The organism is Chryseobacterium sp. FW101-FHT12H09 (assembly GCF_058790395.1).
Window position 1 is genome coordinate 551,638 of record NZ_JBYTCP010000005.1, and the last position, 57,671, is coordinate 609,308.

Genomic DNA, 57,671 nt, shown 5'->3' on the forward strand with positions numbered 1-57,671 from the left:
CTATTGCAAAGACATGCGGATTGTTGGAAGACCAATAACTGAAAATAAACAGGAAAAGAAGCTACAGAAAATACACCTCTATATCCTGAGTAACTTCCAACGAAATATCACTCTGGAAGAAATTTCACAATCTGTGGGTATGCAGAAATCTTCCTTTTGTGTTTTCTTTAAAAGAATGACCGGAAAATCTTTCTTCACTTATTTAACCGAATTCCGGATCGAATCATCATGTCAAATGCTATTAAAAACAAAACTGTCCGTGAAAGAAATCTGTATAGCATCAGGTTTTAGTGATATTCCTTATTATAATCGGGTTTTTAAAAAGATCAAAGGGATGAGTCCGGGTTATTACAGGAATAAAACGACATGAAATCTAAATTTTACCCTATAGCGAATTGTTTCAACTAAATACTATAATTATTTTAAAGGATAAGCAGGCTTTGATTTATAGTGTAAGCAATCAGTTCTGCCGAAGTTTTAGTATTTTTTTTCTAAGATTATATTTATGATTTTCTACCTTATAATAAGAAAGACAAAATTTCTTTTCTATTTCCGTAATGTCTTCACAAGATATCAGTCTCAATAAAACTCAAAACAACAATTTTCTCTATATTTGTGCAAAAGCACATATAAGATCACTATGGAAAAACTAAAAAGTTTAAGAAAGCAAAGAGGATACACTCAGGAACAGATGTCAAAGATCCTTTCAACAGATGTTTCCAATTACTGCAGAAAGGAGAATGGGGACGTCAAAATATTTGATGATGAATGGGAGAAATTGGCTAAAGTACTAGAAGTTCCAGTTGAGGAAATTAAAGAAGAAAGAAATTCAAATAAAGTACATAATGAAAACTTCACTCTTAATGATAATGCTACGGCAGGCAACTATTATGAGCAGTATTACAACATCCATAGTCCAGCTATGGAAAATTTTCAGGATTACATTAAATTATTGAAAGAGCAAGTTGACCTACTGAAGCAAGAAGTAGAGAACTTAAAATCCGGAAAATAAGCATAAAAAAACACTACCTCAATGAGGCAGTATTTTTTTGATCAGTAGCAAATATGTCACGAACCACTCAATAACCATATCGCTACTTTATCAGAACTATGTATTAACCTAATTTTATATTTAATTCAACTCATTAAAGCTGATATCGATACTTTTTATATCAACGATCTTCGCTAATGTTTTCAAAGGTTCGTTGTAATGGGTTGTCATACTATTTATTATTTTATCATCCACATTATCATCAAATTTTCTTGCAAAAAGATTACTGCCTGTTTTTAAGAATTCAAAATCCGTTTTGGTAAATGTTTTTGGACGTAATTTAATATCTCCATCCGGAATCCATATAATTGCTCTTTTATCGTCATTTACTAAAATACCATCAAAAGAAGTATTCATTAAAACAGTTTGAAAAAAGGATTCATCAGCAATCAGGGTATTAAAATAATAGGTTTCAAACTTTTTTACTTCTGCACTATTGCAGATAAATTCGCAACAGTTTCTGGTTAAGATCATCCACTGTCCACCGATGTAAGGAATTATATCTTTCATAAAACCTCTTTTATGGGTGTCTTCAGAAATTTTATCTTCAAGCTCTTCGAAATAATTCTCAATACGGTTCATCGTTTCAGGTCTGTTTAATTCCTGATCAGCTACTTTAATGTAACTCTTCCCATTATTTTTCGATAAAAATTCTTTGATTATTTTCTGTGATTTCAAAGGATAATCCTGTCCACTTAAGTTGATAAAATAATCCCATTTCTCGCTCATACTAAGCAGGTAGTTCATCCCATCCAGTTCTGCCTGAACCATACTATATCCACCCCACACTACTTTCTCACTTTTAAGGATATGCACATTCGGATATTCTTTCAGAAAATCTTTTACTTCTTCTCCAATTTCCTGATTGGCCTTTTTATCAATATGGATAAGATAGAAATTTGAAGGTTCATATATGGCTTTAAAAAGTCTCTTAAACTGTTCAGGTAATCGATGTACTAAAACCAGATAGGCAATACGGATAGGTTCTAGTGACATACTAATATGATGCTCATTGCTCTCGCTCATGTAAACATTTCTCATTTTATATTTTTTTAAAATTATGAATGCTTACAACTCATTTTATAAAGTATTAATAGACATTTTTCTCAATTTACGATAATTTAATGGTCTTTTATTTATTAATTTCTCAAAAAACCATTTCCCAGTATGAAATTATTCCAATGAAGTTCCTCCGATGACAGGCTTACATTGAAAACTTGCTTTATTTACATGAAGTACAATTTTCTTACATTTAAAGTTACTATTTTATGACTTGGCATATTTTTATCATAGGTGCACTAGTAATTGTTTGATTTAAAAAAAATGACTTATTTATCCAGAATTTATTTAAAAGATGATCACCCGGAAGATTTTCCGTTTAACCTTCCTATTTTTAAAAATGGTTTAAATCTTAATTTAAAAACCAATGTCACATTTTTTGTTGGTGAAAACGGAACCGGTAAGTCTACTTTAATGGAAAGTATTGCTGATAAATGTGAATTTAATTTATCGGGTGGAAATCGAAATCACAATTATGACTTCCATAAAACAGAATCTGTATTATCGGACTACCTTACACTTTCATGGCGCACAAAGATCAATGAAGGTTTTTTCATGCGTGCAGAAAGCTTTTTTAATTTTGCCACTTATATAGATGAAGTTTCTACGAGAGATTTAAGGGTTCTGGATGCATACGGAGGAAAGTCTTTACATAAACAATCTCACGGGGAAGCATTTCTGGCTTTATTCCATAATCATTTTGAAAAAGGCATTTATATACTTGATGAGCCTGAATCAGCACTTTCTCCACAACGCCAGCTTTCACTTTTATCTATCATACATTCATTGGAAAAAACGGGAAAGGCACAATTTATCATATCAACCCATTCTCCTATATTGCTTAGTTATCCGGGCGCAACAATTTATTCCCTGGATCACCATCTTAAACCTATTAATTATAAAGACACCGAACATTATCAAATCACGAAAAACTTCCTGAATTCTCCCGACTTATATTTCCGTCATTTATTTAATGATGACGACATCTGATCAGAAACACTTTTTAAGAAGATAATTTACTTGGAGATAATCCATATTGCTTTTTGAAAGCAAATGAAAAATGAGAAAGATCTTCAAAGCCCAGATCCATATAAATATCCGACGCCATTCTGCCTTTTTCAGCAAGGAGGTAATGTGCTTCCTGTAATCTTTTCTGCAACAGCCATTTTCCGGGTGTGTTCCCAAATATTTTTTCGAAATCACGTTTAAAGGTTGCCAGACTTCTTCCTGTGAGATAAGCAAAGTGATCAAGGTTTACATTAAAATGGTAATTCTTGCGCATAAATGCCTCGATATCAATTTTTCCAGGTTCATTAAAATCGAATAAAATATCTTTCAGTTCAGGATTCTCCCGGAGCAGTAAAATAATTGCTTCTTTTATCTTCACCTCTACCAGACGCGGATCGGAAAGCGTATCAGTCTTCTTATACATCAGCAATGAATCCATATAATTTTTTAAAAGAGAACTGGATTCAAATAAAACTAAAGAGCTCGTCGAACATTTCTTCTCCGACATTACATTGTACATTATGCTAAAGTCCTGTAAGGTCTGCTGATCCAAGTGAATGGATAACGACTGAAATTCTTCACCCGGAGGAGGTATTTTCGTAAACTTCAAAAGCTGATTACGCTTTAAAAAACGAATAGAACCTTCTTCCGATCTGTATTCATTGATTCCATCATTTAAAATTAAGTCTCCGGAGATCTGGTAACTGATCACATGATCGGACACAAAATGTTCTCCCTGCCTGCTCAACTGAACATAGCAAGAGTATATGATATTTCCGAAATCCTGTCTTGTTGTTTTCATTTCATTACAAATATAATAAAGCATCTTTAGAATAATTCGATAAAACAAGTGTAAGTATTTTCATTACACTTGTTTATGATCAAAATATCAATCTATACGGATTCCTTTTTTTGCTAAAAACTTTTTGCCTTCTTCAGATTCCAAAACATTTACAGCATCATCATGATCTGTGGAAACACTAACCTCACGCCACTTTTCAAATTCTTCTTTTCTGTGTTGATCCGCATTTTGAAGAATGGCCGCCGCCTCACTTCCTAAAACCAGATGTAATGGAGGTGTTGGATGATCGACCAAATCAACCATTACTTTTGCTGCTTTAGCCGGATCACCCATTGGAAGAAATTTCCCTGACGTCAGATATTCTTTAATGCTTCCTACCGTATCCTCATAACCTTCAATATCTTTAGCAAAACTCATAGAAGCTCCAGCCCAATCTGTTCTGAACCCACCCGGCTCAACAGAAGTAACCTTAATTCCCAAAGGCAAAACTTCTTTACTTAATGATTCTGAAAAACCTGCAAGACCAAATTTTGCAGCCTGATAAATGGACAGGCCAGCATTTCCTACTCTTCCACCTACAGAACTGATCTGTAAAATATGCCCTGATCTCTGTTTTCGCATATGAGGCAGCACAGCTCTGGTTACTTCGATAGGAGCAAATAAATTAACCTCCAGCTGATTTCTCACCTGTTCTTCAGTAAATGCTTCTGCTGCTCCGGTGATTCCGAATCCAGCGTTATTTACCAATACATCAATTCTTCCAAAGTGGTTAACTGCTTCTTCAACAGCAGAATAAATCTGCTCTTTAACCTGAACATCTAACTTTAATAAAAGTAACTGTGAGGAATAATTCTGCAACAGATCATTTAACTGCTCAGGATTTCTTGCGGTAGCCACAGCATAGTCCCCTTTTAACAAAACTGCTTCTAAAAGACTTTTTCCCAGTCCTTTTGAACTTCCTGTAATAAACCAAACTTTTTTCATTGTTTTTATTTTAAATTTTATTGAGACAAAGTTCCATCAAACCGACCAACATTCGGTTTGTTAAAAAGCTCAAATCCACTTTGTTAAAACACTCACTTCCGGTCATGTAATTTTGTGCTAGTATTCAGCTGAAATGAACTAGTCTTCTCTACTGCACCTGAATAACTTTGCATCATAAAATAATTCAAATACAAAATCATGAGCAAAACAATTTTTATCACAGGAGCATCTAAAGGATTCGGAAGACTGTGGGCAGAAGCTCTTTTAGAGCAAGGAAATAATGTAGCCGCTACTGCGAGAAACATTTCTACTTTGGATGATCTTAAAGCAAAATATGGTGACCAAATTCTCCCATTGAAACTGGATGTCAATAACCGTCAGGAGGTATTTGACACAGTAGATACCATAGAAAAACATTTCGGAAAGATTGATGTTTTAATCAATAATGCAGGTTATGGCTTATTTGGCACTGTGGAGGAAACCACCGAACAGCAAGCCAGGGAACAAATGGAAACTAATTTCTTCGGTTCTCTTTGGGTATCGCAGGCCGTATTACCAATAATGAGAAAACAAAAGAGTGGGCATATCATTCAGATCTCCAGTTTTCTTGGATTAACTACTTTACCTTTATTAGGTCTATACAACGCTTCAAAGTTTGCGATAGAAGGTTTAATAGAAACTGTAGGAACAGAAACCGCGCATTTAGGAATTAAAACAACTTTAGTTGAACCAAACGGATATGCGACAGACTGGGCAGGAGCATCTGCCATACAAACGTCAGCTGATATTTCAGATTACAACCCAGTACGGGAAGTATTTGCAAAATCGGGAGACAATCCTGATACATGGGGAAAACCGGAAGCTACCGTACAACCTGTTTTAGACATTATAAATTCAGAAAATCCGCCTCGACGTTTATTACTAGGAAAACTGGCCTACCACATGATACATCAGATGTACACAGATCGTTTACAGGAGGTGGAAGACTGGAAAGATGTGAGCATCACTGCACACGGTCATTAGAATCAAAATAATACTTAGAAATCGAAAAATTCAATAATCTGCAGACCAATCTTATCTGCAGATTATTGTAATTTAGAAAATTGAAAATCCGATGAAACATTATAAGACTCTTATCGAACTTCATTCAGAAAGTAACTGGGAAGCTCCACAACATCCATTATTAGGTTTGGTAGGATGCTTGTCGGAATGCACGATGGGAAACCGGGAGTTTACCACAGACTGCTATATGGTTGCTTTCAAAAAAATAAAGTCCGGCATCTTTATGTATGGCCGTACCCCTTACGACCATGATAACGGCTCTCTTTTCTTTACAAAACCAAGACAGGTCATTGAAATGAGAGATCTGGAATTTGAAGAAGAAGGTTTTATGCTTCTTATTCATGAAGATTATCTCAAAGGACATGAGCTACATAAAGCAATTGAACAATACAGCTACTTTGACTATGAAGTCACCGAAGCGCTCCATCTTTCTCCTAAAGAAGAGCAGAATATCCTTGAGCTTCATGATAAAATTAATAATGAGTACAGAAATAATCCTGATGAATATAGCCGGGAAATTATTTTAAGCCACCTTTCAACTATTTTGAAATATGCACAGCGGTATTATAAAAGACAATTTATAGAACGTGAACAGATCACCGGAAAGATGGCTTCAAAATTTAATGATGTTCTGAAAAAATACATCAATAATGATGATTTGAAAAACCAGGGACTTCCAAATGTAACAGAATTAGCCGGTCAACTGAATATTTCTCCGCGTTATCTGAGCGATCTTTTGAAACAGGAGACAGGGAAAACAGCAATAGAACTTATTCATATTTATCTGATCTCGGAAGCTAAAAATCTTTTGCGACTGGGAGAAAAAGGAGTGTCTGAAATAGCCTATGAATTAGGCTTTGAAAATGCTTCATACTTCACCCGGTTATTCAAAAAACAAACAGGAATGAAACCTGTAGAATTTCGAAAAATGCATATTAATTAAATGATCTTATCAAAGATATAAGGGCGGAATCCTATCCTGAACACCAGAATAGACTCCAAAACCTGCCTATACATTTCATGATTGATTTCATCTTCTGCTTTGCATACAAATTCTAAACACCTGAAAACTAAAAGACTAAATCCCATCATGATAAAATACGTATAGTCTACCCACAAAAAAGACTAAAAAAATGTTTTATCGTAAAGAATTTTATATATTTGCAGCATCTAACAATTAAAAAAATAATTTACTATGTCAGACATTGCATCAAGAGTAAAAGCTATCATCGCTGATAAGCTTGACGTTGAAGAAACAGAAGTAACTCCTGAAGCTAGCTTCACTAACGATTTAGGAGCTGATTCACTGGATACAGTTGAACTTATCATGGAGTTTGAAAAAGAATTTAATATTCAAATCCCTGATGATCAAGCTGAAAAAATTACTACTGTAGGTCACGCTATCGCTTATATCGAAGAAGTAGTAAATAAATAATATTCTTCAACAAAAGGAAAATTTAAAAAAGTTTATGGAATTAAAAAGAGTAGTTGTAACCGGTTTTGGAGCAATAACACCGATTGGAAATAATGCGAAGGAATACTGGGAAAATCTTGTTAAAGGTGAGAGCGGTGCAGCTCCGATTACTCTTTTTGATGCCACAAACTTCAAAACAAAATTCGCTTGCGAGGTCAAGGGTTTTGATCCATTGCAACATTTCGATAAGAAAGAAGCAAAGAAAATGGATCGAAATACTCAATTAGGACTTGTTGCTGCAAGAGAAGCTGTAGAACATTCCAGAATTATCGAAGACTCTGTCGATAAAAACAGAGTTGGTGTAATCTGGGGTTCCGGGATCGGAGGTTTAGAAACTTTTGAAACAGAAGTTCTAGGATGGGCAAATACGGATATTCCAAGATTTAACCCATTCTTTATTCCTAAAATGATCGCGGATATTACGCCAGGACACATCTCAATTGAGTATGGTTTCCATGGTCCTAATTATACTACGGTATCTGCTTGTGCTTCTTCTGCAAATGCACTAATTGATGCTAAAATGCTTATCCAACTTGGAAAAGCTGACGTTATTGTATGTGGTGGCTCTGAAGCTGCTGTTACAGCAAGTGGTGTTGGTGGATTTAATGCTATGATGGCACTTTCTACAAGAAATGATGATCCAAAAACAGCTTCAAGACCTTTTGATAAAGACCGAGATGGTTTTGTATTGGGAGAAGGAGCGGGAACTATTATCCTTGAAGAATATGAGCATGCAGTAAAACGTGGCGCAACAATTTATGCAGAATTAAAAGGTGGAGGTCTTAGTGCAGATGCACATCATATGACTGCACCTCATCCTGAAGGTTTGGGAGCTTATCTGGTAATGAGAAATTGTCTGGAAGATGCAGGGTTAACTGCTGATGAAGTAGATCACATCAATATGCATGGTACATCTACTCCATTAGGAGACATTGCAGAATCTAATGCAATTTCAAAATTATTAGGCGAGCACGCTTACGACATTCAGATTAATTCTACAAAATCAATGACAGGACATCTTTTAGGTGCTGCCGGAGTTATTGAGGCTATTGCTGCTTTGGGAACAATTATTCATGGTATTGTTCCTCCTACCATTAATCATTTTACTGATGATGAAAATATCGACAGCAGACTTAATTTTACATTTAATGACGCTGTGAAAAAAGATGTAAAAGTAGCCATGAGCAATACTTTTGGATTTGGCGGGCATAATGCCTGTGTTCTGTTTACGAAAATCTAAATTTACTGAATGGAGTTACAGAAATACTTTTCTAAATTCCTTCTCAAAAAAAGAAAAAGAAAATTAACGGAGAGAGATTACTTTCTTAGTACCGAGCTCAGTAAAGTGCTTGGTTCTGAGATACAAAATGTTGCTCTTTACCGGGAAGCTTTTTCTTTAAAAAGTTCTTCTAAAAATCAAGACAGTAATTACGAAAGGCTTGAATTTTTGGGAGATTCTGTTTTGGGTACAATTATTTCTTGTCATTTGTTTCAGACTTATCCTCAGGCTAATGAAGGATATTTAACGCAAATGAAATCTAAGATTGTTAATAGGAAAAATCTTAATAAATTAGGAGAAGATTTAAAGCTGACGGATCTTTTAGTAAAACAAAATTCTGTAGCTTTAGGTGAAAATATCTCCGGAAATTTATTCGAGGCATTAATCGGTGCTGTTTATTTAGACTTCCAATATGACACTTGTAAAAAGATTATTTTGGAACGACTACTAACGCCATCCGAGATCAATAAGCTCGAAAATAAAATTGTGAGCTATAAAGGCCTTCTCCTGGAATGGAGTCAAAAGAAAAAAGTACATATAAAATATGAGACCTGTGAGGAAATTCAGGTCAATAAAGCAATTGTGTTTCGTTGCCATGTTTGGCTAGGCGATGAGAAGATTGCCAATGCTACGGAAACTTCCAAAAAGAAGGCAGAAGAAAAAGCTGCACAAAGGGCATTTTATATTTTAAACAAAAAAGAAAACATACTTGGAAATTCAAAAACTTTATGATATAGACGATATAGAATTTGAAGATATTGCCATAGGATTGGTAAGATTAGCAAAAAATGTATTCGATCATGAGTTTTTTTTCAAAATAAATCAAAGTAACGATCTCAAATTTTCAAGGATAGACGATCTTGTCTTTCACGGATCTTATTATGATTATTATTTTTCAAGATTTGAGGCTTATCACAAGTTTACAAAGACCTGCTTTACTTTTATTTCCAATAAATCTTCAGAAAGTAAGCAAAAGAAAATACAGACAGAGCTCTTCGCAGAAGAAGAGAATATTAAATTTTTATTAAATAATCAGGTAGATGTAGAATATATTCTTCATAGTTCGGAACAGTTTCCTGATTTTTCCGTAATTTTGCTCCCTGAAAATCTTGTGTTTCCAATTCAAGATTATACATTAAGTTCTGATGAGGAACTTTATCAAATTATCCAGTATTATGAATAAGTATTTAAAGAAGACAAAAATTATCGCAACGCTTGGCCCTGCATCATCATCTAAAGAAGTCATGTTAGGACTTATGAAAGCAGGTGTAGACGTTTTTAGAATAAATTTTTCACATGCAGATTATGACTTAGTTCGATCCAATATTGATATCATTAGAGAGCTCAATAAGGAACATGGATATTCTGTAAGTATTTTAGGAGACTTACAAGGTCCTAAATTACGTGTAGGAGTTGTAAAAGAGGGATCATATCTTAATCCTGGAGACATCTTAACTTTCACGAATGAAAAAATTGAGGGTGATTCTACAAAAGTTTATATGACCTATCAGCAATTTCCTCAGGACGTAAATGTAGGGGAAAGAATCCTTATTGATGATGGAAAATTAGTTTTAGAAGTTATAGAAACCAATGCTGTAGATACCGTAAAGGCTAAAACAATTCAAGGGGGACCTCTAAGTTCTAAGAAAGGGGTAAACTTACCTAATACCAATGTTTCACTTCCGGCTTTAACGGAAAAAGATATTCAGGATGCCAATTTCATGCTAGATATGGAGGTAGACTGGATCGCTCTTTCATTCGTTCGTCACGCACAGGATATTATCGATTTAAAGGAGCTTATTAAAAAGCACCCGAACGGTAAATTCAAAACACCGATTATTGCTAAAATAGAAAAACCTGAAGGGGTAAAAAATATTGACGAGATCTTATTAGAGTGTGATGGATTGATGGTTGCCCGTGGAGACCTTGGAGTAGAAGTTCCTATGGAGGAAGTTCCGGCAATACAGAAAAATCTTGTTGAAAAAGCAAGATTCTATTCCAAGCCTGTAATCATCGCTACTCAAATGATGGAAACAATGATCAATAGCTTAACTCCTACAAGAGCTGAAGTAAATGACGTTGCAAACTCTGTATTGGATGGTGCTGACGCGGTAATGCTTTCAGGAGAAACTTCCGTAGGTAGATATCCGATCCAGGTAGTAGAAAACATGGCAAAAATCGTTCAGAATATAGAAAAGACCAACTTCTACCAGCATAAAAACGAACCTATCGAAAAAGACTACAACTGTATTGATGAGCGATTCATTACGAACAGGGTTTGTCTTGCAGCAGTTAGAATTGCAAAAACGACTAATGTTACTGCAATTGTTACTTTAACGCATTCAGGTTATACAGCTTTCCAACTTTCGGCACACAGACCAAACTCTCATATCATTGTTTACAGTGGTAATAAAAGAGTTATTAATATGCTGAATCTTCTTTGGGGTGTTCATGCGTATTATTATGACATGAATAAATCAACAGATGAAACGATTATCCAGGTGAATATGCTGACGCATAATTATGGATATATTGAAAGTGGAGACTTTGTTATCAACATCAATGCAACTCCATCATATGAAGGAGGGAAGACGAATACACTGAGATTAACAACGGTTTAAAATCGAAAAAGCAGAAATGCAAATTTGCTTTTCAATATAAAATAAAAAACTCTCGATAATTTCGAGAGTTTTTTTATGCTGTTAGTTTAATATTAAAACTAATTTCCTACAATAGTCTTAGGTGTTACAAATTCTTTCAGGGCAATTAAAGAAAGTTCAGTTCCATATCCTGATGCCTTGGTTCCACCAAAAGGAAAACGTGGATCAGAGCTTGTCATTCTATTGATATTGACCGTTCCGGATTCTAAATTTTCAATAAAAAACATCTGACGATCATTATTCTTTGTCCAAACAGAATTAGAAAGTCCAAAAGGAATATCATTAGCCATTTGTAGGGCTTCAGTATCATTTTTAGCAACCATTACCATTCCCAATGGCCCAAATAGCTCTTCCTGTAAAATAGGATTTCCTTCTTTTACTCTGATTAATCCAGGATTAAATTCATGATCAGAAATTCTTTCAAGAGGGATAATAATTTCAGCTCCGTTTTCTAAAGCTTTATTAAACTGCTTTTCCAGATCATCAGCAAGATCAGGTCTTGCCATACCACTGATCTTGGTTTCTTTATCCATTGGATCAGCTGGAATAAATTTCTTATATGCTTCAATGAATTTTGGCATAAACTCATCTTCAATCTTTTCATCAATAATAAATCTTTTTGCCGCAACACAGGTCTGTCCACAATTTTGAAGTCTTGCCTGGGCACCCACTTGTGCAGCCTTATCCAGATCAGCATCATCCAGAACAATAAAAGCATCACTACCTCCTAATTCGAGCACAGATTTTTTAATATTCAGTCCTGCTATTGAGGCTACTTCTCCCCCTGCTCTTCCACTACCTGTTAAGCTTACTCCTTTTACAGCATCGTGCTCCAGAATTTCTTTTACTTCTTTATGACCTACCTCCAGATTTTGAAAAATACCTTCCGGAAAACCTGCTTCCAAAAAGACCTGTTCAATGGCATTGCCACTTCCAAAACAAATAGAAGCATGTTTTAATACAACAGTATTTCCAGATAAAATAGCTGGAGTAGCAAATCTTAGTACCTGCCAAAAGGGGAAATTCCATGGCATTACACCTAAAATAACTCCTTTTGGAATATAATGTACTTCAGAAAATTTATATTCAGATTCTATTTTCTCAGGTTTTAGGATATTTTCGGCATCAGCATAATAATTCATCATTAAAGCAGATTTTTCAACCTCAGCGATTGATTGTGAAATTGGCTTATTCATTTCCTTGGTAATGATTTCTCCAAATTTCTCTGAATTTGCCTTTAACACTTCTGCAGCTTTTGCAAGTAATTTTTGTCTTTCTTCAAAGGGTACTTTTTTCCATTCTGAAAAAGCCTTATCTGCCTTAATAAGTTTATTTTCAATTGATTGTTCCATAATGTAATTTTTGTTTCAAATTCAAAATAATGAATTAGAATGCTTTATTGGTAAAGCATGGATGAAAGCAACAAATTTTGTTCCTTTAGGTTAAATAAAATAATGATTTTCTCTATTAAAAGAATATATTTTTTGTTATATCATAAACCACTCGTTGATCAGGCTGGCTGCTAACCTCGCTGTCCTATCCTGAATATCATACGAAGGGTTAACTTCTGCCACATCTAATGCAACAAGTTTCTCATTCTTTAAAATATGTTTATAAAAATGCATAAAAGCCGAATCTGCAAAAATACCATTATATGCTGAAGCCGAAACTCCAGGAGCAACAGATGCATTAAACACATCCATACAAATGGTAAGGTAAGCTACATCAACTCCATCTAATAGATCATTTATACGCTGGTATATGGATGGAAGATTTTCAAAGAACAATTCATCAGCAAGGATATATTTCATCCCATATTGATGGGCAGTATCAAATAATTTCAGAGTATTGGAATTCCTTTGTATTCCTATATGCAATGAATTGATATCTCCCTCTTGTGCAATCTGCCAGAATCCCGTTCCGGAACTCGCTCCTACACTCTCTTCGGGCTGTCGATTATCAAAATGGGCGTCAATATTAATAATTCCTATTTTCTGCTCAGGAAAGGCTGTCTTTACACCCAAATAATGAGCATACGTCAACTCATGACCACCGCCTATAACAAGTGATTTCCCACCTTTCAACAGAACTTTTGAAACATTTTTCGCAAGGCTGTTCTGGGTCTTTTCAAGATTCGCATCATCACATGTAATATTTCCAAAGTCTAATAATGAGAAATCAGGAAGGATAACCGGAAAATTAGACATGCTCTTTCTTATCACATCCGGAGCATCCTTAGCTCCTAATCTTCCTTTGTTCCTTCTTACGCCTTCTTCAACAGCAAAACCATGTAAAACGAAATCATTAGTAGAAATAGTATCGTAATCTCTCGCTATTTTTACCCTCTGAAAAATTCTATGGTATAGAAGTTCATCTCCATCCCTCCTACCTTGCCAAATATTTTGTGATATCATTTTTATAAATTCAATTACAGTTTATACTCAGTAAAACTAAATAATATTGTTTAAATAGTAAAACTACTTTCCTCAATTATAAAAGCATTCTTCTTACAGCTTTTATCCAGTTGCCATTATACTTTATTCTGATTGGCATTGCTGCTGATAAACATTTCGTTTTTCTCTTCCGAAATAATTTCTAAAAACCGTTCGTAATGTTTAAGCACATCAGAAATTAATTCATTCTTTGTGAAGTATTGTACATCATATCCTTCTCTTGCATCTCCAAAATATGATTTTGGATAATGGGTCGTACTATTTTCCAGATCAGGAAGGTTTTCTTCATTAATAACATATTCTGAAACCGTTTTCTTCTGATTCACTATTCCATAGATAAAGTTATTGACGACACCGTGATGAATTTCTATTTCAATTTTTGTAGGGTTTTCACCATAATTCATCTTTACTTCAATCCCATTCTCTGCAAACTCCTGCTGCAATTCGATAAAACCTTCTTTTACTGTACTTTGAATAAAACCATCAACAGAAGAATTATCTTTAAATGAAACAATTCTCTTTAACCTTTCTTTCCAAAATTCGCCTGACCACGGAATAGCAGAAGCAGAGAAATTCCTATCATAATATTTCTGATCGATGATCAATGCCTTCATCAAACTTACAATGAATAAAAGTACGATAATTGAAAATGGTAATGCCGTGATTAATGTCATACTCTGAAGAGCCTTCAAACCTCCGACATTTAATAATAAAAGAGAAAGAACAGCTAACAGCAGTCCCCAGAATACCAACTGCCATTTGGGTGACTTTTCGGCATTTTTCGTTGCAATACTGTTCATTACAAATATTCCGGAATCTGCTGAAGTCACAAAAAATATAATGATTATGGCAATAACAAAAAAACTGGTAATGCTCGATAATGGCATATATTCTAAAAACCTGAACATCAATGCATCAGGATTAGAAGCAAATTCACTTAGTTTACCATTGGCTACATTAAAATCAAACCATATCGCACTGTTACCAAAAACAGACATCCAAATAAAATTAAATAATGTCGGCAGCACCAGAACGGCAAAAATAAATTCCCGTATTGTTCTTCCTTTTGAAATTCTGGCAATGAACAAGCCTACATAAGGTGACCATGAAATCCACCAGGCCCAATATAAAATGGTCCAGTCATAGAACCATGGCAATGTTTCTTTTTCATAAACATGGGTACTAAAAGTAAGATCGAAAAAATTATTGATGTAATTTCCCAGTCCTTCGGTAAAGCTCCCAATTAAATAAACAGTTGGTCCTAATATTAATACAAACAATAAAAGTACAATTACACTGATCACATTGATATTACTCAATAGTTTCACTCCTTTATTTACTCCACTAATAGCAGAAAATACTGAAAGAGATATTAGGCAAACCACAATGATGATCTGATATATAAAATTATTTTCAGGAATTACCCTCATTATTTGTAGTCCTGAATTGATCTGAACAACTCCAAATCCCAGTGTCGTGGTAATCCCAAAAAAGGTACAGCAAAGTGCAAAAATATCGATCACATTTCCCCACTTTCCATTTATTTTATCCTTAAGTAAAGGATAGAAACAACTTCGTAACGACAATGGTAATCTGTACCTGTAGGCGAAATAGGACAATGAAAGACCTACAATCCCATAAATAGCCCAGGCATGAATTCCCCAATGAAAAAAGGTATAAAGCTGTGCCTGTTTAGCTCTGTTTATATAATGATTATCTCCAAAGACTTTTGAGGAATAATGCTGCATAGGTTCTGCTACACTGAAGTATATTAAACCAATCCCCATCCCCGCAGCAAATAACATTGAAATCCAGGAAAAGAGCGAATATTCTGGTTTGCTATCATTAGCCCCTAATTTAATATTTGCATATTTACTAAACATCAGGTAGACTAAAAAAATAACAAATATGGTTACTGACCATACGTAAATCCAATTTAGATTCACGAAAATAAATTCTTTAATACTATTTAAAACAGTCTCAGTCGATTTTGGATAAACAGCAGAAAGAAAACAAGTCCCAATAATAAAAATTAAACTTGGAATTGTTACCCCTTTGTTGAATGTCGTTTGTATTTTTCGAAATTTCATCATATTTATTTTCATATTAAATTACTGATACATCATTCTGGCAAAGCCGCAACAGAAGCAATCAAAAAAAATTAAGAAAAATAAGATGGTCTTTCTTTATCAATTAATTACACTTACGAACTACAGAGATTATTTTTTCTCTCAGAAAAAACAATATTTGCATACTAAGGAAACTTATCATAAGATACTAAACGGGGCGGAAGGGGTTTAAATTATAAACCCCACCTTACTCCATTGATATAAACATTTTCAGCCTTCAGGCTTCCTTGATTATATAATACATTTTGAAAATTATCAGTTCTAAAAGTTACAAAATCCGCTTTTAATCCGTTTTCTAACCTTCCTCTGTCTTCTAATCCCAGAGCATATGCTGAACGAAAAGTTATCCCTGCTAAAACCTCTGCAGTCGTTAACTTTTGATATGTTGCTAAAATAGATGCCTGAGTAATCAGATTACCCATTGGTGCGGAACCAGGGTTCCAATCACTGGCTATTGCAAGAATAGCTCCTGCATCCAACAACTTTCGTGCCGGAGTGAACTTTTCTCCTAATCCCAGACTTGCTCCAGGTAAAGCCGTAGCTACGGTATCTGAATGCGCAATAAATTCAATATCCTCATCAATAGTTGCTTCCAGGTGATCTGCAGATTGAGCTCCAACTTCAACAGCAATTCTTGAACTCCCTGGAGTGAACTGATCTGCATGAACTGTTATTTCAAAACCTAATTGTTTAGTTTTAAGTAAAAAATCTTTGCTTTCTTCTGGTTGGAATGCCGATTTTTCGATAAAAATATCTACTCTTTTTGCCAGGTTTTCTTCTTTTACTTTTGGTAGGATCTCGGTGATAATAAATTCTAAATATTCTTTATTACTGCCTTCAAAATCTCTGGGCTTTAGATGTGCAGAAAGACAGGTTGGAACTAATGTTGCCTTAGTCTGTCTTTGCGCTTTTTGGATCATTCGAAGCATTTTCAGCTCATTTTCTACATCTAAACCATAGCCACTTTTCACCTCAATTGTTGTTATGCCTAAAGAAACAAGGAAATTGATTCTTTCCAGAAGTGTCTTTAATAAGTCTTCTTCTGATGCATTTCTTGTATGCAACACGGAACTCCATATCCCACCTCCGCTTTCAGCAATTTCAAGATATGTTTTGCCGGCATTTCTCATAGCAAAATCATTGGCTCTGTTTCCACCGAAACAAATATGAGTATGAGAATCGACAAAAGCGGGAAGTACAATTTGCTCACCTTGAACTTCTTCCAATGTGATATTTTGATTTTCTGATCTTAGTTTTTCAAAATTCCCAATTTTTTGAATGATATCACCATCGATTAGAATTCCGCCATCAACAATTATTTCAAGTTGTTCATCGGTTAATTTTCCTCTTAATGGAAGATTGCTGAGTGTAATGATCTGCTTAAATGGTCCTATTAATTTCATGGGTTTATGATCAGTAAAAGTTGTGTTTATGTTTAAATTTCCATTCCAAAAATACTCAAAAAATATCTTTTAACCTTCATTTTTTAGCATAACCTTTTCCCTAACCTAAGTCTAAAATCCCTATCTTTGAAGTAAATGAAATGAATTAATGCCTGATTTTTTACATCCAGATAAAGAAAACTTTTCCCATGAAGAGCTCATGCAGGAAGAACAAATTCGTCCCCAGAGTTTTAAGGATTTTGCAGGGCAGAGAAAGACGTTAGAAAATCTTGAAGTTTTTGTTACTGCAGCTAAAAAGCGAGGCGGAGCTCTCGACCATGTTCTTCTTCATGGCCCACCGGGTCTAGGTAAAACAACTTTAGCAAATATTATTGCCAATGAATTGGGTGTAGGCTGTAAAATAACCTCCGGTCCTGTTTTGGATAAACCAGGAAGCCTGGCAGGTCTTTTAACTAATCTCGAGGAAAATGATGTTTTATTTATTGATGAGATACACCGTTTATCCCCTGTAGTAGAAGAATATCTGTATTCGGCAATGGAAGATTACAAGATCGATATTATGCTGGAAACCGGGCCTAATGCAAGAAGTGTCCAGATTGGATTGAACCCTTTTACATTAGTAGGCGCAACAACCAGAAGTGGAATGCTTACCAAACCGATGTTAGCAAGATTCGGTATTCAAAGTAGGCTGGAATATTATACGATAGAGCTACTCTCGACTATTATCATAAGAAGTTCCAGAGTTTTGGGAGTAAAGATATATGAAGATGCAGCTATTGAGATTGCAAGAAGAAGCCGGGGAACACCCCGAATTGCCAATGCACTATTGCGCAGGGTACGTGATTTTGCAGAAATAAAAGGAAACGGTGAGATTGAAATTAATATTACAAAATATGCGTTGAATTCTCTCAATGTAGATGAATTTGGGTTGGATGAAATGGATAATAAGATCATGCGTGTTATGATTGAAAATTTCAAAGGAAAACCCGTGGGTATTTCAGCACTGGCAACTTCAATTGCTGAAAACCCTGAAACTTTAGAAGAGGTTTATGAACCTTTTTTAATTCAGGAAGGCTTTATTATCCGTACTCCAAGAGGGAGAGAAGTAACGGAAAAAGCTTATAAACATTTACATATTCCAATACCAAGAAATCCAGGAGAGTTATTTTAAAAATTATGTTTATCCCAAAAATATACAGAAGTGAAGATTATAATGTAATGCGAGAGATCATTAAAGAGAATGCTTTCGCCTTGCTTATTTCTTCGGTCGATAAGATAAGAGCAACGCATTCAATGATGATGCTCAATGAAGATGATCCTGAGCATATTTATGTAGAAACTCATATTTCGAGAGCAAACCCTCAGGCCAGAACCCTTAAGGATGGAGATGAAGTAGTATGTGATTTTTTAGGAGCTCACACTTATATTTCCAGCAGCTGGTATGACCACATGAATGTTTCAACCTGGAATTATGAAGCGGTACAGATCCACGGAAAAGTTGAGTTGATGAATGAGGAAGAACTTTATAAGCATTTAGACAAATTAACCAGCAAATACGAAAATTTTCAGCAATGCCCTGTATTGGTAAAGGATATGGGTAAGGAGTTTGTTGAAAAGGAAATGAAAGGAGCCTTCGGAATAAAGGTAATCCCAACAGAAATATTTATCAAACAAAAGCTTTCTCAAAATAGAAAGGAAGGAGATTATCAAAATATTATTTCCCACCTTGAGAATTCTGACGATCAGGCAAAAAAGATTGCTGAAAAAATGAAATTAAATAAAAAGTAAATACATTATAAAAACATAATATTATATGAAGCTATATCCAATACAATGTGGAAAATTTAAGCTGGACGGCGGCGCAATGTTCGGAGTCGTCCCAAAGAGTTTGTGGGAAAGAACAAATCCTGCAGACGAAAAAAATCTGATAGAACTAGGAACACGCTCATTACTTATTGAGGATGGCAAGAAGCTGATTTTAGTGGATTGTGGTCTGGGAAATAAACAGGACGAAAAATTTTTCGGACATTATTCTCTTTGGGGAGATGATAATTTAGATAAAAACTTAAAAAAGTATGGCTTCATAAAAGAAGATATTACTGATGTTTTCTTGACGCATTTACATTTTGACCATTGCGGTGGTGCTATTGAATGGAATGATGATAAAACAGGTTATAGACCAGCTTTTAAAAACGCTCAGTTCTGGACCAATGAAAACCATTGGAAATGGGCTACTGAACCCAATCCAAGAGAGAAAGCAAGCTTTTTAAAAGAAAATATTCTCCCTATACAGGAAAGTGGTCAGTTGAACTTTTTACCACTTCCAACTACAGGAAACTACGGTTTTGCTCCTGATTTGAAAATGGATGTAATTTTTGTAGATGGACATACGGAAAAACAAATGCTTCCGGTGATCCAGTATCAGGAAAAAACAATCGTATTTGCTGCAGATCTTATTCCTACAGCAGGGCATATCAACCAGGTTTATGTAATGGGATATGACACAAGACCTCTTTTAACGATGGAGGAAAAAGGAAAGTTTTTAAAGCAATGTGTAGATAATGAATATCTATTGTTTTTTGAACATGATGCACATAATGAGTTGGCAAGTCTGAAGATGACGGATAAAGGAGTAAGACTTGATGAAATTCACAGTTTTAATGACGTTTTCGGATATTAATTTGAACTATGGAAGAATTGTATTCAGAAACAAAAAAAGCAGAACCAGAACCAGCACCCAAGATCATTGGATTAACGGGAGGAATAGGTTCAGGTAAAACTACGGTTGCCCAGTTTATTGAAGAATGTGGATTCCCGGTTTATTATTCTGACGACAGAGCAAAAACTATCGTCAATGACAATGAAGATCTTAAGGATAAAATTAAAGAGCTTTTAGGGGATCAATCTTATGATATAAATGGCTTTTATGATCGGAAATTTGTGGCGGGAAAAGTATTTAATGATACCGATCTTTTGCATAAATTAAATGAAATCATACACCCTGCTGTCCGAATTGATTTTGAAGAATGGGTGAAAAGACAGTCTAAATATTTAGTTTTTAAAGAGACCGCTTTATTATTTGAATTAAAGCTTAATTTGCAATGTTACAAATCTCTTTTGGTAACAGCACAGGACAATATAAGGATAAAGAGGGTGATGGATAGAGATAACAAAACTTATCGTGAAGTACAAGCAATTATGGAACGCCAGATGCCTGAAAAAGATAAAATAAGAATCGCAGACTACATCATCTATAATGATACTAATTTAGAAGATTTAAAGGAGCAGACAGAGCGTATTATCTTTGAAATAGAATAAACAAAAAAGCGTTAGATGTTATTTTCTAACGCTTTTTTTATATAAAGATTAAAAAATAAGCTCTCATTTCTGAGAGCTCATTTTTTATTTAATAGTGATTATTTACTATTCTTTGATAAATTTCTTCTGAGCTGTACCTTGAACATCTTCGATGTCTATTACATATACTCCATTTATCAATCTGCTTACGTCAATCTTATTATTCAGGATAACTCCACTAATAACAAGTTGCCCTGCAGCATTGTATAGTTTATAATTAGCTTTCTTGCTAATATTTTTCACATACAATACTGAACTTACTGGGTTAGGATAGATCAGAATTTCCGTTTGATTAACAGGGTTTGGCACTGTTTGTTTAGAAATTCTTACTGTATAATCCTCAACTTCTCCATTTGCAAAACTCACACAATTTACAGGGATACCATCTTTTTGCATTGCAACTCTCATAACAACATATTTGTAATCTGTCATACTGATGAATGCATCTGCCGGTACACTGAATGTTCCTTTCACAGGAGTGGTTGTATTAGGTCCAGAAACAAGAATTCTTTCATTAAGATCAAAAGTTCCGCTTCTGTCGAAATCTATCCATACTGCAATTCCTTCGTTATTTGTTACTCCTGACCAAGATTTAGCAATAGAAATTTCATTGCCCGTAGAACCTTGGATCAGTTCTATAAATTTCTCAGGAATACCAGTAAAGTCTGAATAATTCTGAGCGTTTGAATCATTAGACATTTGTGGTTTACCATTAGGTTTTACCGTAACGTTCGAAATGTATTCACTTATTGAACTTCCAGATGACATCTGACAATAAATTACTGTCGGAGTCGTAAAGAAATACGGAGGTGTAAATGTTCCAGGAGTACCACTACAAATGTTAGCAACCTGCATCTCATATTTCGTTAATTCTGTTAATCCTGTAAGCGTAAGGGTATTTGTTGCTACAGGAATTGTTGTCCAGCTCGGAATACCTACTTTTCTATATCTTAAGATATACGTAGCTCCCGGGAACGGATCCCAAACCACGACTGCCGTGGTAGGCGTCAGGCTAGTTATCGTTAATCCCGGAGGTGGTAATTCACAAATTCTTTCAGTAGTAAACACCTTAGGGTTTGAATATGGATTAACCGTAGTTTCACCCACACATATATTAGCTACCTGAACTTCATATGTTGTATATGGGCTTAATCCTGTTAATGGATATGAATTCCCAGGTGTTACAGGTACTGTTACATTGATCCAAGTAGTTGTTCCAACAACTCTGTATCTTAATACATAAGTTGAACTAGGAGCAATCGGCGCCCATGTTACTAACGCTGAATTCGTTGTTACGTTACTAATTGTTACTGTAGGAGGTGTAGGATCACATCTCGTAGAGAACGTTTTAATTGGCGTAAAGGTACCTGGTGTAGCTCCACAACTTGCAGCCACCTGTACTTCATATGTTGTAGCAGGTGTTAAACCTGTCAATGAAATAGGTGGATTCCCTGAAAGAGTAGATACATTCACACTTGTCCATGTAGTAGATCCCAGAGGTCTATACTGTAAAATATAAGTAAGACCATTAGTTACTCCTGACCAGTTGACAACAACTGAAGTATGTGTGATTGTATTGAATGCCAAGTTCGTTGGCGTACCAGTCGCACATGGTCTAATTCTTACGGCATAATCTTCCACCTCACCGTTCGCAGCAACCTGACACATTACAGGAGCACTACTACGTTTCAGTACTACTCTCATTGTGGTTGTCAAAGGTCCGCTATATGCAGTAGATGGTACATTGAATAATGCATTAACAGTATTCGTTGTATTGGCAGGTATTGCCATAATCTGCTCTGCTGCTTCGAAAACTCCATTTCTGTTAAAGTCTATCCAGGCGCTTACGGCATCGTTGTTCGTTGCTCCTGTCCATCCTTTTGTAACAGCAATTTTATTTCCTGTAGAACCAAGTTCTAAGTTAATAAGCGTAGCAGGTGTTATATAACTGATATAGTTCGTTTGAACTGAAGTGTTACTCATAGGAGTAATACCTGGATTTACTGAAGTAACCGTTACATTAGAAATATGATCATTAGTTCCTGTTCCGGTCATATTACAATAGCTAATAGCCGTTGTAGTAAATGGAATTGAAGCTGAGAAAGCCCCTAAAGTTCCACTACATCTTGTTGCCACCTGTACCTGATATGCAGTAAGTTCAGTAAGTCCGGTAATAGTGTAACTGTTTCCAGGTGCAAGAACAGGATCGATAACATTCCATGTTCCGGTAGCTCCCAGCCTCCATCTTAATACATAAGTAGCTCCGGTAGATGCTAGCCAGGAAACATTTGCTGTAGTTGCTGTAATATTAGATACTGTAATGTTACTTGGAGGTGCAGTTGTACATGGCTGCATATCTACAAATTTAACAGCATAATCTTCAACTTCTCCGTTACTTGTGAAGTTTTGACATGCACTGTCAATCGTATTATAATAAACCACAACACGCATTTTAACTTTATTTCCTCCTGTATATGCATTAGCAGGAACAGTGAAAGTAGCTGTTACTGGTGTTGTACTGGAGTAACCAAGATTCATTACTCTTTCTGTCGCATTATCAAAAATACCATCTCCATTATAATCAATCCATACAGATGAAGCATATGTACCTGATAAGATGGTTCTTCCAATTGAAATATTATTTCCTGTAGAGCCACGAACAAATGTAGTAAGTTTAGCAGGATCGTTAGAATAATCTGTGTATGTAGTAGGTCCTGAATTATTAATCATTTGAATCGAGTTGGTTGGAGTAACTGTTACGCTACTGATGTAACCGTCAGTTACTGTTGCCGTCCCCGCATTACAATAATTAATTGCTAACGTTGTAAAGTTCATAGACGCTGACCAAGCACCTTGAGTACCACCACAAATCGTAGCTACCTGTACTTCGTAAGGTGTAGCAGCATTTAAGTTACCAATAACATAGCTATATCCAGGTGCAGGAACAGGGTTAACTGTTGTCCATGCAGCAGATGCTGTAGCTTTGTATCTCAATGCATAGGTAGCACCAGTACTGCTTAACCAAGAAACTACCGCTGTAGATGCTGTAACACTACTTACTGTAATTGGTGCAGGTGGAGCTGTAGAACATGGCTGCATATCTACGATCTTAACAGCATAATCTTCAATTTCACCATTTGTAATATTTACACAAGGATCATTGATCGAAGCTGAAGAAATAATTACTCTCATTCTAAGAGTAAGTGGTCCATTGTACGATGTCATTGGAACCGTAAATGTTGCAGCGATAGGTGTTGTAGCACTAGTTGTTGTGTTTATTACTTTTTCACCTGCTTCAAATATTCCGTTTCTGTTAAAATCAATCCAAGCTCCAACCGCTAAATAAGGAGGGAATGAGCTTGGTATAAGCCAAGATTTACCAACTGAAATACTATTATTCACAGATCCACGTACCAATGTTACCAATTTGTCAGGATCAGGTGAATAGTTTGTGTAAGAGTTTGCCCCAGTGTCATTATTCATAACATATGAATTCGTTGGAGTTACCTTAACATTTGAAATATATCCGTTCGTACTATTACCTGTAACCGTACAATAGTTGACAGCTGGTGTACTGAACTGAACAGGAGCTGTAAAGGTTCCGGTTGTTCCGGAACAAACATAAGCTACACGAACCTCATACTGAGAAGATTCAGTTAAACCAGTAATAGTATATGCATTAGTTGTCAGAGGAACAGGTATCCAGGTTGTTGAACCTAAAGCTCTGTATTCTAATATATAAGTTGCTCCCACTGCCGGATCCCACATAACAAATGCCGATGTAGCAGTAATGTTAGTCACACTAAGGTTCAACGGAGCATTACTTGTACAAGGTATAGGCTGAATTAATTTTACTGCATAATCTTCAACCTCACCATCACCAAAGTTTTGGCACATTACAGGAGAAGTATTGTATCGCATTGCGACTCTCATTCTTGTTGTTGATGGACCATTGTATGCTGTTGCAGGTACGTTGAAAACAGCACTAACAGGAGTCGTAGTATTAGAAGGAGAGTTCATCACCTGCTCTGCCGGATCAAAAATGCCATTCCTATCAAAGTCTATCCAAACACCTACTGCTTCAGAATAGGTAAATCCTCCAGGATAAAATTTTGTAACAGAAACAGTATTACCTGTAGAACCAATCACAAGATTCACTAAAGTACTTGGATTGGTGCTGTAATCTGTATACGTACTTCCTGCGGAGTTATTACTCATAGGAGCCGCTCCAATTGGCGTTACTGTAACATTGGAAATATACTCACTACCGAAGTTACTTGATTGCATCTGGCAATAATTCAAACCAGGAGTAGTGAAATTAACAGACGCAGAGAAGGCTCCCTGTGTTCCTGAGCAGACATTTGCTACCTGTACTTCATATTGAATTCCGTCAGTTAACCCTGTTAATACAATAGAGTTAGTAGTTGCTGGTAAAGAAATCCAAGTTGTACTTCCTACCGGACGATATTGAACAACATATGTTGCTCCAGCAGAAGCAGCCCAAGAAACAGTGGCTTGTGTCTGAGTGATCGCTGAAACGGTAACTCCTGTTGTAGGAGCTCCGGTACAAGCTGCTAAACTTGCAACTGTTGCGCTACCAATCGCATAAAATACATTACCGATAGCACTCACTCTGATTTTAACAGTAGAGCCTAATGTTAGAGCTCCAAAGGTTAAACTTTCACTTCCATCATTAGCTGTAGATGCTGACAAAACAGTCCATGTAAGACCATTATCAGTTGTGTAGTCTATTTTAACATTAGCAACACTATAAGGAGCTGCTGTCGTATTTACAACATCCCAGGCTACTGTAGTAGGCCCGTTATTATAAGCTGTTGTAGTTGTAACTTTAAAAGGTCCGTTATTACCTACAATAATCGTTTGTTCTGCAAACTGTGTTTGCTGTTGATTTGCAATAGGGCTATTATCTCTAACAGTTACAGAGAATTTACTGTTTCTAGCTATTGTAGAAACTGATTCCCAACCATTGTTAGAGTTATTAAGAACCCCAGCTAATACTGAAGATAATTTAGGGAAATATCTTGTAGGACTTGTAGTTGGTTCCACAGATCTGAATGATGCACCACTAGTGGTTAGTCCTAAGTTATTTTTATTAATTATAACGGTAGCGTTATCTACCTCTTCCCACGTATAAGTCATTGGGTCATTCTCCGGATCAGTTGCAGATGCCGTCAATACGAACGCTGTTCCTTTAGGAATATTATACGTAGGTAAAGCAGCAATTACAGGTGGATTGTTGGCAACCGGAGTTTCAACATCACATGTTTTACTGATTAAATTTGCCTGTACCTGTTTAATACTGGCAATATGAAAATAATCATCTGAATGTGGCTGAACATCAGTATTTGGACCGGTAATCCCGGCATATCCCATAATAGTAGATCCAGAACCTGGTTCCATGTTTACACCACTTCCTTCAAGACCGTGAGAGAAAGTGTGATTACCTCCTAACTGATGTCCCATTTCATGAGCAACGTAGTCGATATCGAAATTATCACCTTGCGGAATTCCATCTGCAGGAGAGGTAAATCCAGAACCTTTACCTTTAGGAACTCCAGTTGTAGGATCTACGCAAACGCAACCTATACAGCCTGCATTACCTCCACCTCCTGAAGCACCAAATAAATGCCCAATATCATAATTGGCATTTCCTACATTGGCAGTTAATGTATTTTGCAATTCCAAATTCCAAGCCCCACCAACTCCAGGACCAGCAGCAGAATAAGGATCTGTCGCTGCATTGGTATAAATTACCCCAGGAAAATTCTGTAAATTTAAGTGTAAAGCAAAATCTTTTTCAAATACCCCATTTACTCTGGTTAGGGTTGCATTAATAGCAATTAATGCTCCCGCCACTGTTCCGCCATGAAACTGGGTGTACTCTCCAGTAACAGACATTGCCAATCTCATTGTTCTATACTTCTTATCAGAAGATTTAGAAAAATTGGTGGTCTGATTCGTAAATGCAGATCCCTTGTCGTAAAGTTTATTGATCTCTTGTTTAGACAAAAGGCTTTCATTCATAGAACATAAAAACCCTTCATTACTTTTATCAGTTTTAGGATGCACACCATAAACTGTCTTTTCTCTATTCAACGGTTCTATAAATTCGGACTTTCCATTTTTGACAATCATTGACTGAAAGTCATCAGGAGCTAAACTAAATCTTAGGTACTTGCCCGGATCATCGATTCCGACCCCTACATAAGATCCTAATTGATATTCATCTGCCAGTTCTTTTACAACAACCGGAAAGCTGTAAACGGCAAATTTTTCAATTTTCCCATCCATGGTTGGCAATGAAATAGTAACAGGCTTTGCATTTCTGCCTGTTTCCTGTGCTTTTGCCAATTGGGATTTTAATAAGGGAATGTCTAAAGAGTAATAGTTCCTGATTTCAGAACTTCCTCTGATTTTTTCCCCTCTGAATGATGTAGGACTCCATTGTGCACTGGTGACGACAAACAAACAGAGAAAGAAGAAAGAAGTAAAAATTTTCTTCATAAGTTTCTCAATATATTATATTAATTATACAAATCTAATCATTTTTTATTATTAATTTACACGTACAATCATTTTTTTCATACAAATTCCATAATAATATAATTTATCATTTCAAAATAAAAAAATCCCCAGGAATACCTGAGGATTTCATATTTATAAAAAAATTTTATTATTTTTTTTATTACTTTTTAATGAATTTAGATGTGAATAAATCTTTTCCTTTTTCATCAATTGTAATTACGTACCCGCCTTTTACCAAAGTAGAAACATTAATTTTTCCACCATTGATATTTCCACTGCTTACTAATTGACCAGTAACACTGTAAATTTTGTAAGTAGCTTTATCAGAAACCTTAGTAACGTTTAATACATCACTTGTAGGGTTAGGATAGATACTAAAGCTATCTTTAATTACTTCGTTAGTTGCTAAATTATTAGGCGAAATTACAACGTTATAATCTTCTACTTCTCCATACTGGAAGTTCACTCCACACAAATAGTCTGAAGGTAATGTTGCACCTGCATTTTGGTCTCCAACATAGAATACAACAACTCTCATTCTTAAAGGCTGTCCTTCTACAGCATTAGCAGGAACCATAAATGATCCTGTTATCGGAGCAGCTGTCGGAACTGCAACAGGAAAGTTCAGAACTCTTTCTGAATCTTCAAAAACACCATTTTTATTGAAATCAATAAAAATAGCTGCAGCATCATAATCTGGAACATCAGGATTACCAATTGTAAGTGAAATAGGGTAAGTAGTTCCTTTTGTTAAATTAACCTGAAGAGCTGTATTCGTTGTATAGTTCGTATAAGTACTTGCTCCTGAAGTATTATTCAAATTGGCAACTGTTACATTTGCAATATTCTCATAGCTTGTACTAGAAGTACTCGCAGTACAATAAGCAAGGACTAGTGTTGTAAAATTAACTGATGCAGAGTAAGTTCCAACTGTAGTTCCACAAACTAAAGCAACCTGTACCTCATATGCTGTACCGTCTGTTAAATTGCTCAAGTTAACGGAAGGAACATTTGTATCAATCTCAGTCCATACGCTTGCACTTGTTTTTTTATAACGTACTTTATAAGTAGCACCGGTATAAGACATCCAAGATACACTCGCTGAAGAACTGCTGATGTTACTTACCACCACATTTGTTGGTGCAGCACTGCTACATGCAGCAAGTGGACCTAATGTAACACTACCAATAGCATAAAATACATTTCCAATTGATGAAACTCTTACCTTAATAATCTGCCCGTTCATAGAAGATGGAAAGGTAAAGTTTTCAGAACCGTCATTCGGAGTTGAAGCAGCCAGTACAGTCCATGTAGTCCCATTATCTGCTGTATAATCAATCTTCACATTCGCAACACTATAAGGTGCAGCAGTAGTATTAGCTACAATCCATTGAATTGGAGTCGGTGTATTAATATCAGCATATTGACTCGCTAATCTAAAAGGTCCGTTATCTCCAACGATGATCGTCTGAATTTTACTCTGTGACTGTTGTTGAGCTATATTTGAATTATTATCTCTTACAGTTACTTCAAATTTTGTAGTTCTTGCAACGGTAGATACCGCTTCCCAAGTATTGTTTGCGTTATTCAAGACTCCATTCAATACAGATGAAAGTTTAGGGAAATATCTCGTAGGATTTGTCGTTGGTGAAATCGATCTGAATGAAGCCCCAGAACTGGTATTCCCTAAGTTATTCTTATTAATTGAAAGTGATGCATCATCAACCTCCTCCCAAATATATGTCATTGGATCACTTTCCGGATCTGTAGCAGAAGCCGTTAGTACGAAAGCCGTTCCTTTTGGAATATTATACGTTGGTAAGGCTGCAATCACTGGAGGGTTATTTGTAATTGACGTTTCTACATCACAAGTCTTATCAATCAAATTCTCTTGAATCTGGCCAATACTTGCTGTATGGAAATAAGGATCAGAATGAGCCTGAACATCTGTATTTGGCCCTGTGATACCAGCATATCCCATAATCGTAGACCCAGAACCAGGTTCCATATTTACACCACTTCCTTCTATATTATGCGAAAAAGTGTGATTTCCACCTAACTGATGTCCCATTTCGTGAGCAACATAGTCAATATCGAAGCTATCTCCTTGTGGAATTCCATTTGCCGGAGAAGTAAATCCAGAACCTTTACCTTCAGGTACGGCTGTTGTAGGATTAACACAAACACATCCGATACATCCGGCATTACCTCCACCTCCTGAAGCACCAAATAAATGCCCAATATCATAGTTGGCATTTCCCACATTGGCAGTAAGTGTATTTTGCAATTCAAGATTCCAAGCCCCACCAACTCCAGGACCAGCAGCAGAATAAGGATCTGTCGCTGCATTGGTATAAATTACCCCCGGAAAGTCTTGTAAGTTTAAGTGCAATGCAAAATCTTTTTCAAAAACTCCGTTTACTCTGCTTAATGTGGCATTAATAGCTGTTAAAGCTCCAGCTACGGTACCTCCATGAAACTGAGTATACTCTCCTGTCACAGACATTGCCAATCTCATTGTTCTATATTTTTTATCAGAACTTTTGGCAAAATTTGTTGGCTGATTTGAAAAAGATTGCCCATTTTTCAATAAGTCTTCAATCTGTTTTTTAGCAGCCGGACTTTCTTCTGTTGAACATAAAAATCCACTTTCGTTTTTACTTGTTTTAGGATGCACTCCATAAACAGTCTTATCAGCAGAAGCTGGTTCAATAAATTCATAGTTCCCTCCATCGATGATCATCGATTGAAAATCATTAGGAGCAACACTAAATCTTAAGAATTTTGTAGGATCATCAACGCTAGCTCCCACATATGATCCCAGTTGGTACTTATCTGCTATTGTTTTTACAACAACCGGAAAGCTGTATACATTGAATCTTTCAATCTTCCCATTCATAGTAGGAAGAGAAATAACAACGGGTGCAGCATTCGGTCCCATTTCCTGAGCGTTCTTTAATTGGGATCTTAATAAATCTAAGTCCAATTTATAGTATCCATTACTTCTTGTACCTGATGGATTTACTTTAAATTCCGTACCTCTTTTCTTGTTGTCTACTTTTTTAAAGGAAGTTGGCGTCCATTGGCCGAACATAGCTCCCCCTACTAAAGTACACATTAAAGTAGTAAGTAGTTTTTTCATAAATTAATCTTTTTTTTTAAATTCACATTTAACAAAAATATAAAAACTTAAACAGATATTTAATATAAAATATCATAAATATAAAAATACAATCATTATATTAAACAACCTGCCATGATTAGCAATTATCATTATGTTTTTAAAAAACAATAAGACCATCAAAAAAATAGCAAGACACAGCAACAAATAGCAAAAAGACAGAATTACAAACAAATAATAGAAGTAAAAAACAACAATAATATAATCAACAAAAAGAAAGTCTTCCACTATAAAGTAGAAGACTTTCTTTTTAAGTCTAAGTTTTAATATTATTATTTCTTAATGAATTTAATGCTTTCAGAAATTGCATTATCTTTTATTGAAATAACATATGTCCCTTTTACTAAATCAGCTACTCTGATTTGATTATTAGTGATGGTACCACCTTTCACAAGCTGTCCAACAGCATTATGAATTTCAAAGCTTGCCATATTAGAAACTTTGGTAATATTTAAAATATCATTTACTGGGTTAGGGTAAATAGCGAAGCTATTCTTAACCACTTCTTTAGTTCCCAATATCTGTACTTTTAAAGATCTACTTTGAGTAGTAGCAAAGTGAGATCCTGAAAGTAGCGTTGTTCCAGATAAAGATTTAATATTATAATATCCACCATAAGGATAGAATCCATCACCAAACTGATCATTCACAGTTAATGTATAACATTCATCTGCACTTAATGTCCAGTTAAATGATTTTAAAGCCGGAAGAGCTGGTGTTGGAGAATCCGGATAAGGGCCACCACTATATACGGTAGTTCCTGAGCTATTTTTAAGTGTCCAAGTTGTTTCAGAACCATATTGGTCTAATTGAAGATTAAACACAACATTAGCATCTGCTCTTACAACAGCTCCTAGATAATTTACAGTAATATTGCTATTTGATAATCTTTGATCAGCTACACCATTTACTGAAGTTACATTAATATTCATTTGCCCACCTAAAGTATTCGCATCCATTGGAAGTGTCAGAACTTGATATTTGTCCTGAGCCAGACTTCCTGTCCAGTTAAATACCTTTGCATTTCCATTTACAGTATAATTTATTACTGCAGAAGTCAATAGACTTGTTCCTCTATTGTAAAGAGATACTTTTACATTTTGAGCTGTAGTAGTAGCGCATGTAGCTGTCGCACATTCTCTCTCCAGTTTCACTTCGGCATCATTTGGAAATAATGCAATTGGCTGATCTGCAGTTGATGTTTTAAGCTCAAGTCTCCTAGGAGAATTATTCATTACTGCTGTAATTCTATCTTTTTGATTAATTGTAAAGATATTCATACACGTATCATTTGTATAATCCATATAGTTCTGGACCATCTCAAATACAGTAGGAACAGTACAGCTTGCTATTGCTGGATTACAAGTATAATTTGATGTATGAGCCGTTGGAGTATCAGCACAAAAATCATCCCCACAACTTGCATCACCCCAGATATGTCGCAATCCTAAGAAATGGCCAACCTCGTGAGTCATTGTTCTCCCTTTATCATATGGTGCACCAAGAAGGAAAGTATTATTAACATTATAGTCACTGCTTCCAAAAGTAGCATAGTTAGCAACTACTCCATCGGAATAAGCTTCACCTCCTGAAGGACTCAATCCTGGCAGACCTGAAGTAGATGGGAACTGAGCATATCCTAATAAAGTAGTATCAGTAAATTTTAAGCTCCACATATTCATATATTTGGTAGGATCCCAAATAGTTTCAGGTTTCACAAAGCTTTCAATATCTGCTCTACCCCATGAAGGCTGACACAAATTTACTCTATCAATACCATTAGTTGGATTTCCTTTAGGATCCACTTTTGCTAAAGCGAACTGGATCATGACATCGGCTCCCACAACATTGTTGTTAAAACCTGGAGTACCTGCCAATCTACGATAATCATTATTCATTACCGTAATTTGAGAAATTACCTGCTCATCAACAATATTAGGAGCAACCCCTAGGTTCTGGCCATTATGAACAACATGTACCACTACTGGGATCGTAATGATATTTCCGTTTTGTGATTTATTGGCTTTAGCATTTTTAACCAATGGAGCCAACCATGATTCGAATTGATCTGCAGTCATTCTTCCAGGAAATTTTGCCTGCAAGTAGTTTTCATATTCTACAGTAGAACATCTTTCAAAGCCATGTGACTGAGTAAGTTCTGCAGGAGATTTTCCTGTGAATTTCGCTTCTCTTTTTACTCCAGCATTTGTAGTCTGTGCATTTAATAATCCTGCAACAAACAATGGAAGTAAAAAAAGAAACTTTAAAGTAGTAGATTTTCTCATTCTTTATTCTTATTTTTTTATATGATTTGCAAATATATTAGTTTAAACTAATATATTTAGTTATATTTCAAATAAATAGAATAAAATACATAAAATTTCAAAATGAAGAATATTATAGCATCTACAATCATATTTTCTATAGCATTTACGGGAAGTTGTAATTCACAGAAAAATACAGAAAACAATCAAAATAAATCAGTTATAACAGATCAAAAATATGATATTGAAAAAATCGAATTAACGGAACAAACCAGAGGAACAAATAAGAAGACCACTTTTACTCCTACTGCCATCACTACTTTATTAAATGAAACTTCAAAAGTCTCCGATTTATCGGCTAACAATTGGAAAAGCATAGTAAAGGAAGCGAGCTTAATTGATTTAAATAAAATATCCTCTTATCCATCACCTACAACAGGTCGTTTTTCTGATCGGGCACTGTCATCAACTATAATCATTACCCATAAAGGTAAAACTTTCCAATCATCAGAATTTGATGCGGGAACACCTCCAAAAGAACTGGAAGCATTATATCAATTATTAAAAAAATAACCTGAAGCAAAGTTCAGGTTAAAAGTAAAAATTAGAATTTGTAGGCTATATTCCAGGAAAAGCCCATATTGAATTTAGATGAACTTCTACCAAAACCAGGAACAATCATAGGTTGTATATCGTCCTGTTTTGTTGTAAATACCATGTACTTAGGTTGAAGGTTAACATCAATATAAAAATTAGATTCAAATAATTGTACTCTACCTCCAATAACTCCTTCAAGCCAATAGGAAGATTGAGTAGAAGACGGGAAAGCAATAGATGAACTGCTTCCTCCAAATCCCCGGACAGGTACAGCCATATACTCCTGAGTATAGAATGATCCTGCAGCTTTTCCGCCTGCATAGAAACCATTGAACTCATTTTCAGGATCCTGAGCAAGCATATAAAACACACCCAGTTTTACAAAAGGACCATTTACCTTTGCGTCATACCCATTCTTCTGATAAATATTTTTCTCAAAACCAGCTTCTGCAACTCCATGCAAACTTCCTTTAATCTTTGAAGATATAAATCCCTGATATAATTTCCTGTCTGAGAAAAAAGCACTTCCAAAATTTAGAACGTCAAAACCAACCATAAAATTAGGTTCATACTTCCATTTTTCTTTTTTAGGCTCTGCTTTTACTTTCTTCTCCTGAGCGAAGCTCAATAAGCTTAGTATACTAAAAAAGAAGGTAAAGATTAGTTTTGTCTTCATTCTCTATATTATTTTGTCCTATTTCTACTTTAGTAACTGGATTTGGAGTTACTAATTCAGAACTTACATTATTATATGTTTTCTTCACACCACATCCCGGAGAGACGTAGGTAGCTTTTGTGCCATAACTTATTCTTACTTTGGATTCCTGTCCTTTATCTGTAAGCCTGATATAAACGTCTGTATAAGGAGAGTCATCGACTCTAAGAGGCACCAATCTGGAGGTTATTTTTTGCTGTTTTCCTAATTGCACTTTTCCTGATCCATAATCTACAGCAACATACAGAGAATCTAAAGTTACTTCTTTATCAGTAGCTGCACTCTTGAACCCAATCTTAATTCTGGGCGTTCCTTCTCCACTTTCACAAATATCATCATCTCCACCACATGAACAAAGCATTCCCAAAATCAGGGTTAATATGAGAAATTTAAAATATTTCATAATATGATTTAAATTCAAATTTAGGCAAATTATTTTTTTATCAGCAATGCAATATTCTCAACATGATGGGTTTGGGGAAACATATCAACAGGTAATATTTTAACTACATTATAATGATCTTTCATTAGTGCTAAGTCTCTCGCCTGAGTAGCTGAATTACAACTTACATACACTACTTTTTCAGGAGAAAGTTTTAAGATCTGTTCTACAACTTTCTGATGCATCCCATCTCTTGGTGGGTCAGTAATTAAGACATCAGCTTTTGGATGATTTTCCAGGAATTCATCATTAAAAACATTCTTCATATCACCACAATAGAAGGTGCAATTGGTAAGGCCATTTAACTCAGCATGTTCAATTGCTGCATCAATAGCTTCCTGTACCGATTCTATTCCGATTACCTGTTTTGCTTTTCTGGCTACATACTGTGCAATAGTTCCGGTTCCTGTATATAAGTCATAAACTACTTCATCACCTTTTAAATCAGCAAATTCTAATGTCTTTCTATAAAGTTCCAAAGCCTGTTTGTAGTTGGTTTGAAAAAAAGATTTTGGTCCTATTTTAAATTTCAATCCGTCCATCTCTTCCATTAAAAACCCTTCTCCAAAATATGTTTTAATATTTAAATCATAAATAGAGTCGTTTTGCTTAGAGTTAATTGCATAGACTAACGTTTTAATCTGTGGAAATTTATTCAATAAAAATTCAAAAAGCTTTTCTCTGTTTTCTTTTTCTTCTCTATAAAGTTGGAATAGCACCATCCATTCCCCGCTAGAGTTTTGTCTCATCATTAGGGTTCTCAAAAAACCTTCCTGATTTCTAACATCAAAAAAGTCTAATCCATTTTCCACGGCATAGTTTTTTACCGCCAAACGGATCGCATTGGATGGATCTTCCTGAAGGAAGCATTCTTTAAGATCTAAAATTTTGCTCCACATTCCAGGAATATGAAACCCTAAAGCATCTCTGCTTCCAAAATTTTCTTCAGAACTTATCTCGTATTGAGTAAGCCATCTGGCATTTGAGAAAGAGAACTCCATTTTGTTTCTATAGAAATACTGATCCTCAGCACCTAAAATTGAAATGGTTTCAAAATTATCAATTCCACCAATTCTCTTTATATTATTATAAACCTCTTCTTGTTTGAAATCCAGCTGCTTTTCATAGCTCATATTCTGCCATTTACATCCACCACAAGTTCCAAAATGAATACATTTGGCATCTACTCTAAAAGGAGACTTTTCTAAAACTTCTACTGTTTCAGCTTCAAAATATTTAGATTTAGACTTTCTTACTCTTGCGTTCACAACATCTCCCGGAATAGCACCTGAAACCAAAACGGTTTTCCCTTCATCTGTCTTCCCTATTGCTACACCTTTAGCACCAGCTGTTAAAAGCTTAATATTTTCAAGAATAATATCTTTCTTCTTTCTCATTCCCTAATTTCTATTTTTTCTATATCACGAATGTAACCTTCCGGTTTCAATTTGCAAAAATACAATAAAAAAAACCTTATCCTAGGACAAGGTTTTTCATCTATGTTAAAGTTTATTATTTTGTTGGAGCGGGTTGAGGATTTTCTGGTTGAGGAGCCATCTGCTGTGCAGAAGGATCAACACCTAACCCTGGTTGCAATTGTACATTAGGATTTACTTTAGGTGCAGAAAGCCCTGTAATTTTATCCAAAATTGTTACCAATTCCGGTTCTCCCAAATTCACAAAAGATCTACTTGCTATTTTACCATCCTTATCTATGATTACAAAACAAGGTAACTTAAATCCATAAACGCCATATTTCTTAGCAATATCAGAATTTAATCCCCCATCACCATATACATTTGTTCCTGGAATTCCTTTTAGTAAAGAATTACTTGTTTTTACAAACTGATCTTTAGTATCATCAACATTTACAAATACGAAATTCATCTTAGATTTATAAAAATTAACAACTTCTTTCAGCACTGGTACAGCAGCTTCTCCTATGTATGGATTCCAAGATGCATAGAAAAGCAACATATAAGGTTTTCCTTTATTTTCAGTAAGTTTATAAGATTTACCATCTTGCTTTATTAAAGAAGCATCGGGAGCAACATCACCAATTTTAATACCATTTACTGCTATTTGAATTTTCGAAAGGTCACTCTTAATAGTAGCATCTTTGATATCTTCATCGATGATCTTCTTAATCTTATCAGTAACCTTAGCGGGTGAACCTGGATGAATATCAGACTGAGCCATTACGAAAGCCAAAAGATAATCCTTAGCCGTTTGATTGATATCCTTTTTTGATTTTAAATATTGGGCAAACAATTCTGAAGTTGTAACATCAGTTTTATTTTTGCTATTTGCTTCAGCATACTTTTGAAAATCAGGACTCATTTTAGCCAATAAATATTGTCTGTAATAAGGATTCTCTTTTATCATAACATCCTTATTTTCCTGAAGTTTATTTTCATAATCAGTAAAGGTTTTACCTACTTTAAATGAAGGATTACCGGTCTGACTTTGTTTCATTTCATACTGACTGATAATAGATAATAATGTACTGGAAAGATCATTCTTTTTCCATTTTACTACCTCACTGTCAGGACTAAATTTTCTTTCATTTTCTTCAATATTGCTGTTGATATCTTTTTCAACTTTTTGGATACCTGCAAGAAAACCTTTTTCATCTTTAGTCATCAGCTCATTCATGTTCACCGTTTGAGCATAATTAGTTAAATACTTTTGGGAAGCTGTAAAGAAGTCATTATTCTTTTTTGCATCTCCTGTAATAACATAATCATTTGGAAATGTCATTCCATTTCCTGAGATATTAAGGGTTTGCCCACCCTTTAAGTATACTAAGTTTTGCTTTCCAGCATAAGAAATAAGATACATCCCATTTTTAGGAGCTTCAAAGCTTCCAGTGAAAGTACCATCATTTTTCACTCCAATGTTAGCTAACGGTAACGTAGCAACCCCTGAAGCTTCAATAAATTCTATTCTTTCTAATGGTGATCCACCTGTAATTTTTCCTTTTACTTCTACTTTTTTAGAGCAAGACATCACAAATATTGCAATGATAAACAATAAAAGATATTTTTTCATTTTGATTTTTAATAATTAAACAAAAATAAGTTTTTCAAGTATACTAAATACAATTAAATAGTACTTTTTATGAAACATTTAACTAAAAAAATCGCCATCCAATAAGGAGACGATTTTTTTTATCTATTTGAACTAGTTTTATCCTTTATCAACTAGCGCTGACATGTATTCTCTGTTCATTCTGGCAATGTTTTCAAGAGAAATTCCCTTAGGACATTCTACTTCACAAGCTCCTGTATTTGAACAGTTACCAAATCCTTCTTCATCCATTGCCTGCACCATATTAAGAACTCTTCTTTTTGCTTCTACTCTTCCTTGAGGAAGTAGCGCGAACTGAGACACTTTAGCACCAACAAATAACATGGCAGAACCATTTTTACAGGTCGCCACACAAGCACCACACCCGATACATGCTGCTGCATCCATTGCTTTATCAGCATCTTCTTTAGGTACTGGAATAGCATTTGCATCCAATGTATTTCCTGAAGTATTCACAGAAATAAAACCACCTGCGGCCATTACTCTGTCAAATGCACTTCTATCTACCATTAAGTCTTTAATTACCGGGAAAGCAGCACTTCTCCAAGGTTCAATAACGATCGTTTCTCCGTCTTTGAACATTCTCATGTGAAGCTGACAAGTGGTGATCCCTGTATCAGGACCATGTGCTCTACCATTGATGTAAAGAGAACACATTCCACAGATTCCTTCACGACAGTCGTGATCGAAAGCGATAGGTTCTTTTCCTTCGTTAATTAAATTCTCGTTAAGGATGTCCAGCATTTCTAAGAATGAAGAATCTGTAGAAACATCCGATATTTTATAGGTCTCAAACTGACCTTTAGTTTTTGTATTTTTTTGTCTCCAAATTTTCAGCGTAAGATGAAGGCCTTTTTTTGCACTCATAATTTTATATTTATAGGTTGGAGATTATTTGTAACTTCTTGCTTTAACTTCGATGTTTTCATAGATAAGATCTTCTTTGTGCAGAACTTCCTGTTTGATATCATCACCCTGATATTCCCAAGCTCCTACATATTTGAAGTTAACATCATCTCTTTCCGCTTCACCTTCCGGAGTAGCATGATCTTCTCTGAAATGTCCTCCACAAGATTCGTTTCTGTGTAAAGCATCAATTGCCATTAGCTGTCCTAATTCAATAAAGTCTGCTACCCTGAACGCTTTTTCAAGTTCAGTGTTCATCCCTTCAGCTTCTCCCATTACTTTTACGTTCTTCCAGAAATCTTTTTTCACTTCATCGATTTCTGCGATCGCTTCTCTTAAACCTTCAGGAGTTCTTCCCATTCCAACCTTATTCCACATGATGTGTCCTAATTGCTTGTGGAAATGATCTACTGAATGTGTTCCTTTATTATTAACAAAGAAGTTTACCTTGTCTTTAATTTCTTTTTCAGCTTCCTCAAACTCAGCAGAAGTCGTAGGAATTTCTCCCGTTCTGATATCTGCAGAAAGATAATCTGCAATGGTGTAAGGAAGTACGAAATATCCGTCTGCCAAACCTTGCATTAATGCAGAAGCTCCCAATCTGTTGGCTCCGTGGTCTGAGAAGTTAGCCTCACCAATTACAAAACATCCCGGGATTGTAGATTGCAAGTTATAATCAACCCAAACACCACCCATTGTGTAGTGAACCGCTGGATAAATCTTCATTGGAGTTTTGTAAGGATCATCTGCAGTAATCTTTTCGTACATTACGAATAAGTTACCATACTTCTCCTCAATCCAACTTTTACCTAAATCATAAATTTGCTGATCTGTAGGATTGTGAATATGCTTTTCAATAGCTGCTTCTTTACCTTTTTTAATGATTTCTGTAGAGAAATCTAAGTAAACACCTTCTTTGGTATCATTATTTTCAATTCCGAAACCAGCATCACATCTTTCTTTACCAGCTCTTGATGCAACATCACGAGGAACAAGGTTTCCGAATGCCGGATATCTTCTTTCAAGATAGTAATCTCTATCTTCTTCTTTAATATTTTCAGGTCTCAATTTACCTTCTCTGATGGCAACTGAATCTTCAATATTTTTAGGAACCCAGATTCTTCCTGAGTTTCTTAATGATTCAGACATCAAAGTAAGTTTGGACTGCTGTGTTCCATGAACAGGAATACAAGTCGGGTGAATCTGTACATAACAAGGGTTTGCGAAATACGCTCCTTTTTTATGAATTTTCCAAGCCGCAGAAACGTTTGAACCCATTGCGTTGGTAGACAAGAAATATACGTTACCGTAACCTCCTGAAGCAATTACAACTGCGTGAGCCGAATGTCTTTCAATTTCACCAGTTACAAGGTTTCTAGCGATGATCCCTCTTGCTTTTCCGTCTACGATTACCAATTCTAGCATTTCGTGACGATTGTACATTTTTACTCTTCCTTTTCCGATCTGACGGCTTAATGAAGAATATGCACCTAATAATAACTGCTGTCCAGTTTGTCCTTTTGCATAAAAAGTTCTTTTTACCTGAACCCCACCAAATGAACGGTTATCTAATTGACCGCCGTAATCTCTACCGAAAGGAACTCCCTGAGAAACACATTGGTCGATAATATTTGCAGAAACTTCAGCTAATCTGTAAACATTTGCCTCTCTTGCTCTGTAGTCACCACCTTTGATCGTGTCATAGAACAATCTGTAAGTAGAGTCACCGTCTCCCTGATAATTTTTAGCTGCATTGATTCCTCCCTGAGCTGCAATAGAGTGTGCTCTTCTTGGAGAATCCTGATAGCAGAATGCTTTTACATTATATCCTTGCTCAGCCAGAGTAGCTGCAGCAGAACCACCTGCCAAACCTGTACCTACAACAATAATATCAATCTTATCTCTGTTGTTTGGTGCAACAAGGTTCATATGATCTTTATGATTTTTCCATTTATCCTTTAAAGGACCCGCCGGAATTTTTGAATCTAATTTACTCATATTAGTATATTGATATTATTGAGTTACAAAATGATAAATTGCAATAAAAATAAACCCAAATGGAATAAGGATCGAATACCAAGTTCCTATCGCCTTAAGTATTGGAGTATATTTTGGATGTCTTGCACCAACTGACTGGAAAGAAGACTGAAATCCATGAGCCAGGTGCAGTCCCAATAATACAAATGAGATTACATATAAAGCTACTCTCCAGATATCAGCAAATTTCTCATGCAATTCCGGCCAAAAACGTTCCGCATCCGGAGCCAGCCCTTCCACATACTTGTAGTTTATTTCATGAATCCAGAAATCATAAAAGTGAAGCGCTAAAAAAGCCAATACAACAGCTCCGGAAATAATCATATTTCTAGACATCCATGTAGAATTCAAAGCCGCATTGTTTGAAGCATATTTAACTGGACGCGCTTTATTATTCTTAATCTCCAGCACAAATCCCATAATAAAATGGAAAAGAACTGCAAAACCAAGAATAGGTTGCATCAAGAATTGAACAAAAGGATTATACCCCATAAAATCTGATGCTGTATTAAAAGCATCGCGATTTATAACAGATAATAAATTTGTTGTTAAATGCAGTATAAGAAAAATCAGCAAAAACATAGCTGATAATGCCATAGCATATTTTCTACCTATTGTAGAACTCGTTAAACCTGCCATATTAAGTTTAAATTTGAATTTCTACAAAATTAGGAAATGTTAACAATATTATAAAGTGAGAAATCTCACTATTAGCCAGTTTGTAATCTTTCTAAATAAGAGCCTAAAGTATAGTAAATAAGAGAAAAAATAAAAAAATGTAACAATTAATTTATATCATAAATTTTGCTCTTATAGATAATCTTTTTCGTCATACCCTCTAAACTTTTCAATTCAATATTTTTTAATCTTCTTGATGAGCTGTATGGATTAATCACATACTTAATTACTTTCTCTCTGTCAGAAGTATTTGCCATCCAAAAATAAGCCCTGTTTCCATCCTTAATTGAAAGTACCTTATCCTTTCCTACTTGGTGAACCAAAATTTCTTCTCTCTGATTCTCTTTAATATTAAACCCAGACCGGACAATAAAAAACATTAAACTTAGTATGATGAATCTCATTATATTTTTAAAATTAAATTTAAGAAATACAAACCTCAGCACATATATAATTATTAACAAGAGAAAAACCTCAACCAAATTCATTGAGATATTTTCAAAAAAGAGAAAATCGAAATCGGCAAACCAATGAATAGATTTTAATAATCCGTGAATCACAAAGTCATACACCATATTAATGATATCAAAATCTAAATGGAGGGCAATTAAGCCTGCCATTCCAAATGATAACATAATGATCAGTTCAGAGAAAGGAACAATAACAAAATTGGCTAAAATGGAAATAAAAGAAAACTGATGAAAATAATATAAGACCAAAGGAAGGGTTGCCAATTGAGCTGAAATCGAAATAGAGATCGTATTAAAGATTAACTTTTTACCATAGCCATCCTGCTTTGGAAGGCACTTTAAAATAGGTTGATTTAACCAGAAAATCCCCAAAACGGCAATAAAACTTAATTGAAATCCTATATTAAAAAGCTGGTGAGTATCAAAAATTAGAATAATAAAAGCTGACAAAGCCATAGAATGTAATACATCGGGTTTTCTTTGAAGCAATACATAAATAAAATAAACGGTCAACATGATACATGACCTCAGTACTGAATTACCAAACCCAATAAAAGCAGCAAAAAACCAGAGAAACACTAAACTTATAATGATGGTATATCGCCTAAATTTGAGAGGTAGTACCAATTTAAAAAGAAAATAAAACAATCCAAAGATCACCATAATATGTGTTCCGGAAATAGCAAGAAAATGAACCAGCCCTGATCTGCTGAAATCCTGCACTATGGAGGAATCAATCTCCGTCCTATCGGCAAGAATAACACCTTTTAAAAACTCCCTGCTTTGAGCAGAAATGTCGGTATTATCTATATTCTGCAGGACTTTAAGCCTTTTCTGCTTAATTTTTTCCTGTATATCAAGATCAGTTCTTGGAACAGAAAGAATCTCATTCGACACATACAATTGGTACCCAATATTTTTCCGTTTCAGGTAATGGGAATAGTCAAATTGAAAATCATATTGTGGAGGTTTTAGCTTACCTATAAAAGCTTCTACTTTATAGTAGTGATCAAAATCAAGCTGATCGCGTTCTACAGGTATACGTACAATTGAACTAAAGTACTTTTTCCCAACCTGTGCAATACATTCATAATTTTTATACTTTTCATTAGAATTTAGTTTCTTAGAGATTTTAAAGACTACAGTGTTTTTTGATGAATCAAAATTGGTTTCAGAAGAAGTGACCATATTACAACAATGAATAATAATCCCTATTCCAAAAAACATTATTCCTAACAAAACCGACTTGCTTTTATGTATTAGATAAGATTTTAAAAATAGTGTAGCAAAAATGGCTGAACAAATTCCCGCAAAAATAAATATTGCCGTTTTATTCAGCGAAAATTGATCCTGAAAAACTATTCCAAGGATAAAACACAGGACAAGAATAAAAAGCGGTTGTTTGTTCAACTTAAGGATTTACTATACCAAAATAGTAAATAAAAACCACATAACTGTATGGTTTTGTTTTTCTTAAAATATAGGAACAGAAATCCGATATGTTTTTTCCTTTATATTTTCAAAATAATATCTGCAGCATGATCACTAGCTCCTTTTCCGCCAAGTTTCTCTCTAAGCAGCTCATAATCTTTTAGTACCTGATCTCTTTTATCTCCTTCCAAAATTTTAGTTAGTTCTTCAACAAGGTTTTTAGTATTCAGATCATTTTGTATCAATTCTTTCACAACCTCCCTATCCATGATCAGATTTACCAAAGAAATATAGTTGATATTCTTCACTAACCTTTTAGCAATGGCATAGGAGATTTTACTTCCACGGTAGCATACTACTTCAGGAATATTCAGCAAGGCCGTTTCTAAAGTTGCTGTTCCGGAGGTTACCAATGCTGCTTTAGAACATCTCAACAAATCGTATGTTCTATTGGAAACAAAATGAACATTATCATCCACATAACTTTGATAAAACTCTTTGGGAAGACTTGGTGCACCAGCAATTACAAATTGATAATTTTTAAAATGAGGCCTTACAGAAAGCATTATTTCAAGCATCTTTTCAACCTCCTGTTTTCTCGATCCCGGAAGCAGTGCAATTATTTCTTTTTCGTTTAAACCATGTTCTTTTTTAAATGCGTCGATGTTGATCTCTTGTAAACTTGAAATTGCATCCAGTAAAGGATGGCCTACAAAATGAGAGTGAACACCATGCTTTTTATAGAAATCTTCTTCAAAAGGTAAGATAACCATCATTTCATCTACGTACTTCTTGATAATCTCTACTCTACCCTCTTTCCATGCCCATAGCTGAGGAGATATATAATATACTACTTTTATCCCAAGTTCTTTGGCATATTTTGCGATCCTTAGGTTGAATCCTGGATAATCAACCAGAATTAAAACATCAGGTCTGTTATTTTTAATATCCTCTTTACAAAATTTTATATTATTAAGAATTGTCCTTAGGTTCATAGCCACTTCCAAAAACCCCATGAAAGCCAAATCACGGTAATGTTTCACTAATGTGCCACCCTGTTTAGTCATCAGATCGCCACCCCAAAACCTAAATTCGGCATTTGAATCTTTTTGTTTTAAAGCTTTCATTAAATTACTTCCGTGTAAATCCCCTGATGCTTCGCCAGCAATGATGTAATATTTCATTTCTATAATAAGGATAGAGAACAAATTAAGACTTTGTTAAATCTTAATTTGTAAATTTGTTCAAAGATAATGATAAAAAATGTCAGAAGAATTTGAAATCAGAAATAAAGTAAATGAAAGTGGTCTGGTAAATTTTGATCTTACTACTCTTCTTCCCAAAGGAATACGTAAGGGTATAGATCTTAAAGATTTTCTTTTCCAGGAAATGATCTTAAAAGAAAAAGATTTTCGCGAGAAAGTTGCCGCTATCAACACCGACGAATATACCGATACCTATATTTACATCTATAATTCCGCAGATGCCATTGTTCCATTATGGGCATATTTCGTCCTTACAGCTAAACTTACAGATGCAGCAAAAAAAATAGTTTTTGGCAATCGTGAAGATCTTGAAGTGATATTAATGCACAATGCAATACAAACTTATGATTTCGATGACATGAGAGGCAAAAGAGTTCTCGTAAAAGGTTGCTCAGATAAAGAAATTCCGGAAAATGCCTATGTAGAATTGGTAGAACAATTGAAACCTATTGTAAAGTCTCTTATGTTTGGAGAGGCATGTTCTAATGTCCCAATCATTAAGAACTAGTAATGAAAAAAAACGTAACCGCTTTTCTCTTATTTCTCATTTTTTTATTCATCTATTATGCTGGGAGTTTTACAAAAATTCCTTTTGCTGATTGCGTTGGATTTGTAGCACTTGTAGAAAAAGGTGAATGGATGACCACAGCCACAGCTACGACACATTTTTTTTATACCAATACGGCAATTCTTATTAAGAATTTAGCCAATATTAATTCTATAGAAGCAAGCAGGATTCTGGTTATTCTTTCCGGAGCAGCCACAATTGCGGTAATTTACCTCACTGTAAGGATTATTACAAAAAACGAATGGGTATCCATCACTACAGCTTTTGTGTTTGGTTTTAGCTTTACTTTTTGGAAAAATGCAGAAATAGTAGAAGTATACACCTATAATTCTTTATGGATTAGCCTCGTGTTTTTTTCAATAATAAAAAGTTTTATAGAAAATAAAAAAAATTACATTGTTTTAAGTGGATTATTTTTAGGGATCAGTCTCTGGATCCATATTCAGAATATCCTGTTGATCCCGGCGCTTCTTTTATTTCTTTTCTATTTCAGAGCAGAAAAAAAACAAGTCTTTTTATCCCTGCTTATTTTCTTAGTGCTTTTCTCTTCTCTATTTATTTTAAATACTTCTCAGGGATTATCACTAAGCTCTCCTTATACTTCCGATCAGGGAACCTGGGTTGAAGACTCCTTAAACAAAACATTTTTACAATATGTACAGGACTTCTTTAAGTCTTTTGTTTATCTAATTTATAACTTCAACATATTTACCTTCTTTGGAGTTGTTGGTGCATTTTTATTGTATAAATCAAATGCAAAAATGTTTTTTGTATTCTTTGCAGGATCATTATGCGTCTATGGGTTTTCAACTTTTTATGCGGTTTCGGATAACTATGTATTTTTTATTCCGTTCAATATCATCTTTGCGTTGTCTATTGGATATGGACTATCATCTTCAAAATATGCTGCCTTCAAAAAGATATCCTGGCTCTGTCTTTTTATCCCTTTAGGATATGTTCTTTCATATAGCGCAGTATCATCAACAGATAAAGGAAAAAGCTTCAACGATTTTAAAAAATACAAAGGCGGACTAAAATATTATATGTTGCCGTGGATGAATGACAATGTGGGTATTCTTGAATTTACTATTGATAAGAAAGAAGCTCCGGAACCAATCAACTGGATGACTGCCAGCGCTAAAGAATACATTAAGCTGTTAAGATCTAAAGGATATACCGACGAAGATATAAGAAAACTTTAACAGTAATTTTAGATTAAAAAAATTGTTTGGGAATATTTTTTGATAACTTTGGTTTACTAACAATTTAACAGACACAAACATGAATTTAATCGATTTGCTTACAGGAAATACAAGCAACCAGGTTGCAGAACAGGCAGAAAATAAATTTGGAATCAGTAAAAACCAGATTATTGCATTGTTGGCTGTTGCAGCACCTTTAGTTATTTCATATTTAAGAAATAAATCACAAGATTCAAAAGAAGCTGAAGCATTAAACAACGCCCTGGATAAAGATCATAACGGAAGTATTTTAGATGACTCTTCTCAGTTAGAAGCAAGACAAGCAGAAGGAGGTTCAATCCTTAGTCATGTTTTTGGTGGTGACAAACAAAATGTAGAAAATCAATTATCACAAAATACAGGGATTTCAATTGATAAAATAGGTCCCGTTCTGGCTATGCTTGCTCCACTTATCATGGGGTATATTGGTAAAGAAAAACAACAAAATAATGTTGGTGCCGGAGGCTTAGGTGATTTATTAGGCGGAATACTTGGAAATGCATCTAATCAGGCTCAGGCTGAGCAATCCAATCCATTAAATGACATCTTAGGAAGTGTATTAGGGGGTGGTGGACAATCTCAATCATCTGGAAATCCACTGAACGACATTTTAGGAAGTGTTTTAGGAGGGGGACAGCAAAAACAGCAGGAAGGAGGACTAGGTGGTATTTTGGGAAATATTTTTGGAAAATAATTTAATTTGTATATAAAAAAAGCCAAAGAATAGATCTTTGGCCTTTTTTTATTTTGTTTACTTTTTAGATTTTTCTTCCGAAGTCACTAATGATTTAGAAGCTTTTCTAGGTCTTCTTTTCCCATAGCTTCCATTATTAATTTTACCTCTTCTAGATTTTCTGTCTCCTTTTCCCATAATAATTAAGTATTTGTTGATTCATACGAATGTAAGAAAACTCGTTCGAAACAGACTACTTATCGCTGTTAAAGTTTTTATAAATCTAAACTTTAATGGTCTTCCATTTTCCTTTTTTAAATAATATAAAAGCCACTATTGTAATTAGAATTTCTGCTACAGGGATTGAAATAAAGACCCCTTTCGGCCCCATTCCAAGATGTTTTGACAGAAAGTAGGCAAAAGGAATCTGAAACATCCAAAATCCAAAAAAATTTATCCAGGTCGGTGTCCATGTATCTCCGGCTCCATTAAAAGCATTAACCATGACCATTCCTATTCCGTAGAAAAGAAAACCTACACTCATTATATGCAGCGCATTTTTAGCAAAGCTTTTAATTTCAACCTCCTGTGTAAAAAAACCGACCAGAAAATCTCCCAAAAGAAAAAATATCAAACTTACAACGAGCATAAAAACAACATTATACTTTACGGTTTTCATCACAGATTGTTCGGCTCTCAACATCTCGTTAGCCCCCATGTTCTGTCCAACCAAAGTAGAAGCAGCATTACTTAAGCCCCACGCTGGAAGCATAAAAAACATCATCAATCTTAATGCTGTCTGATACCCTGCTGAAGCATTTTCTCCTCCCGTTGTTGCGACAAGCTGTGCCAGAAATATCCAGCTGCATGATGCAATAACAAATTGAAAAATTCCTGGAGTTGCTATTTTTACAACTGATCTTATTAATCTGAAATCTGGTTTAAAATAATCTAATTTTATTCGGATTTGTGTATCAGCAATTAAGAGATGATACAATTGATAAATAACGCCCACACTTCTTCCTATTGTTGTTGCAAGGGCTGCGCCAGTTAAACCCATTGCCGGAATAGGACCAAAGCCCCTAATTAAAATGGGACAAAGAATAATATTGGCAATATTTGCGATCCATAAACTCTTCATTGCAATGGCTGCATTTCCTGCCCCTCTGAAAATTCCGTTAATTAAAAACAGAAGCATAATGATAACACTGCTTCCCATCATCATTCTTGTAAAATCTTTACCATAAGCGGCTGCTTCTGGCTTAGAACCCATAAGAATTAGGATTTCCTTTGCGTAAATTACTCCAAGTAAACTTAGAATAAAAGTAATGACAATCGAAACAAATAAAACCTGTGCAGCACTTCTGGAAGCTTGCTCAGGGTTTTTCTCACCAATTCTCCTTGCAACCAAAGCTGTTGCCGCCATACTCATCCCGATTGCAATAGAGTACATTACAGAAAGAACAGATTCTGTAAGCCCTACGGTTTGTATCGCATAACCACTTTCTTTCAGATGCCCTACAAAATACAGATCTACCAGAGCAAATACAGACTCCATTGCCATTTCCAGCATCATCGGAATGGCTAAAAGAAGTACAGCACTCCTTATACTGATCTTTGTATAGTCTACATCTCCACCTTTAAATGCTTTTTTGAAAAAGTCTATATATTTTGTCATAATCTTTAATCATATTAATAGGATTCAAAAATATCACTTCCAAAACGATTAAGACTTGGCATATGGAAAGTTTTAGGAAAAAATAATATTATCTTTGCAAAAAATCTTATCAATGTTCAGAACACATACCAACGGAGAATTATCTCTAAAAAATCTTAATGAAGAAGTTACACTTTCAGGATGGGTACAAACTATCCGTGATAAAGGATTTATGATTTGGATAGATTTACGAGATCGTTACGGAATCACTCAGTTGGTTTTTGACCAGGACCGTTCTTCTACTCAGTTGATGGAAGAAGCTAAAAAACTGGGTCGTGAGTTTGTGATTCAGGTTAAGGGAAAAGTAATTGAAAGGGTAAGCAAAAACCCTAATATTCCAACTGGAGAGATTGAAATTTTAGTTGAAACATTAACGATTCTAAATGAGTCACAGCTTCCACCTTTCACTATTGAAGATGAAACCGATGGTGGCGAGGAACTAAGAATGAAATATCGTTATCTGGATATCAGAAGAAATCCTGTGAAAGATAAATTGATCTTCCGTCACAAAATGGCTCAAAAAGTAAGAAATTATCTTTCAGATGAAGGATTTATTGAAGTTGAAACTCCGGTTCTTATTAAATCTACTCCGGAAGGAGCAAGAGACTTTGTGGTTCCTAGCAGAATGAATCCAGGACAGTTTTATGCATTACCACAATCTCCACAAACTTTCAAACAGCTTTTGATGGTAGGTGGAATGGATAAATATTTCCAAATCGTAAAATGCTTCCGTGATGAGGATTTAAGAGCCGACAGACAACCGGAATTTACTCAGATAGACTGTGAAATGGCTTTTGTAGAGCAGGAAGATGTAATGAACGTTTTTGAAGGGATGACTAAAACGCTTATTAAAGATATTACAGGTCAGGAATTCGGAACTTTTCCAAGAATGACTTTTGCTGATGCCATGCAAAAATATGGGAATGACAAACCGGATATTCGTTTTGGAATGGAATTCGTGGAGCTGAATGAGCTTGTAAAAGGAAAAGAATTCAAAATATTTGATGATGCTGAATTGGTTGTCGGAATCAATGTTGAAGGTTGCGCAGACTACACCAGAAAACAAATCGACGAATTGGTGGACTGGGTAAAACGTCCACAGATCGGAGCTTCGGGAATGGTTTGGGTAAAATTCCAAAATGACGGGGTAAAAACGTCTTCTGTTAATAAGTTTTATAATGAAGAAGATCTGGCAAAGATCATTGAAAAATTTGGAGCAAAAGAAGGAGACCTCATGTTGATCCTTTCAGGAAATGAGCATAAAGTAAGAACTCAGCTTTCAGCTTTAAGAATGGAACTTGGAAACCGTTTAGGATTGAGAAAAGGAAATGTATTTGCACCTCTTTGGGTAGTTGATTTTCCATTATTGGAATTTGATGAAGAAACTCAAAGATACCACGCTATGCACCACCCATTTACATCTCCAAAACCTGAAGATATCCACTTATTAGAAACAGATCCTGGAAAAGCAAGAGCTAATGCTTATGATATGGTTCTTAATGGAAATGAAATTGGTGGTGGATCTATCAGAATTTTCGATAAGGATCTTCAGTCAAAAATGTTTGATCTTTTAGGGTTCTCAAAAGAAGAAGCGGAAGCTCAGTTTGGCTTCTTAATGAATGCATTCAAATATGGAGCTCCTCCTCATGGTGGTTTAGCATTCGGGTTTGACCGTTTGGTAGCTATTCTTGACGGAAATGAAGTGATCAGAGATTATATTGCATTTCCTAAAAATAACTCAGGACGTGATGTTATGATCGATGCACCAGCTTCTATTGCGGATGCTCAACTCGATGAGTTAGAATTAAAATTGAATTTAAAAGCATAAATTTAAAGCGAGGTTTTTCCTCGCTTTTTTATTTTATCCCATATGGCAAAAGAAGAACTCATTGATTTTATAGACAATCTTAGGAAAGATTTTATCGAAAATAAGGAGCAATGAGAAAACAGAACCATTGAAGATTATTTAGAAGCAATGTCTAGCTATATTCAAGATATAGATGGTTATTATATTAATACCAGCCAAAATATTGATTTAGAAAAGATTAATTGGAAAGTTTTCTCCGACCTATTAAAAGGAAGCAGCATCTACGAATAGAAAGATATAGATTATTCTTAATCCATTTTTATAATCTGCTCTCTTCCGGGTCCCGTAGAAAGATAGCTCACAGGAATTTTCAATTCTTTTTCCAGGAAACTAAGATAATTCTTCAATTGTTCGGGTAAAGAAGAAGCATCATCATAATTGGAAATATCTTCGTCCCAGCCTTTCATCCACTGTAACACGGGTTGAACTTCATCATCAATAAATAAACCATGCATCACTGAAATCTGCTGATTCTGTATTTCATAGTGAGTACATACGGCTACTGATTCAAAACCACTTAAAACATCTGCTTTAGTAAGCACCAGCTGAGTTACCCCATTTATCATAACAGCATATTTCAAAGCGGGTAGATCCAACCAGCCAATCCTTCTTGGCCTTCCTGTATTGGATCCAAATTCATTGCCTTTCTGTCTAATTTCTTCACCCAGATCATTAAATATTTCTGTAGGGAAAATTCCATTACCTACTCTTGTACAATAGGCTTTAGCAACTCCATATATCTCACCTACTTTTTTAGGTGAAATTCCTAAACCACTACAGGCTCCCGCTGCTAAAGTAGTTGAAGAAGTAACATATGGATAGGTGCCATGATCAATATCAAGCAATGTAGCTTGTGCTCCTTCTGCCAGAATGGTCTTTCCTTCACTCAATGAATTATTTAAAAATATTTCTGCTTCAATAAATTCAAATCTTTTCAGAAACTCTACGGCATCAAAAAAATCTTCACATAGTTTTTCTAATGACGGAAGTATCTGCCCATAGCTCAAAAGCTGATTATAATCTATTTCTAAAATATGAATTATCCGATCCGTAAAATCCGGTGATAAAATATCCCCTACTCGTAAATTCTGCCTAAGAATCTTGTTTGCATATGCCTGTCCAATGCCATTTCGTGTAGTTCCAATAGCCGCATAAGAAGAATTTTCTTCCATGAAGACATCCATTAATTGATGAGTAGGAAGAACAAGATGTGCCTTTTTTGAAATAGAAACATGCTTCTCCACCTGGATGGTTTCATCAAATGATCTTAAATTTAAAACTTCTTTTTTAAAATTAACAGGATCCAGGACCATTCCTGTTCCGATTACATTTTGTACACCCTTCATAAATATTCCTGAAGGAAGAGATTTTAATGTTATTCTCTTTCCATAACGCTCTATGCTGTGTCCGGCATTAGCCCCACCGTTGAAACGTGCTACAATATCATAATTCTGACTAATAAGATCAATGAATTTACCTTTCCCTTCATCTCCCCACTGTAAACCTAATACAATATCCATATCTATAATTTATCGTTTTTGTATATGACAAAGCTATCATATATGAATAGCGGGGCAATTGTCATTTGACAAGAAAGGATTTCTATAATATATTTTTCCGGATACGACTGAATGAAGAAGGAGTAATTCCTAAATAAGAAGCCAACATTGCTTGTGGAACACGATTGGCCAGGCCAGGATAATGACTGAGAAAATGAAGATATCGGGATTTAGCATCCAGGTTGAGCATTGTACTTACTACCTTAAGCTTATTCTCAGCGACAAAAGCATGTAGCTTAGCAATTAAAACAGGCCAAATAATAATTTCCTTTTCAATTGATTTTAAAAAATCAAAATCAAGTGTTAATAATACCCCATCGGTTATAGCTTCGATATATTCATTAGAAGGTACCTGATCAGCAAAACCTTGAAAATCTCCAATAAACCGTCCTTCATAAATAAAGTACCTCGTAAAGTCATCTCCTTGTTTGTTATAATACAATGATCGAAATACCCCTTCTTTTACAAAAGCAATCTTTTGGCTTACCTTACCAGCTTCTACAAATGGTTCTCCTCTAGAAATGTTCACTTCTTTGACTCCACCAGCAATTAATTCTTCCTCTTTGTCACTAAGCATTCCAAATTTTCTGATGTAATTAAATAGCTCTTTCATGTTTTGATCAATCGAATTTTAAAGATATACAAATACTTATTATTGTCAATTGCCAATTGGTAATAAAACTAAACAGCTACTATCACACCTCTCGATTATATATTTACACATGATAAATCTGATTTTAAAGCATAAAAAAAGCGGAGAATATATCCGCTTTTTATCATTGATCTAGAATTTCAAATCATTAATTTTTTCGCTTTTAAAGATAATTATTCTGTACCAACCAAGCCGTAATTCTTTTAAGAGTAAGTGCATTAGGATCTACAACGGATGAAAGAGAATTCACTTTATCTTTCTGTGGAATAGAAACCACTTTCCGCACTTTATCCCGTGCTGTAAATAATTCAAAATTCTGAGCATTGTTTCCTCCTGCAAAACTTATTTTAGCTACCATAATTCCATCGGGAATAAAAAATTCGTACGAATCTTGACCGTTTATATATCCTGTAGAAGTAAAAAAACCAATCGTTTCTCCTCCCTGTTCAATTGACTTTGTTTCCTTTAACTCGATTGGCCAGTTTTTATTACGTGATACCAAACTATAATTAACGGCAGTTCTGGGTGTCACTCCTTTTGTAGCAATTAATTCTGTAATTTTATCTGCATTTAAGCTATTCCCTTCAATTACTCCTCCTTTACCGATTAAATTTACAAACCCTTTCTCCATCCCCAACGTTGATAACTTGAAAATTCCAACCTGATTGGTAGGTAAAAAAGTGAAACGATAGTACATACTTGCATTGTCATTTTTATCACCTTCAAACTCTGTACTGAGAACTGCAATGACCAGTTTTTCGCCTTCCATTGAGTAAAGGTTAAAGTTTTTGGTAAGCCCAAAATTTTGTTTCTGTACTTCGACTTTTCCAAGCTTGTTTCCATCCACAGTAATGATATTATTTTTGTAATCGACTTTCTGTGCCGATAGAAAGACATTTACTCCAAGTACAAATAAAAAAGTAAAAATTGTTTTCATTATAGGTTATATTTTATTTTGGTCCAAAATACAAATAATAATTTAGTGTGCTTATCCTCTATTTTTAATATTAATCAAAATAATACATTTAGTAAATATTTTTCACTCGGCACAATCATTGTACGTTATTATGTAAACATAGTACAATGAAAGCAATTTGGAATGGTGCCATTGGCTTTGGTTTAGTCAATATCCCTGTAAAGATTTATTCCGCAACCGAAACAAGTAAGTTGGATCTGGATATGCTTGATAAATCTGATTTTTCAAATATCAAGTTTAAAAGAGTCAATGAAAAATCAGGTAAAGAAGTGAAATGGGAAAACATCGTAAAAGCTTATCTCATGGATGACAGATACATTGTTCTTGACGATAAAGATTACGAAGCAGCAAGTCCCGAAAAGAGTAAGATACTTTCTATTGATCAGTTCGTAAAAGAAGTGGAAGTAGACAGCGTTTATTTTGAAAATCCTTATTTTTTGGAACCTCAGAAAAACGGAGAAAACGCTTACCGCCTTCTAATGAAAGCTTTAACAGAAACTAAAATGGTCGGTATAGGAACTTTTGTTCTTCGTGAAAGTGAGGCTATCGGAATGATTCGACCCTATAATGAAGAGGTTTTAATTCTTAACAGATTACGCTTTAATCAGGAAATAAGGGATTATAAAGACTTAAAGATTCCACCTAAGAAAGCTCCAAAACCTGCGGAATTAAAAATGGCAGTAAGTCTTATTGAACAACTTTCCCAGGAGTTTGATCCTACTGTGTATAAGGATACCTATTCAGAAGCATTAATGAAAATCATCAAACAGAAAGCGAAGGGTAAGAGTGTAAAAGCCCAAAAGGCAGAGCCGACAAAAGAAGGTAAAGTCATTGACTTAATGGCACAATTGAAAGCCAGTTTACAAAGTTCTAAATCCAAAAATGCATCGTAATGGCTCTTAAAGATTATAACGAAAAACGGAAATTCAACGAAACCAGTGAACCAAAAGGGAAAACTAAGAAGAGTAAGGATCAACTTATTTTTGTAGTTCAGAGACATGCGGCATCACATCTCCATTATGATTTTCGATTAGAGATGGAAGGTGTCCTTAAAAGCTGGGCCGTTCCAAAGGGTCCATCATTAGACCCTAAAGATAAACGTCTTGCCATGATGGTGGAAGATCATCCATACGATTATAAAGATTTTGAAGGGAATATTCCTGAAGGCAATTATGGAGCCGGCCAGGTTGAGGTTTGGGACAGTGGCACTTACGAACCACTGGAAGAAAACAACAAGCTTTCCGATGAGAAAGAACTGTTAAAGGAATTACACGCCGGATCATTAAAATTTATTCTCCACGGTAAAAAATTGAAAGGTGAATTTGCTTTGGTTAAAATGAAAAACACTGAAGGCAATTCCTGGTTGCTCATAAAACACAAAGATGAATATGCAGAAACAAATTATGATGCTGAAGAAAACACTTCTGCAAAATCTTTAGTCACCCAATTTTTAGAGGAAAAAAAAAGCCTAAAAAGCAGCAGAAAGAAATCATAACGACTCAGCCAAGATTCAGAAACTTTAATGCTCTAACCAACGAAAAAAAACTTAAAAATTTCATCAGGCCAATGCTTGCAAAGTCCTTTGAAAAAGCGTTTGATGATAAAGATTGGATCTTCGAGATAAAATGGGATGGCTATAGGGCTATTGCTGATGTTAGTAATGATACGCCTCTGTTTTATTCCAGAAATGGCATTTCTTTCCTGGATAAATTTCAAAAGGTTTCAAGAGATTTCGATTCGCAAAAACATAAGATGATTCTGGACGGAGAAATTGTAGCTTACGACGAAAACGGAAAGCCCAGCTTCCAGTTGCTACAACAGATCGGAGATAATCCTAACCTTGCTTTGGTTTACCAAGTTTTTGACCTTCTCTGGCTCAATGGTCATTCTACAGAAGATCTCCCATTATTGCAAAGAAAGGAACTTTTAAAAGAGGCCTTGATTGAGACTGAAGTTATTAAATATTGCGACCACATTCCCGAAAAAGGAATTGACTTTTTCAATCAGATGAAAAAAATGAAGCTTGAGGGGATGATCGCAAAGAAAGCAAACAGCAACTATATTGAAAACCATAGAACCACGGATTGGCTCAAAATAAAATTTACGGATACTGAAGAAGCCATTATCTGTGGATTTACGGAACCGAGGGGCTCAAGAAAAGGATTTGGAGCATTGATCTTAGGAAAATATAGTAATGGGAAATTGATTTATTCCGGTCATACAGGAACAGGATTTAATAAAGAATCTTTAAACCAGCTTCATGAGAGATTGAAAAAATTAATTATAAAGAAATCTCCATTTGAAACTGTTCCTAAAACCAATATGCCTGTAACATGGATAAAGCCCGAATTGGTTTGTGAAATTAAATTTTCAGAAATTACAAAAGATGGTATTTTCCGGCATCCCGTTTTTATTGCAATCCGTGAGGATAAAGATCCCGAAGAAATAAAAGGTTCGACAAATACCAATATCCAAACTAACGAAAAACCTAAAGAAATGAAAGCTACAACCTCTTCTCCCAAAAAAGCGCCACATTCTGAAAAGGAAATAACGTTAAACCGACATTCTGTAAAGTTGACCAATCAGGATAAAATCTATTTTCCAAAAGATGGTATTACAAAAGGGAATGTTATTGAATATTATCAATCGGTAGCTGAATATATACTTCCGCATTTAAAGAACCGTCCACTTTCCTTAAACCGCTTTCCAAATGGAATTGAAGCCCAGGGTTTTTATCAAAAAGATGCCAGTGATAATATACCTGATTGGATAAAAACCACTCAAGTTTATTCAGAGTCCAATGATAAGTACATTGATTATATTTACTGTAATGATAAAGCCACCTTAGCCTATCTTAATAATTTAGGCTGTATCGATCTCAATCCATGGAACAGTTCGCTTCCTGATCTGGAACATCCAGATTATTTGGTTTTGGATCTTGACCCTTCTAAGAAAAATAGTTTCGATGATGTGATTGAGGCGGCATTACAGGTGAATGAAGTTTTAAATTCAATTAAAATTAAAGGCTACTGTAAAACTTCCGGAAGTACCGGAATTCATATCTACATTCCAATGGGTGGTAAATACGATTTTGACCAGGTGAAAGACTTCGCTCATATCGTGATGAAACAAGTTAATGAAAAGCTACCTAAAACAACTACATTAGAAAGAAACTTACAAAAAAGAGATGATAAGAAAATTTATCTCGATTATCTTCAAAACAGAACAGGTCAGACATTGGCGAGTGCCTACAGCTTAAGGCCTAAGGAAGGAGCTTCTGTTTCTATGCCTTTAGAATGGGATGAGGTAAAGCCAGGATTAAAACCAACAGATTTTACTATTCATAATGCTTTAGAAAGAATTAAAGAAAAAGGAGATTTATTTAAATCTGTATTGGGAAAAGGAATTGATATGATGAAAGCATTGGAGTTGTTACAGAATCTTAAGTAAGCTTTGACTGATGAGGATCATTTCAGCATTCAAGCCATGGTAATAAAAAAATTCCTGCATTTATAATTAATGCAGGAATTTTTACTATTTTTATTTATAACCGTTACTTATTATAAAGATGTACATCTCGTTGTGGAAAAGGAATTTCAATTCCAGCTTGATCAAGAGCTGCTTTACAGGTTATCATTAACTCTTCGTTCATCGCCCAGAAATTTTCATTGGTAGTCGCTACTCTTATAGATAAATTAACTGCACTATCTCCAAGTTCAGTTACGACCACTTGTGGGACTGGTTCTTTAAGTGCATATTCGTTATTCTTTATCACCTCCAGTAGTATTTCCTTTGCCTGTTTTAAATCGGCGTTATAAGAAACTCCTATGTCGAACCATGTTTTACGTGTTCCTAGCTGTGTGTAATTCGTAATACTTTTATTTGAAATTTCGCCATTAGGTATTACGATTAATTGATTTTGTGGAGTAATTAATCTTGTGTGGAAAACATCAATTGCATTTACCGTTCCTGAAACTCCCGAACTTGTGGAAATAAAATCTCCGATCTTAAATGGTTTCAATAATAAGATAAGTATCCCACCTGCAAAATTGGTCAGTGAACCTTGTAATGCCAA

Annotated in this window: 48 protein-coding genes (2 of these 48 only partly in view); 23 read left to right on the top strand and 25 right to left on the bottom strand. The window is 35.0% G+C overall.

The window, feature by feature from the left end; translation table 11 throughout:
• Positions 1-370, top strand: the 3' portion of a protein-coding gene (locus AC3WRL_RS21565) for an AraC family transcriptional regulator (RefSeq protein WP_492331213.1). The gene continues 479 nt to the left of window position 1, outside the view; only the last 370 of its 849 coding nucleotides appear in the window; its start codon lies beyond the left edge, outside the window; the stop codon is at positions 368-370.
• 270 nt (positions 371-640) lie between these two features.
• The gene (locus AC3WRL_RS21570; protein ID WP_492331214.1) at positions 641-1,012 is read left to right on the top strand and encodes a helix-turn-helix transcriptional regulator; all 372 of its coding nucleotides are present in this window, start codon (positions 641-643) and stop codon (positions 1,010-1,012) included.
• Between the two features lie 120 nt (positions 1,013-1,132).
• Here the strand turns inward: AC3WRL_RS21570 and AC3WRL_RS21575 are convergent, their stop codons facing one another.
• Positions 1,133-2,092: a beta-1,6-N-acetylglucosaminyltransferase gene (locus AC3WRL_RS21575; RefSeq protein WP_492331215.1), complete on the bottom strand. Its 960-nt coding sequence runs from the start codon at positions 2,090-2,092 to the stop codon at positions 1,133-1,135.
• A 282-nt stretch (positions 2,093-2,374) separates the two neighbouring features.
• Between AC3WRL_RS21575 and AC3WRL_RS21580 the strand changes: the two genes are divergently transcribed.
• A complete protein-coding gene (locus tag AC3WRL_RS21580; protein WP_261509960.1) occupies positions 2,375-3,100 on the top strand; it encodes an AAA family ATPase in 726 nt (241 codons plus the stop codon).
• A gap of 13 nt (positions 3,101-3,113) precedes the next feature.
• On the opposite strand, the gene AC3WRL_RS21585 is transcribed toward AC3WRL_RS21580, so the two are convergent.
• Positions 3,114-3,920, bottom strand: a complete 807-nt coding sequence (locus AC3WRL_RS21585) for a helix-turn-helix domain-containing protein (RefSeq protein ID WP_492331216.1) — start codon at positions 3,918-3,920, stop codon at positions 3,114-3,116.
• A gap of 87 nt (positions 3,921-4,007) precedes the next feature.
• Entirely contained in the window at positions 4,008-4,904 is an 897-nt protein-coding gene (locus AC3WRL_RS21590) for an oxidoreductase (protein WP_492331217.1), read from the bottom strand.
• A gap of 198 nt (positions 4,905-5,102) precedes the next feature.
• Here AC3WRL_RS21590 and AC3WRL_RS21595 point away from each other — a divergent pair, with 198 nt between their 5' ends.
• The 7 genes from AC3WRL_RS21595 to pyk all read left to right on the top strand — a co-directional run bounded on the left by AC3WRL_RS21595 (position 5,103) and on the right by pyk (position 11,340).
• Complete coding sequence (locus AC3WRL_RS21595; RefSeq protein WP_492331218.1) at positions 5,103-5,927, top strand: SDR family NAD(P)-dependent oxidoreductase; 825 nt, start codon at positions 5,103-5,105, stop codon at positions 5,925-5,927.
• Between the two features lie 91 nt (positions 5,928-6,018).
• A complete protein-coding gene (locus AC3WRL_RS21600; RefSeq protein ID WP_492331219.1) occupies positions 6,019-6,909 on the top strand; it encodes a helix-turn-helix domain-containing protein in 891 nt (296 codons plus the stop codon).
• Between the two features lie 252 nt (positions 6,910-7,161).
• Positions 7,162-7,401: an acyl carrier protein gene (locus AC3WRL_RS21605; RefSeq protein ID WP_002976354.1), complete on the top strand. Its 240-nt coding sequence runs from the start codon at positions 7,162-7,164 to the stop codon at positions 7,399-7,401.
• Positions 7,402-7,435: 34 nt separating this feature from the next.
• Positions 7,436-8,680 carry a beta-ketoacyl-ACP synthase II gene (gene fabF / locus AC3WRL_RS21610; protein WP_214827687.1) on the top strand — a complete coding sequence of 415 codons (1,245 nt, stop codon included), beginning with the start codon at positions 7,436-7,438 and terminating at the stop codon, positions 8,678-8,680.
• Between the two features lie 9 nt (positions 8,681-8,689).
• Positions 8,690-9,451: a ribonuclease III gene (gene rnc / locus AC3WRL_RS21615; protein ID WP_214827684.1), complete on the top strand. Its 762-nt coding sequence runs from the start codon at positions 8,690-8,692 to the stop codon at positions 9,449-9,451.
• Positions 9,429-9,902, top strand: a complete 474-nt coding sequence (locus tag AC3WRL_RS21620) for an IPExxxVDY family protein (RefSeq protein WP_214827681.1) — start codon at positions 9,429-9,431, stop codon at positions 9,900-9,902. The genes rnc and AC3WRL_RS21620 overlap by 23 nt, the downstream gene beginning before the upstream one ends.
• On the top strand, positions 9,895-11,340 hold the full coding sequence (gene pyk / locus AC3WRL_RS21625; RefSeq protein ID WP_214827678.1) for a pyruvate kinase: 1,446 nt from the start codon (positions 9,895-9,897) through the stop codon (positions 11,338-11,340). The genes AC3WRL_RS21620 and pyk overlap by 8 nt, the downstream gene beginning before the upstream one ends.
• A gap of 98 nt (positions 11,341-11,438) precedes the next feature.
• Here pyk and AC3WRL_RS21630 read toward each other — a convergent pair whose 3' ends face one another.
• The 4 genes from AC3WRL_RS21630 to hutI form a co-directional block, all read right to left on the bottom strand.
• Positions 11,439-12,731 (bottom strand): aldehyde dehydrogenase family protein, encoded by a 1,293-nt coding sequence (locus AC3WRL_RS21630; protein WP_492331220.1) that lies wholly within the window; start codon positions 12,729-12,731, stop codon positions 11,439-11,441.
• 135 nt (positions 12,732-12,866) lie between these two features.
• Positions 12,867-13,793 carry a formimidoylglutamase gene (hutG, locus tag AC3WRL_RS21635; protein WP_492331221.1) on the bottom strand — a complete coding sequence of 309 codons (927 nt, stop codon included), beginning with the start codon at positions 13,791-13,793 and terminating at the stop codon, positions 12,867-12,869.
• A gap of 116 nt (positions 13,794-13,909) precedes the next feature.
• Positions 13,910-15,925: a BCCT family transporter gene (locus AC3WRL_RS21640; RefSeq protein WP_214827670.1), complete on the bottom strand. Its 2,016-nt coding sequence runs from the start codon at positions 15,923-15,925 to the stop codon at positions 13,910-13,912.
• 209 nt (positions 15,926-16,134) lie between these two features.
• Positions 16,135-17,364, bottom strand: coding sequence for an imidazolonepropionase (hutI, locus tag AC3WRL_RS21645; protein WP_492331222.1), 1,230 nt, complete (start codon positions 17,362-17,364; stop codon positions 16,135-16,137).
• Positions 17,365-17,512: 148 nt separating this feature from the next.
• On the opposite strand from hutI, the gene ruvB reads away from it, so the two are divergent.
• The 4 genes from ruvB to coaE are packed head-to-tail and all read left to right on the top strand — an operon-like array spanning position 17,513 to position 20,682.
• Positions 17,513-18,535, top strand: coding sequence for a Holliday junction branch migration DNA helicase RuvB (gene ruvB / locus AC3WRL_RS21650; protein ID WP_214827666.1), 1,023 nt, complete (start codon positions 17,513-17,515; stop codon positions 18,533-18,535).
• Positions 18,536-18,540: 5 nt separating this feature from the next.
• A complete protein-coding gene (locus AC3WRL_RS21655; RefSeq protein WP_214827655.1) occupies positions 18,541-19,152 on the top strand; it encodes an FMN-binding negative transcriptional regulator in 612 nt (203 codons plus the stop codon).
• A gap of 25 nt (positions 19,153-19,177) precedes the next feature.
• Entirely contained in the window at positions 19,178-20,044 is an 867-nt protein-coding gene (locus AC3WRL_RS21660) for an MBL fold metallo-hydrolase (RefSeq protein ID WP_214827653.1), read from the top strand.
• A gap of 8 nt (positions 20,045-20,052) precedes the next feature.
• On the top strand, positions 20,053-20,682 hold the full coding sequence (gene coaE, locus AC3WRL_RS21665) for a dephospho-CoA kinase (protein ID WP_214827651.1): 630 nt from the start codon (positions 20,053-20,055) through the stop codon (positions 20,680-20,682).
• Between the two features lie 105 nt (positions 20,683-20,787).
• Here the strand turns inward: coaE and AC3WRL_RS21670 are convergent, their stop codons facing one another.
• The 3 genes from AC3WRL_RS21670 to AC3WRL_RS21680 form a co-directional block, all read right to left on the bottom strand.
• Entirely contained in the window at positions 20,788-27,246 is a 6,459-nt protein-coding gene (locus AC3WRL_RS21670; RefSeq protein ID WP_492331223.1) for a GEVED domain-containing protein, read from the bottom strand.
• Between the two features lie 181 nt (positions 27,247-27,427).
• A complete protein-coding gene (locus AC3WRL_RS21675) occupies positions 27,428-30,409 on the bottom strand; it encodes a reprolysin-like metallopeptidase (RefSeq protein WP_492331224.1) in 2,982 nt (993 codons plus the stop codon).
• A gap of 311 nt (positions 30,410-30,720) precedes the next feature.
• Positions 30,721-32,733 carry a M43 family zinc metalloprotease gene (locus AC3WRL_RS21680; protein ID WP_492331225.1) on the bottom strand — a complete coding sequence of 671 codons (2,013 nt, stop codon included), beginning with the start codon at positions 32,731-32,733 and terminating at the stop codon, positions 30,721-30,723.
• A gap of 102 nt (positions 32,734-32,835) precedes the next feature.
• Between AC3WRL_RS21680 and AC3WRL_RS21685 the strand changes: the two genes are divergently transcribed.
• Positions 32,836-33,285 (top strand): hypothetical protein, encoded by a 450-nt coding sequence (locus tag AC3WRL_RS21685; protein WP_214827639.1) that lies wholly within the window; start codon positions 32,836-32,838, stop codon positions 33,283-33,285.
• A 31-nt stretch (positions 33,286-33,316) separates the two neighbouring features.
• On the opposite strand, the gene AC3WRL_RS21690 is transcribed toward AC3WRL_RS21685, so the two are convergent.
• From AC3WRL_RS21690 to lpxB, 9 genes are all read right to left on the bottom strand, one after another.
• Entirely contained in the window at positions 33,317-33,985 is a 669-nt protein-coding gene (locus AC3WRL_RS21690) for a DUF6048 family protein (protein ID WP_261510005.1), read from the bottom strand.
• Entirely contained in the window at positions 33,951-34,427 is a 477-nt protein-coding gene (locus AC3WRL_RS21695; RefSeq protein ID WP_214827633.1) for a DUF6452 family protein, read from the bottom strand. The genes AC3WRL_RS21690 and AC3WRL_RS21695 overlap by 35 nt, the downstream gene beginning before the upstream one ends.
• 29 nt (positions 34,428-34,456) lie before the next feature.
• Positions 34,457-35,863 carry a 23S rRNA (uracil(1939)-C(5))-methyltransferase RlmD gene (gene rlmD, locus AC3WRL_RS21700; protein WP_261510006.1) on the bottom strand — a complete coding sequence of 469 codons (1,407 nt, stop codon included), beginning with the start codon at positions 35,861-35,863 and terminating at the stop codon, positions 34,457-34,459.
• 115 nt (positions 35,864-35,978) lie between these two features.
• Positions 35,979-37,517, bottom strand: coding sequence for a TlpA family protein disulfide reductase (locus AC3WRL_RS21705; RefSeq protein ID WP_492331226.1), 1,539 nt, complete (start codon positions 37,515-37,517; stop codon positions 35,979-35,981).
• Between the two features lie 138 nt (positions 37,518-37,655).
• On the bottom strand, positions 37,656-38,423 hold the full coding sequence (locus tag AC3WRL_RS21710; protein WP_214827602.1) for a succinate dehydrogenase/fumarate reductase iron-sulfur subunit: 768 nt from the start codon (positions 38,421-38,423) through the stop codon (positions 37,656-37,658).
• A gap of 24 nt (positions 38,424-38,447) precedes the next feature.
• Positions 38,448-40,460, bottom strand: a complete 2,013-nt coding sequence (locus tag AC3WRL_RS21715) for a fumarate reductase/succinate dehydrogenase flavoprotein subunit (protein ID WP_214827599.1) — start codon at positions 40,458-40,460, stop codon at positions 38,448-38,450.
• A gap of 15 nt (positions 40,461-40,475) precedes the next feature.
• Positions 40,476-41,138: a succinate dehydrogenase cytochrome b subunit gene (locus AC3WRL_RS21720; protein WP_214827597.1), complete on the bottom strand. Its 663-nt coding sequence runs from the start codon at positions 41,136-41,138 to the stop codon at positions 40,476-40,478.
• A gap of 146 nt (positions 41,139-41,284) precedes the next feature.
• Positions 41,285-43,057, bottom strand: a complete 1,773-nt coding sequence (locus AC3WRL_RS21725) for a ComEC/Rec2 family competence protein (RefSeq protein WP_492331227.1) — start codon at positions 43,055-43,057, stop codon at positions 41,285-41,287.
• Between the two features lie 101 nt (positions 43,058-43,158).
• Positions 43,159-44,262, bottom strand: coding sequence for a lipid-A-disaccharide synthase (gene lpxB / locus AC3WRL_RS21730; protein WP_492331228.1), 1,104 nt, complete (start codon positions 44,260-44,262; stop codon positions 43,159-43,161).
• A 79-nt stretch (positions 44,263-44,341) separates the two neighbouring features.
• On the opposite strand from lpxB, the gene AC3WRL_RS21735 reads away from it, so the two are divergent.
• From AC3WRL_RS21735 to AC3WRL_RS21745, 3 genes are all read left to right on the top strand, one after another.
• Entirely contained in the window at positions 44,342-44,851 is a 510-nt protein-coding gene (locus AC3WRL_RS21735) for a DUF2480 family protein (RefSeq protein WP_261510012.1), read from the top strand.
• Positions 44,852-44,853: 2 nt separating this feature from the next.
• Positions 44,854-46,113: a protein O-mannosyl-transferase family gene (locus AC3WRL_RS21740; RefSeq protein ID WP_492331229.1), complete on the top strand. Its 1,260-nt coding sequence runs from the start codon at positions 44,854-44,856 to the stop codon at positions 46,111-46,113.
• A 79-nt stretch (positions 46,114-46,192) separates the two neighbouring features.
• On the top strand, positions 46,193-46,846 hold the full coding sequence (locus AC3WRL_RS21745) for a DUF937 domain-containing protein (RefSeq protein WP_214827587.1): 654 nt from the start codon (positions 46,193-46,195) through the stop codon (positions 46,844-46,846).
• 57 nt (positions 46,847-46,903) lie between these two features.
• On the opposite strand, the gene AC3WRL_RS21750 is transcribed toward AC3WRL_RS21745, so the two are convergent.
• Together AC3WRL_RS21750 and AC3WRL_RS21755 are read right to left on the bottom strand one after the other, a co-directional pair.
• Entirely contained in the window at positions 46,904-47,023 is a 120-nt protein-coding gene (locus tag AC3WRL_RS21750) for a 30S ribosomal protein THX (RefSeq protein ID WP_214827584.1), read from the bottom strand.
• An 85-nt stretch (positions 47,024-47,108) separates the two neighbouring features.
• Positions 47,109-48,503: an MATE family efflux transporter gene (locus AC3WRL_RS21755; RefSeq protein WP_492331230.1), complete on the bottom strand. Its 1,395-nt coding sequence runs from the start codon at positions 48,501-48,503 to the stop codon at positions 47,109-47,111.
• Between the two features lie 112 nt (positions 48,504-48,615).
• Between AC3WRL_RS21755 and aspS the strand changes: the two genes are divergently transcribed.
• On the top strand, positions 48,616-50,370 hold the full coding sequence (gene aspS / locus AC3WRL_RS21760) for an aspartate--tRNA ligase (RefSeq protein ID WP_492331231.1): 1,755 nt from the start codon (positions 48,616-48,618) through the stop codon (positions 50,368-50,370).
• Between the two features lie 126 nt (positions 50,371-50,496).
• On the top strand, positions 50,497-50,640 hold the full coding sequence (locus AC3WRL_RS21765) for a DUF7660 family protein (protein WP_449243642.1): 144 nt from the start codon (positions 50,497-50,499) through the stop codon (positions 50,638-50,640).
• A gap of 17 nt (positions 50,641-50,657) precedes the next feature.
• Here AC3WRL_RS21765 and AC3WRL_RS21770 read toward each other — a convergent pair whose 3' ends face one another.
• The 3 genes from AC3WRL_RS21770 to AC3WRL_RS21780 all read right to left on the bottom strand — a co-directional run bounded on the left by AC3WRL_RS21770 (position 50,658) and on the right by AC3WRL_RS21780 (position 53,557).
• Positions 50,658-51,929, bottom strand: a complete 1,272-nt coding sequence (locus tag AC3WRL_RS21770) for an adenylosuccinate synthase (protein WP_492331232.1) — start codon at positions 51,927-51,929, stop codon at positions 50,658-50,660.
• An 82-nt stretch (positions 51,930-52,011) separates the two neighbouring features.
• Positions 52,012-52,581: a Crp/Fnr family transcriptional regulator gene (locus AC3WRL_RS21775; protein ID WP_492331233.1), complete on the bottom strand. Its 570-nt coding sequence runs from the start codon at positions 52,579-52,581 to the stop codon at positions 52,012-52,014.
• A gap of 202 nt (positions 52,582-52,783) precedes the next feature.
• Positions 52,784-53,557: a hypothetical protein gene (locus AC3WRL_RS21780; protein ID WP_492331234.1), complete on the bottom strand. Its 774-nt coding sequence runs from the start codon at positions 53,555-53,557 to the stop codon at positions 52,784-52,786.
• Positions 53,558-53,703: 146 nt separating this feature from the next.
• Here AC3WRL_RS21780 and ku point away from each other — a divergent pair, with 146 nt between their 5' ends.
• The 3 genes from ku to ligD all read left to right on the top strand — a co-directional run bounded on the left by ku (position 53,704) and on the right by ligD (position 57,046).
• The gene (gene ku / locus AC3WRL_RS21785) at positions 53,704-54,489 is read left to right on the top strand and encodes a non-homologous end joining protein Ku (protein ID WP_214827564.1); all 786 of its coding nucleotides are present in this window, start codon (positions 53,704-53,706) and stop codon (positions 54,487-54,489) included.
• Positions 54,489-55,091, top strand: coding sequence for a DNA polymerase ligase N-terminal domain-containing protein (locus AC3WRL_RS21790; protein ID WP_261510021.1), 603 nt, complete (start codon positions 54,489-54,491; stop codon positions 55,089-55,091). Before ku ends, AC3WRL_RS21790 begins: the two co-directional genes overlap by 1 nt.
• Before the next feature lie 71 nt (positions 55,092-55,162).
• A complete protein-coding gene (ligD, locus tag AC3WRL_RS21795) occupies positions 55,163-57,046 on the top strand; it encodes a DNA ligase D (RefSeq protein WP_492331235.1) in 1,884 nt (627 codons plus the stop codon).
• Between the two features lie 103 nt (positions 57,047-57,149).
• Here ligD and AC3WRL_RS21800 read toward each other — a convergent pair whose 3' ends face one another.
• Positions 57,150-57,671, bottom strand: partial view of a mechanosensitive ion channel family protein gene (locus AC3WRL_RS21800; protein ID WP_214827554.1) — the 3' portion only. The gene runs 324 nt beyond the window's last position; the window shows 522 of its 846 coding nt (coding positions 325-846); the start codon falls outside the window, past its right edge; its stop codon occupies positions 57,150-57,152.

What these genes read in the sequence shown, in the direction of transcription:
- AC3WRL_RS21570 (WP_492331214.1), top strand. Translation starts at nt 641, where the DNA reads ATGGAAAAACTAAAAAGTTTAAGAAAGCAAAGAGGATACACTCAGGAA.
- AC3WRL_RS21575 (WP_492331215.1), bottom strand. Translation starts at nt 2,092, where the DNA reads ATGAGAAATGTTTACATGAGCGAGAGCAATGAGCATCATATTAGTATG.
- AC3WRL_RS21580 (WP_261509960.1), top strand. Translation starts at nt 2,375, where the DNA reads ATGACTTATTTATCCAGAATTTATTTAAAAGATGATCACCCGGAAGAT.
- AC3WRL_RS21585 (WP_492331216.1), bottom strand. Translation starts at nt 3,920, where the DNA reads ATGAAAACAACAAGACAGGATTTCGGAAATATCATATACTCTTGCTAT.
- AC3WRL_RS21590 (WP_492331217.1), bottom strand. Translation starts at nt 4,904, where the DNA reads ATGAAAAAAGTTTGGTTTATTACAGGAAGTTCAAAAGGACTGGGAAAA.
- AC3WRL_RS21595 (WP_492331218.1), top strand. Translation starts at nt 5,103, where the DNA reads ATGAGCAAAACAATTTTTATCACAGGAGCATCTAAAGGATTCGGAAGA.
- AC3WRL_RS21600 (WP_492331219.1), top strand. Translation starts at nt 6,019, where the DNA reads ATGAAACATTATAAGACTCTTATCGAACTTCATTCAGAAAGTAACTGG.
- AC3WRL_RS21605 (WP_002976354.1), top strand. Translation starts at nt 7,162, where the DNA reads ATGTCAGACATTGCATCAAGAGTAAAAGCTATCATCGCTGATAAGCTT.
- fabF (WP_214827687.1), top strand. Translation starts at nt 7,436, where the DNA reads ATGGAATTAAAAAGAGTAGTTGTAACCGGTTTTGGAGCAATAACACCG.
- rnc (WP_214827684.1), top strand. Translation starts at nt 8,690, where the DNA reads ATGGAGTTACAGAAATACTTTTCTAAATTCCTTCTCAAAAAAAGAAAA.
- pyk (WP_214827678.1), top strand. Translation starts at nt 9,895, where the DNA reads ATGAATAAGTATTTAAAGAAGACAAAAATTATCGCAACGCTTGGCCCT.
- AC3WRL_RS21630 (WP_492331220.1), bottom strand. Translation starts at nt 12,731, where the DNA reads ATGGAACAATCAATTGAAAATAAACTTATTAAGGCAGATAAGGCTTTT.
- hutG (WP_492331221.1), bottom strand. Translation starts at nt 13,793, where the DNA reads ATGATATCACAAAATATTTGGCAAGGTAGGAGGGATGGAGATGAACTT.
- AC3WRL_RS21640 (WP_214827670.1), bottom strand. Translation starts at nt 15,925, where the DNA reads ATGATGAAATTTCGAAAAATACAAACGACATTCAACAAAGGGGTAACA.
- hutI (WP_492331222.1), bottom strand. Translation starts at nt 17,364, where the DNA reads ATGAAATTAATAGGACCATTTAAGCAGATCATTACACTCAGCAATCTT.
- ruvB (WP_214827666.1), top strand. Translation starts at nt 17,513, where the DNA reads ATGCCTGATTTTTTACATCCAGATAAAGAAAACTTTTCCCATGAAGAG.
- AC3WRL_RS21655 (WP_214827655.1), top strand. Translation starts at nt 18,541, where the DNA reads ATGTTTATCCCAAAAATATACAGAAGTGAAGATTATAATGTAATGCGA.
- AC3WRL_RS21660 (WP_214827653.1), top strand. Translation starts at nt 19,178, where the DNA reads ATGAAGCTATATCCAATACAATGTGGAAAATTTAAGCTGGACGGCGGC.
- coaE (WP_214827651.1), top strand. Translation starts at nt 20,053, where the DNA reads ATGGAAGAATTGTATTCAGAAACAAAAAAAGCAGAACCAGAACCAGCA.
- AC3WRL_RS21670 (WP_492331223.1), bottom strand. Translation starts at nt 27,246, where the DNA reads ATGAAGAAAATTTTTACTTCTTTCTTCTTTCTCTGTTTGTTTGTCGTC.
- AC3WRL_RS21675 (WP_492331224.1), bottom strand. Translation starts at nt 30,409, where the DNA reads ATGAAAAAACTACTTACTACTTTAATGTGTACTTTAGTAGGGGGAGCT.
- AC3WRL_RS21680 (WP_492331225.1), bottom strand. Translation starts at nt 32,733, where the DNA reads ATGAGAAAATCTACTACTTTAAAGTTTCTTTTTTTACTTCCATTGTTT.
- AC3WRL_RS21685 (WP_214827639.1), top strand. Translation starts at nt 32,836, where the DNA reads ATGAAGAATATTATAGCATCTACAATCATATTTTCTATAGCATTTACG.
- AC3WRL_RS21690 (WP_261510005.1), bottom strand. Translation starts at nt 33,985, where the DNA reads ATGAAGACAAAACTAATCTTTACCTTCTTTTTTAGTATACTAAGCTTA.
- AC3WRL_RS21695 (WP_214827633.1), bottom strand. Translation starts at nt 34,427, where the DNA reads ATGAAATATTTTAAATTTCTCATATTAACCCTGATTTTGGGAATGCTT.
- rlmD (WP_261510006.1), bottom strand. Translation starts at nt 35,863, where the DNA reads ATGAGAAAGAAGAAAGATATTATTCTTGAAAATATTAAGCTTTTAACA.
- AC3WRL_RS21705 (WP_492331226.1), bottom strand. Translation starts at nt 37,517, where the DNA reads ATGAAAAAATATCTTTTATTGTTTATCATTGCAATATTTGTGATGTCT.
- AC3WRL_RS21710 (WP_214827602.1), bottom strand. Translation starts at nt 38,423, where the DNA reads ATGAGTGCAAAAAAAGGCCTTCATCTTACGCTGAAAATTTGGAGACAA.
- AC3WRL_RS21715 (WP_214827599.1), bottom strand. Translation starts at nt 40,460, where the DNA reads ATGAGTAAATTAGATTCAAAAATTCCGGCGGGTCCTTTAAAGGATAAA.
- AC3WRL_RS21720 (WP_214827597.1), bottom strand. Translation starts at nt 41,138, where the DNA reads ATGGCAGGTTTAACGAGTTCTACAATAGGTAGAAAATATGCTATGGCA.
- lpxB (WP_492331228.1), bottom strand. Translation starts at nt 44,262, where the DNA reads ATGAAATATTACATCATTGCTGGCGAAGCATCAGGGGATTTACACGGA.
- AC3WRL_RS21735 (WP_261510012.1), top strand. Translation starts at nt 44,342, where the DNA reads ATGTCAGAAGAATTTGAAATCAGAAATAAAGTAAATGAAAGTGGTCTG.
- AC3WRL_RS21740 (WP_492331229.1), top strand. Translation starts at nt 44,854, where the DNA reads ATGAAAAAAAACGTAACCGCTTTTCTCTTATTTCTCATTTTTTTATTC.
- AC3WRL_RS21745 (WP_214827587.1), top strand. Translation starts at nt 46,193, where the DNA reads ATGAATTTAATCGATTTGCTTACAGGAAATACAAGCAACCAGGTTGCA.
- AC3WRL_RS21750 (WP_214827584.1), bottom strand. Translation starts at nt 47,023, where the DNA reads ATGGGAAAAGGAGACAGAAAATCTAGAAGAGGTAAAATTAATAATGGA.
- AC3WRL_RS21755 (WP_492331230.1), bottom strand. Translation starts at nt 48,503, where the DNA reads ATGACAAAATATATAGACTTTTTCAAAAAAGCATTTAAAGGTGGAGAT.
- aspS (WP_492331231.1), top strand. Translation starts at nt 48,616, where the DNA reads ATGTTCAGAACACATACCAACGGAGAATTATCTCTAAAAAATCTTAAT.
- AC3WRL_RS21770 (WP_492331232.1), bottom strand. Translation starts at nt 51,929, where the DNA reads ATGGATATTGTATTAGGTTTACAGTGGGGAGATGAAGGGAAAGGTAAA.
- AC3WRL_RS21775 (WP_492331233.1), bottom strand. Translation starts at nt 52,581, where the DNA reads ATGAAAGAGCTATTTAATTACATCAGAAAATTTGGAATGCTTAGTGAC.
- AC3WRL_RS21780 (WP_492331234.1), bottom strand. Translation starts at nt 53,557, where the DNA reads ATGAAAACAATTTTTACTTTTTTATTTGTACTTGGAGTAAATGTCTTT.
- ku (WP_214827564.1), top strand. Translation starts at nt 53,704, where the DNA reads ATGAAAGCAATTTGGAATGGTGCCATTGGCTTTGGTTTAGTCAATATC.
- AC3WRL_RS21790 (WP_261510021.1), top strand. Translation starts at nt 54,489, where the DNA reads ATGGCTCTTAAAGATTATAACGAAAAACGGAAATTCAACGAAACCAGT.
- ligD (WP_492331235.1), top strand. Translation starts at nt 55,163, where the DNA reads ATGCTTGCAAAGTCCTTTGAAAAAGCGTTTGATGATAAAGATTGGATC.